The sequence below is a fragment of the Pseudomonas sp. FW305-3-2-15-C-LB1 genome (genome assembly GCF_058787615.1).
In genome coordinates this window covers 173,015-230,685 of the sequence record NZ_JBYSZX010000003.1, presented here as the reverse complement: position 1 = coordinate 230,685, position 57,671 = coordinate 173,015, and the positions used below count along the sequence as shown (strand labels likewise).

Annotated in this window: 55 protein-coding genes and 1 pseudogene (2 of these 56 running past the window's edge); 37 read left to right on the top strand and 19 right to left on the bottom strand. The window is 57.7% G+C overall.

The features are described from left to right. The 21 genes from AC3WP7_RS07845 to AC3WP7_RS07745 form a co-directional block, all read left to right on the top strand. Positions 1-360 carry the final stretch of a DUF2586 domain-containing protein gene (locus tag AC3WP7_RS07845; RefSeq protein WP_102591468.1) on the top strand. Its footprint begins 756 nt before the window's first position, so the window shows 360 of its 1,116 coding nt (coding positions 757-1,116); the start codon falls outside the window, past its left edge; it ends in the stop codon at positions 358-360. 3 nt (positions 361-363) lie between these two features. Next, positions 364-813, top strand: coding sequence for a phage protein (locus AC3WP7_RS07840; RefSeq protein ID WP_102591467.1), 450 nt, complete (start codon positions 364-366; stop codon positions 811-813). Then, positions 813-1,205: a D-Ala-D-Ala carboxypeptidase family metallohydrolase gene (locus tag AC3WP7_RS07835; RefSeq protein ID WP_093513533.1), complete on the top strand. Its 393-nt coding sequence runs from the start codon at positions 813-815 to the stop codon at positions 1,203-1,205. Before AC3WP7_RS07840 ends, AC3WP7_RS07835 begins: the two co-directional genes overlap by 1 nt. A 2-nt stretch (positions 1,206-1,207) precedes the next feature. Continuing rightward, positions 1,208-1,573, top strand: coding sequence for a DUF1353 domain-containing protein (locus AC3WP7_RS07830; protein WP_102591466.1), 366 nt, complete (start codon positions 1,208-1,210; stop codon positions 1,571-1,573). Beyond that, a complete protein-coding gene (locus AC3WP7_RS07825; protein WP_102591465.1) occupies positions 1,570-1,842 on the top strand; it encodes a hypothetical protein in 273 nt (90 codons plus the stop codon). Before AC3WP7_RS07830 ends, AC3WP7_RS07825 begins: the two co-directional genes overlap by 4 nt. Further along, complete coding sequence (locus AC3WP7_RS07820; RefSeq protein ID WP_102591464.1) at positions 1,839-2,126, top strand: putative phage tail assembly chaperone; 288 nt, start codon at positions 1,839-1,841, stop codon at positions 2,124-2,126. Before AC3WP7_RS07825 ends, AC3WP7_RS07820 begins: the two co-directional genes overlap by 4 nt. Positions 2,127-2,146: 20 nt before the next feature. Next, positions 2,147-2,290 carry a DUF6890 family protein gene (locus AC3WP7_RS07815; protein ID WP_371914793.1) on the top strand — a complete coding sequence of 48 codons (144 nt, stop codon included), beginning with the start codon at positions 2,147-2,149 and terminating at the stop codon, positions 2,288-2,290. A gap of 18 nt (positions 2,291-2,308) precedes the next feature. Then, a complete protein-coding gene (locus AC3WP7_RS07810; protein WP_093513537.1) occupies positions 2,309-3,034 on the top strand; it encodes a DNA-methyltransferase in 726 nt (241 codons plus the stop codon). Continuing rightward, the gene (locus AC3WP7_RS07805) at positions 3,035-4,993 is read left to right on the top strand and encodes a phage tail tape measure protein (protein ID WP_093513538.1); all 1,959 of its coding nucleotides are present in this window, start codon (positions 3,035-3,037) and stop codon (positions 4,991-4,993) included. Further along, positions 4,990-5,307, top strand: a complete 318-nt coding sequence (locus tag AC3WP7_RS07800; protein WP_093513539.1) for a DUF2590 family protein — start codon at positions 4,990-4,992, stop codon at positions 5,305-5,307. The genes AC3WP7_RS07805 and AC3WP7_RS07800 overlap by 4 nt, the downstream gene beginning before the upstream one ends. Beyond that, positions 5,304-6,476, top strand: a complete 1,173-nt coding sequence (locus AC3WP7_RS07795; protein WP_093513540.1) for a baseplate J/gp47 family protein — start codon at positions 5,304-5,306, stop codon at positions 6,474-6,476. Before AC3WP7_RS07800 ends, AC3WP7_RS07795 begins: the two co-directional genes overlap by 4 nt. Continuing rightward, the gene (locus AC3WP7_RS07790) at positions 6,469-6,993 is read left to right on the top strand and encodes a phage tail protein (protein ID WP_093513541.1); all 525 of its coding nucleotides are present in this window, start codon (positions 6,469-6,471) and stop codon (positions 6,991-6,993) included. The genes AC3WP7_RS07795 and AC3WP7_RS07790 overlap by 8 nt, the downstream gene beginning before the upstream one ends. Before the next feature lie 9 nt (positions 6,994-7,002). Further along, entirely contained in the window at positions 7,003-8,661 is a 1,659-nt protein-coding gene (locus tag AC3WP7_RS07785; protein ID WP_093513542.1) for a phage tail-collar fiber domain-containing protein, read from the top strand. A gap of 8 nt (positions 8,662-8,669) precedes the next feature. After that, on the top strand, positions 8,670-9,377 hold the full coding sequence (locus AC3WP7_RS07780) for a DUF4376 domain-containing protein (RefSeq protein WP_102591463.1): 708 nt from the start codon (positions 8,670-8,672) through the stop codon (positions 9,375-9,377). Beyond that, positions 9,374-10,276, top strand: a complete 903-nt coding sequence (locus tag AC3WP7_RS07775; protein ID WP_102591462.1) for a hypothetical protein — start codon at positions 9,374-9,376, stop codon at positions 10,274-10,276. Before AC3WP7_RS07780 ends, AC3WP7_RS07775 begins: the two co-directional genes overlap by 4 nt. Beyond that, the gene (locus AC3WP7_RS07770) at positions 10,273-10,806 is read left to right on the top strand and encodes a baseplate complex protein (protein ID WP_102591461.1); all 534 of its coding nucleotides are present in this window, start codon (positions 10,273-10,275) and stop codon (positions 10,804-10,806) included. The genes AC3WP7_RS07775 and AC3WP7_RS07770 overlap by 4 nt, the downstream gene beginning before the upstream one ends. Positions 10,807-10,817: 11 nt before the next feature. Further along, entirely contained in the window at positions 10,818-11,495 is a 678-nt protein-coding gene (locus tag AC3WP7_RS07765; protein WP_371914791.1) for a hypothetical protein, read from the top strand. Next, positions 11,480-12,457, top strand: a complete 978-nt coding sequence (locus AC3WP7_RS07760) for a hypothetical protein (protein WP_102591460.1) — start codon at positions 11,480-11,482, stop codon at positions 12,455-12,457. The genes AC3WP7_RS07765 and AC3WP7_RS07760 overlap by 16 nt, the downstream gene beginning before the upstream one ends. A 366-nt stretch (positions 12,458-12,823) precedes the next feature. Then, the gene (locus AC3WP7_RS07755; RefSeq protein WP_102591458.1) at positions 12,824-13,024 is read left to right on the top strand and encodes a zinc finger domain-containing protein; all 201 of its coding nucleotides are present in this window, start codon (positions 12,824-12,826) and stop codon (positions 13,022-13,024) included. Continuing rightward, entirely contained in the window at positions 12,985-13,821 is an 837-nt protein-coding gene (locus AC3WP7_RS07750) for a DNA cytosine methyltransferase (protein WP_102591457.1), read from the top strand. The genes AC3WP7_RS07755 and AC3WP7_RS07750 overlap by 40 nt, the downstream gene beginning before the upstream one ends. A gap of 436 nt (positions 13,822-14,257) precedes the next feature. Next, the gene (locus tag AC3WP7_RS07745) at positions 14,258-14,638 is read left to right on the top strand and encodes a type II toxin-antitoxin system RelE/ParE family toxin (RefSeq protein ID WP_102591456.1); all 381 of its coding nucleotides are present in this window, start codon (positions 14,258-14,260) and stop codon (positions 14,636-14,638) included. A 19-nt stretch (positions 14,639-14,657) separates the two neighbouring features. Here the strand turns inward: AC3WP7_RS07745 and AC3WP7_RS07740 are convergent, their stop codons facing one another. Next, positions 14,658-14,969, bottom strand: a complete 312-nt coding sequence (locus AC3WP7_RS07740; protein WP_102591455.1) for a helix-turn-helix domain-containing protein — start codon at positions 14,967-14,969, stop codon at positions 14,658-14,660. A gap of 1,400 nt (positions 14,970-16,369) precedes the next feature. Between AC3WP7_RS07740 and AC3WP7_RS07735 the strand changes: the two genes are divergently transcribed. Next, a complete protein-coding gene (locus tag AC3WP7_RS07735; RefSeq protein ID WP_102591454.1) occupies positions 16,370-17,059 on the top strand; it encodes an NYN domain-containing protein in 690 nt (229 codons plus the stop codon). Between the two features lie 23 nt (positions 17,060-17,082). Here AC3WP7_RS07735 and AC3WP7_RS07730 read toward each other — a convergent pair whose 3' ends face one another. Both AC3WP7_RS07730 and AC3WP7_RS07725 read right to left on the bottom strand, forming a co-directional pair. Beyond that, entirely contained in the window at positions 17,083-17,379 is a 297-nt protein-coding gene (locus AC3WP7_RS07730; RefSeq protein WP_102591453.1) for a hypothetical protein, read from the bottom strand. A gap of 12 nt (positions 17,380-17,391) precedes the next feature. Continuing rightward, the gene (locus AC3WP7_RS07725) at positions 17,392-17,625 is read right to left on the bottom strand and encodes a hypothetical protein (RefSeq protein WP_102591452.1); all 234 of its coding nucleotides are present in this window, start codon (positions 17,623-17,625) and stop codon (positions 17,392-17,394) included. A gap of 630 nt (positions 17,626-18,255) precedes the next feature. Here AC3WP7_RS07725 and AC3WP7_RS07720 point away from each other — a divergent pair. The 7 genes and pseudogenes from AC3WP7_RS07720 (at position 18,256) to AC3WP7_RS07690 (ending at position 27,548) form a co-directional block, all read left to right on the top strand. Then, positions 18,256-19,071 (top strand): hypothetical protein, encoded by an 816-nt coding sequence (locus AC3WP7_RS07720; protein ID WP_102591451.1) that lies wholly within the window; start codon positions 18,256-18,258, stop codon positions 19,069-19,071. A gap of 516 nt (positions 19,072-19,587) precedes the next feature. Continuing rightward, positions 19,588-19,971 (top strand): hypothetical protein, encoded by a 384-nt coding sequence (locus AC3WP7_RS07715; RefSeq protein ID WP_102591450.1) that lies wholly within the window; start codon positions 19,588-19,590, stop codon positions 19,969-19,971. 2 nt (positions 19,972-19,973) lie between these two features. Beyond that, on the top strand, positions 19,974-20,927 hold the full coding sequence (locus tag AC3WP7_RS07710; protein WP_102591449.1) for a site-specific integrase: 954 nt from the start codon (positions 19,974-19,976) through the stop codon (positions 20,925-20,927). 114 nt (positions 20,928-21,041) lie between these two features. Then, positions 21,042-21,929 carry a hypothetical protein gene (locus AC3WP7_RS07705; protein ID WP_146012673.1) on the top strand — a complete coding sequence of 296 codons (888 nt, stop codon included), beginning with the start codon at positions 21,042-21,044 and terminating at the stop codon, positions 21,927-21,929. Between the two features lie 539 nt (positions 21,930-22,468). After that, positions 22,469-22,947, top strand: a pseudogene (locus AC3WP7_RS07700) (ATP-binding protein); the annotation flags it as partial. 689 nt (positions 22,948-23,636) lie between these two features. Then, a complete protein-coding gene (locus AC3WP7_RS07695) occupies positions 23,637-25,778 on the top strand; it encodes an ATP-dependent nuclease (protein ID WP_102591448.1) in 2,142 nt (713 codons plus the stop codon). A 3-nt stretch (positions 25,779-25,781) separates the two neighbouring features. Beyond that, on the top strand, positions 25,782-27,548 hold the full coding sequence (locus AC3WP7_RS07690; protein WP_102591447.1) for a UvrD-helicase domain-containing protein: 1,767 nt from the start codon (positions 25,782-25,784) through the stop codon (positions 27,546-27,548). 226 nt (positions 27,549-27,774) lie between these two features. Here AC3WP7_RS07690 and AC3WP7_RS07685 read toward each other — a convergent pair whose 3' ends face one another. Further along, positions 27,775-28,122 carry a hypothetical protein gene (locus AC3WP7_RS07685; RefSeq protein WP_146012672.1) on the bottom strand — a complete coding sequence of 116 codons (348 nt, stop codon included), beginning with the start codon at positions 28,120-28,122 and terminating at the stop codon, positions 27,775-27,777. Positions 28,123-28,629: 507 nt separating this feature from the next. Here AC3WP7_RS07685 and AC3WP7_RS07680 point away from each other — a divergent pair. Further along, entirely contained in the window at positions 28,630-28,914 is a 285-nt protein-coding gene (locus tag AC3WP7_RS07680; protein ID WP_092248453.1) for a DUF3077 domain-containing protein, read from the top strand. Positions 28,915-29,063: 149 nt separating this feature from the next. Here AC3WP7_RS07680 and pelG read toward each other — a convergent pair whose 3' ends face one another. The 9 genes from pelG to AC3WP7_RS07635 form a co-directional block, all read right to left on the bottom strand. Then, complete coding sequence (gene pelG, locus AC3WP7_RS07675) at positions 29,064-30,434, bottom strand: exopolysaccharide Pel transporter PelG (RefSeq protein WP_092248456.1); 1,371 nt, start codon at positions 30,432-30,434, stop codon at positions 29,064-29,066. Next, positions 30,435-31,949 (bottom strand): GT4 family glycosyltransferase PelF, encoded by a 1,515-nt coding sequence (gene pelF / locus AC3WP7_RS07670; protein WP_102591446.1) that lies wholly within the window; start codon positions 31,947-31,949, stop codon positions 30,435-30,437. Next, positions 31,939-32,934 (bottom strand): HEAT repeat domain-containing protein, encoded by a 996-nt coding sequence (locus AC3WP7_RS07665; protein ID WP_071492456.1) that lies wholly within the window; start codon positions 32,932-32,934, stop codon positions 31,939-31,941. Before AC3WP7_RS07665 ends, pelF begins: the two co-directional genes overlap by 11 nt. Beyond that, positions 32,912-34,279: a PelD GGDEF domain-containing protein gene (locus AC3WP7_RS07660; RefSeq protein WP_256572951.1), complete on the bottom strand. Its 1,368-nt coding sequence runs from the start codon at positions 34,277-34,279 to the stop codon at positions 32,912-32,914. The genes AC3WP7_RS07665 and AC3WP7_RS07660 overlap by 23 nt, the downstream gene beginning before the upstream one ends. 5 nt (positions 34,280-34,284) lie before the next feature. Beyond that, positions 34,285-34,803, bottom strand: a complete 519-nt coding sequence (locus AC3WP7_RS07655) for a penicillin-binding protein activator LpoB (RefSeq protein ID WP_102591445.1) — start codon at positions 34,801-34,803, stop codon at positions 34,285-34,287. Positions 34,804-34,829: 26 nt separating this feature from the next. Continuing rightward, the gene (locus tag AC3WP7_RS07650) at positions 34,830-38,429 is read right to left on the bottom strand and encodes a tetratricopeptide repeat protein (protein WP_102591444.1); all 3,600 of its coding nucleotides are present in this window, start codon (positions 38,427-38,429) and stop codon (positions 34,830-34,832) included. After that, entirely contained in the window at positions 38,407-41,220 is a 2,814-nt protein-coding gene (locus AC3WP7_RS07645; RefSeq protein ID WP_093513560.1) for a bifunctional glycoside hydrolase/polysaccharide deacetylase family protein, read from the bottom strand. The genes AC3WP7_RS07650 and AC3WP7_RS07645 overlap by 23 nt, the downstream gene beginning before the upstream one ends. A gap of 62 nt (positions 41,221-41,282) precedes the next feature. Next, entirely contained in the window at positions 41,283-42,215 is a 933-nt protein-coding gene (locus AC3WP7_RS07640; RefSeq protein WP_102591443.1) for an SDR family NAD(P)-dependent oxidoreductase, read from the bottom strand. Positions 42,216-42,685: 470 nt separating this feature from the next. Further along, positions 42,686-43,180: a hypothetical protein gene (locus AC3WP7_RS07635; protein WP_071492462.1), complete on the bottom strand. Its 495-nt coding sequence runs from the start codon at positions 43,178-43,180 to the stop codon at positions 42,686-42,688. Between the two features lie 122 nt (positions 43,181-43,302). Between AC3WP7_RS07635 and AC3WP7_RS07630 the strand changes: the two genes are divergently transcribed. Further along, the gene (locus AC3WP7_RS07630; protein ID WP_102591442.1) at positions 43,303-44,190 is read left to right on the top strand and encodes an AraC family transcriptional regulator; all 888 of its coding nucleotides are present in this window, start codon (positions 43,303-43,305) and stop codon (positions 44,188-44,190) included. A gap of 15 nt (positions 44,191-44,205) precedes the next feature. On the opposite strand, the gene AC3WP7_RS07625 is transcribed toward AC3WP7_RS07630, so the two are convergent. The 3 genes from AC3WP7_RS07625 to AC3WP7_RS07615 form a co-directional block, all read right to left on the bottom strand. Next, positions 44,206-44,907 (bottom strand): SDR family NAD(P)-dependent oxidoreductase, encoded by a 702-nt coding sequence (locus AC3WP7_RS07625; protein WP_102591441.1) that lies wholly within the window; start codon positions 44,905-44,907, stop codon positions 44,206-44,208. A 20-nt stretch (positions 44,908-44,927) separates the two neighbouring features. Continuing rightward, the gene (locus AC3WP7_RS07620) at positions 44,928-45,131 is read right to left on the bottom strand and encodes a tautomerase family protein (protein WP_016979078.1); all 204 of its coding nucleotides are present in this window, start codon (positions 45,129-45,131) and stop codon (positions 44,928-44,930) included. Positions 45,132-45,334: 203 nt separating this feature from the next. Continuing rightward, complete coding sequence (locus tag AC3WP7_RS07615) at positions 45,335-46,636, bottom strand: OprD family porin (protein ID WP_071492465.1); 1,302 nt, start codon at positions 46,634-46,636, stop codon at positions 45,335-45,337. A 412-nt stretch (positions 46,637-47,048) separates the two neighbouring features. Between AC3WP7_RS07615 and AC3WP7_RS07610 the strand changes: the two genes are divergently transcribed. Beyond that, positions 47,049-49,136, top strand: coding sequence for a TonB-dependent receptor (locus AC3WP7_RS07610; protein ID WP_102591440.1), 2,088 nt, complete (start codon positions 47,049-47,051; stop codon positions 49,134-49,136). A gap of 64 nt (positions 49,137-49,200) precedes the next feature. On the opposite strand, the gene AC3WP7_RS07605 is transcribed toward AC3WP7_RS07610, so the two are convergent. The 3 genes from AC3WP7_RS07605 to AC3WP7_RS07595 all read right to left on the bottom strand — a co-directional run bounded on the left by AC3WP7_RS07605 (position 49,201) and on the right by AC3WP7_RS07595 (position 53,779). Further along, positions 49,201-49,416 (bottom strand): hypothetical protein, encoded by a 216-nt coding sequence (locus AC3WP7_RS07605; RefSeq protein WP_071492466.1) that lies wholly within the window; start codon positions 49,414-49,416, stop codon positions 49,201-49,203. 234 nt (positions 49,417-49,650) lie between these two features. Then, positions 49,651-50,757, bottom strand: a complete 1,107-nt coding sequence (gene aguA / locus AC3WP7_RS07600; RefSeq protein WP_071492467.1) for an agmatine deiminase — start codon at positions 50,755-50,757, stop codon at positions 49,651-49,653. 121 nt (positions 50,758-50,878) lie between these two features. Continuing rightward, on the bottom strand, positions 50,879-53,779 hold the full coding sequence (locus AC3WP7_RS07595; RefSeq protein WP_102591439.1) for an aminotransferase: 2,901 nt from the start codon (positions 53,777-53,779) through the stop codon (positions 50,879-50,881). Between the two features lie 151 nt (positions 53,780-53,930). Between AC3WP7_RS07595 and rfbB the strand changes: the two genes are divergently transcribed. The 5 genes in view from rfbB to AC3WP7_RS07570 are tightly spaced (at most 36 nt apart) and all read left to right on the top strand, a layout consistent with a single transcriptional unit that may run on beyond the window. After that, positions 53,931-55,013 carry a dTDP-glucose 4,6-dehydratase gene (gene rfbB, locus AC3WP7_RS07590; protein WP_092248485.1) on the top strand — a complete coding sequence of 361 codons (1,083 nt, stop codon included), beginning with the start codon at positions 53,931-53,933 and terminating at the stop codon, positions 55,011-55,013. Then, on the top strand, positions 55,010-55,885 hold the full coding sequence (gene rfbA / locus AC3WP7_RS07585; protein ID WP_092248488.1) for a glucose-1-phosphate thymidylyltransferase RfbA: 876 nt from the start codon (positions 55,010-55,012) through the stop codon (positions 55,883-55,885). The genes rfbB and rfbA overlap by 4 nt, the downstream gene beginning before the upstream one ends. Then, entirely contained in the window at positions 55,882-56,427 is a 546-nt protein-coding gene (gene rfbC / locus AC3WP7_RS07580; RefSeq protein ID WP_093513567.1) for a dTDP-4-dehydrorhamnose 3,5-epimerase, read from the top strand. The genes rfbA and rfbC overlap by 4 nt, the downstream gene beginning before the upstream one ends. Further along, a complete protein-coding gene (rfbD, locus tag AC3WP7_RS07575; protein ID WP_093121629.1) occupies positions 56,424-57,293 on the top strand; it encodes a dTDP-4-dehydrorhamnose reductase in 870 nt (289 codons plus the stop codon). Before rfbC ends, rfbD begins: the two co-directional genes overlap by 4 nt. Before the next feature lie 36 nt (positions 57,294-57,329). Next, on the top strand, positions 57,330-57,671 hold the beginning of the coding sequence (locus tag AC3WP7_RS07570; protein ID WP_093121632.1) for a sensor histidine kinase. The gene runs 1,467 nt beyond the window's last position; 342 of the gene's 1,809 nt are visible here — the first part of the coding sequence; its start codon is at positions 57,330-57,332; the stop codon falls past the right edge of the window.

The window sequence follows — 57,671 nt, the reverse complement described above, 5'->3', positions numbered from 1 at the left end:
GACGCCCCCGGCAGCGACTTCGCCGAGGTGGAAAACCTGCGCATCGTCGACAAGGCTGCGCGTCGCGTGCGGATTCTGCTGATCCAGATGGTGGCAGACCGCAAGGTCAACAGCACGCCCAACAGCATGGCCTACACCCGCTTGCGGTTGATGCGCCCACTGCGTGAGATGTCCCGCGCCGTGACCTTCGCCGGCCAACAGTTCCCCGGCGATATCCAGCCGCCAAGAGACGGCGACATCGCCCTGGTGTGGAAGAACCGCACCACCATCGAAGCCTATCTGCGCATCCGCCCCTACAACTGCCCCAAGGACCTGACGGCGAACATCGCCCTGGACCTGTCCCTGGACGACGAGGAATAACCCATGGCCCGAATCAGCGGCATGAATTTCGACGTGAGCCTGGGCGATCTGCAGGTGCATATCGAGAAGGCCACGTTGGACATCACCGACAACAGCGCCGTGGCGCAAACCAAGGGCGTGCCGGATGGCTATGTAGACGGCGACGTCGCAGCCAGCGGCGAGTTTGAGCTGGACAGCGTCAACCTGGGGCTGCTGATCCAGGCGGCCAACCGAGCCGGCTCATTTCGCAAGCTGGAGCCATTCGACGCGCTGTTTTTTGCCAAGACCGCCACCGACGAACTGCGCGTAGAAGCCTTTGGCTGTCGGCTGAAAATTTCCAGCCTGTTGGACATCGACCCCAAGGGCGGCCAGAAGTCCGTGCACAAAGTGCCGTTCGACGTGACCAGCCCGGACTTTATCCGCATCAACGGTGTGCCGTACCTGGACGCCAGCGAGATCGAGGGCCTGCGCTGATGAGCGACAGTCCTTGGGCAAACTTTGCCTACGCCGAATTGCGCTGTCGCTGCGGCCAGTGCGACAGCACCGGGCGCGAGATGGACCCGGCCTATATGGCGCGCCTGCAACGCTTGCGTGACGCCTACGGCCAGCCCCTGTTACTGGCGAGCGCCTATCGCTGTGCGCGGCACCCCAACGAAGCGAACAAATCAGCTCCCGGTGAACACTTCGATGGCCGCGCCGTGGACGTGCATTGTCGAGGTGCCGAAGCCCTGCACCTGCTGCGCCTGGCGCTGCCGTTGGGGTTCAACCGTATCGGTATCCACCAGAAAGGCGATGCGCGGTTTCTGCACCTGGGTTGGGCGCCAGCCGGCGGGCGGCTGCCGAGCCCTGCGATCTGGAGTTACTGAACATGCCGTTTGAAAGCCACCTTGAATTGCGCCACCGGCCAGGGCACGAACGCTGGGAAGTGATCCAGCCGCTGCTGTATGGCACCCGCGACGGTCGCTCGATTCGCGTCCACGCGGGTTACCTGTCGGACCTGGCCAGCGTGCCGCGCATCGCTCGCCACTGGGTCGACACCCAAGCGCCAACTATTCGCCGGCCCGCCGTGCTGCATGACTATCTCTACACCGATCAGGCCCACCGTTTCACCAAGCACGAAGCCGACCGGATCTTCTACGAAGCCCTGCTGGAGGAAGGCACCGACGCCACATTGGCCTGGCTGCTGTGGCAAGCAGTGCGCCTCGGCGGGCGCGGCGCCTGGGGCGAGCCATGATGGAAATGTCCCCGCTGCACATCAGCGCCATGTTGCTGCTGACCGAGTTGGTACTCACCTGGGTCGCCGGCTTCCAGATCTACCTGTTCCGCCAGGTCAACGCCGCCCGCCGCGAAAACCTGGAACTGCGCATCGAGATGGCCACCCACAACGGGCGCCTGGAAGCCTTCGACAAGGCCCTGGACAAGCTGGAACACCGTTTCGAAAAACGCCTGGAACAGTGCCTAGACACCTATTTCTCCAACCTCAACCAAAGAGCCCAACCATGAGCGAGCGCCGCGACATCACCCTGGCCATCGGCGAACAGGACTTCACCTTTACCCTCGCCCCCCAGGACGTGACCAAGTACTTCAACGCCGTCACCCCCAACAACAAGGTGGCGCCGTCCAACAACCTGCTGACCACCACCGTGTTACCCGCCCACCTCGACGCGCTGCGCCCGCTGCTGCGCAACCCGGTGTTCACGATGCAACTGGCCGGCACGCTGCTGGATGAGTACGCGCCCGACGTTGAAGTCGTCGTAAAAAAGCCCTCGGCCGTGCTGACCGCTTAAACGACGACAGCCTGGGCCAACTGCTGGCCCTGAACGAGCGCTGGCTACCCGGCGCCGAGCCTACGGCGGACAACCTGGGCACGGCCATGTGGCTGGAAAGTGAGTATTGGAAACGCATGGAGATCGCCGTGGCGAACGGGATTGCCAGGGCGTTGAAAGGGTGATTTTCGTTGGAAAACCTAATGTTTCACGGCGACTGTTTGCGTTACCTCGAACAGATTCCCGACTGCTCTGTAGATGCCTTGATTACAGATCCGCCGTACTCAAGCGGCGGCTTGCACGTAGGGGCGCGCCAACAAGCGCCCTCGGAGAAGTATTTACAGAGTGGCGGCAGCGTCCTGTACCCAGAATTTATGGGTGATCAGCGCGACCAGCGCTCCCATTTGCGGTGGTACGTGCTGTGGCTGACCGAAGCATTCAGGGCTTTGAAAACCGGGGCACCGGTTTGCCTATTCAGCGATTGGCGGCAATTGCCTCTGACCACCGATGCACTACAGGCGGCAGACTTCACCTGGCGCGGCATCGCTGTATGGGACAAGACCGAGGGAGTACGTCCGCAGAAGGGCCGCTTCAGCGCTCAGGCCGAGTACATCGTCTGGGGCAGCAAAGGCGCAATGCCGCTCGGCCGATCCGTGCCCCCTCTGCCCGGTGTTGTTCGCGAACCGGTACGCCGAAAAGACAAATTTCATATCACGGGAAAACCCACTGCGCTCATGCGGGCCCTCGTTAAAATTTGCGAGCCTGGTGGCGTCATTCTCGACCCGTTTGCAGGCTCGGGAAGCACGCTGGTAGCTGCTGCGCTTGAGGGCTACCGATGGCTGGCCAGTGAAGCCCTGCAGCACAACGTGCAAATCGCTCAAGAGCGCCTGAAAACCGTGGGTGCCGCAGGTACTGTGGTGTTGGCTTAAATGAGCGCAGCCGCCACCAGCAAACTCGACTTCATCCTGCGCCTGGTAGACCGCGTGAGCCAGCCCCTGGGCAAGGTCAAAACCGGCTTTAGCGATTTGGCGATGCAAGGTCAAAAAGGCCTGGTGCAGATGGGCGTAGGCATGGCCGGTATGATCGGCGCGGCACACGCACTCAAGGCCGCCATGGCCCCGGCGCTGGGTCAGAACGCCGCGCTGGGCGAAGTGGAAAGCCTGGGCGTGGCGGCGGATGCGCTGGATCTGCTCAACCAGAAGTCCTTGCAATTCAGCATTGCCTACGGCGAAAGCGCTACCGGGTTTGTGCGTTCGGCCTATGACATTCAGAGCGCTATTGCGGGGCTCACAGGCAACCAGCTGGCCGTGTTTACCAACGCGTCCAACGTGCTAGCCAAGGCAACCAAAGCCGACGCGGCGACCGTGACCGGTTACGTCGGCACGATGTACGGGATCTTTCAGAAACAGGCCGACGCCATGGGTAAGGTCGCCTGGGTTGAGCAACTGACCGGGCAAACCGCCACCGCCGTGCAGATGTTCAAGACCACTGGCCAGGGCATGAGCAACGCGTTTACCGCGCTCGGCGCCAGCGCGACGTCGGCAGGTATCCAGGCGGCCGAACAGATCGCCATCCTGGGCACGCTGCAGGCGACCATGAGCGGCGGCGAAGCCGGGACCAAGTACCGCGCCTTTCTCGCCGGGGCCTACGGCGCGCAGGCCAAGCTGGGCTTGTCGTTCACCGACAGCAAGGGCCGCTTGCTGCCGATGCTCGACATCCTGGCGAAGATCAACGCCAAGTATGGTGAGTTGGATGCCGCTGAAACCGATCTGATCAGCAAGGCCTTCGGCGGCAAGCAGGCGATGGGGCTGATTACTCAGCTGCTGCCCAAGACCGGCGACCTGGCCAACAGCATCGATCAATTGGGCAAAGTCAAAGGCATGGAACAGGCCGAGAAGATGGCCAGGACCATTGCGGACCCGTGGGAGCGCTTTGAACACGCCGTCCTGGCAGTGCGCATCGCCTTCGGCCAGAAGCTGCTGCCCACGCTTAACCCGATCATTGAGCGGCTGGCCGAGGGCGGCTCGTCGGTGGTGCGTTGGACCACGTTGTTTCCCAACCTGACGCGGGTGATCGGCTTGACCGCGCTCACCGTCCTCGGGCTGACCGCCCTCGTCGCGCTGATGACCTTCACCTTTGGCGTGTGGCGCACCGTGGCCGTCCCGGTTATCGCGCTGTGGAAGCTGCTGAACCTAGTGGCGTGGCGCAGCGTCGGCGCGTACCTGATGCAGATCCTGCTGGTGACACTGTACGTGGCGGGCCTGGCGTCGCTGGTGCTGTGGTTCGGTCTGGTCAAAGGCGCGATGACGCTGTGGCAGGCCGCGATCTGGCTGACCAACGCCGCGCTGTGGGCCAACCCGGTGACCTGGATTGTGTTGGGCATTGTTGCCCTGGTGGCGGTGATCGTGGCGGTCGTTTATTTCTGGGGTGAGTGGACTACAGCCCTGATGAACACCGCCGCGTTCCAGTGGGTCAGCGAGCAGTTGGCGGCGCTGTCGGCCTGGTTCGATGCCATGGGCGGTTGGTCGGGCATGGCCAAAGCCGCGTGGGATGGGATCGTTGCGATCTTTCACAGCGCCATCAACGGCCTGATCGCGATGCTCAACACCATTCCCGGCGTGGACATCCAGGCGCGGTTTGGCGCACTGCCAACCGGGCCGGACCTCGACAGCCTTGAGGCCGCGCAGCGCGCCCAACAAACGATTAACGCGGCAATCCCTTCGCTTTCCCCCAACCGCGCCAACGCCGTGCCACCGGGCGGTTTGCTCACCAGCATCCAAAACACCGCCACGCAGAATCGGGGCACCCATGTGGAAAAAATCGAGATCCACACTAACAAGCCCATGACCGCCCATGAGCTGGAAGGGCTGCTGGGGATGGCGGGATGAGCGATTACATCGACCTGCTGATTGCCGGCAATGACCTGGTGCTGGACCCGTCCAACCAACCGCTGCTGATCGATGACCGCGCCAGCATCGCTCAGGACATCGCGCACATGATCCGCGAAAGCGGCTTGTTGGTAACCCTGATCGCCGAGCGCGACCCACTGCGCCAGCGCGATTGCCTGCAACAGCTGGAGCTGCGCGTGGAAGACGACGTGCGTCTGGTGCCCGGCACGGTAAGGATCCTGCGGCAAGCGCCAGGCGAGTACCTGGTAACCGCAGCCACCGTGAAATTCGGCGATGTGAAGGTGATGGTGTGAGCGCGGATTTTAAGCAGGCGCTGCGGGACGCCAACATCCCCACCACCGAGGCCGAACTGAAAAAGGCCTGGGAAAAACAGGCCGCCGAACAAGGCAGCAAGATCAGCAACACCAGCGCCTATTCGCCGTTCTGGCGCATCGTGTCGGCGCTGGTGACTCAGCCGGTGTTATGGCTGATCCAGTTCATCATCGACACGGTGCTGCCCAACTTTTTTGTGCAGACCGCCGTGGATGCCTGGCTGGATACGCTCGCCTGGGCGGTCAACGTTGAGCGCAAGCCCTCGACCAAAGCCCTAGGCGCGTTGTTGTTTACCCGCGCCACAGCGGCAGGGACGCTTGAGGTGCCAGCGGGTACGCGGGTGCAATCGGCCGCCATCAACGGGCATGTTTACGAGCTGATCACTACCCTGCCCGGCACCTTTGCTGACGGCGAAGCTCAACTGGCTATCCCCGTCGAGGCCATTGAGGCTGGCAGCGGCTACAACCTGGCGCCGGGTTACTACGCCATTCTGCCGGTGCCGGTACCGGGCATTGTGCAGGTGGTCAACACCGACGATTGGCTGACCCAACCGGGCGCCGACGCCGAACCCAACGACCAGCTGCGCCTGCGGGTGCGCAATCAGTTTTCAGCGGTGAACCAGTACCACACCGACGCAGTGTACCGCGCCATGATCACCGCCTTTCCCGGTGTGCACCCCGACGGTGTGTACTTCAAACACGGAGCGCCACGTGGGCCCGGCAGCGCCAATGCTTACGTGCTGTTCGACGCCGGGGTGCCGGCAGACGAGTACCTGGAGAAGATCAACGCGCACATCCGCGACGACGGCAACCATGGCCACGGTGACGATCTGATGGTCTACGTGATGCCCGAGACTGTGCACACGCTTGAGGTGAAGGTATGGCCGCGTGCCAACCTGACCCAGGACCAGCGCCGTCAGCTCGCCACGCAGATCGAACAATTCATCCGTGCCGCCTTCCGGGAAAGCACTGCGGCCGATTATCAGCCGACGCTGACTTATCCACAGTCGCGGTTTTCATTCAGCCGATTGGGCGAAGAGCTGCACGCACAATTCCCACGCATTGAATCCCTGCGGTTCAGCAATGCCGACATCCTCTCAGAGCTGAACATTCCCCGGATCGAAGCCCTCGAGGTGCTGCTCGATGCTTAAGCTAAACCTGCCCTTTTGGCTGAATGCCGGCGAGCTGACCAAGCTCAAATCCATCGCCCAAGCCTGGTGGGAAACCGTCGAGGACTGGGTGCAGTGGCCTTTGCTGCAAATGGACGCGGAGCACTGTCACCTGACCATTCTCGACCTAATTGCCTGGCAGCGCGACATTACCCGCTATCGCGGCGAGTCGGAAAGCCTCTATCGCATGCGCGTGAAATTCGCCTTCATCAACTCTGTCGACGCCGGTTCTACAGCGGGGCTGATGCGGATCCTCAATCGTCTGGGCGTCGGCTATGTGGAGATCGAAGAACGCCTGCCCGAACGGGATTGGGACGTGGTGGTACTCAAACTCAGTGACTCGCAGCTCTCGGACAACCCCGAGTTGCTGCGCGTGATCGTGCAGCAATACGGACGCACGTGCCGCCGCTACGACTTCGAGACGATCACCCCCGTCACGCTGCTGATGGCGCTGGCCGACTTTAACGACGACCAGCAAACGCTGGTCGCCACGCTCTAGGAGCCCGCCATGACCGCGAGCATTACCCGCGCCGGCGAACGGCTGATTGCCGAGAAACAGGCCGCCCATGAAGTGCTGCTAGTCCGCCGCTTTGTGCTGGCTCTGGTGCCGAACCTGGACCCGACAAAACCAGTGGACCGAGACGCGCCAAGGCCACCGCCGGGGCAGATCGTGCACACCCAGATCTACACCCAGAAAGGCTTCGTGAACCCTAATCAGGTGGTGTACAGCCTGATGATGGGCAGCGATATCGGCGACTTCGACTGGAACTGGATCGGCTTGGTCAGTGATGAAGATGTGCTGCTGGCCGTGGGGTACGTGCCGGTGCAGCAAAAGCGTAAGAACATCCCGCCGCATCAGATCGGCAACAACGTCACGCGCAACATGCTGCTGGTGTTTGATGGGGCCCAAGAACTGACCGCGGTGACCATCGACGCCAGTACTTGGCAGCATGACTTTACGGTGCGCCTGCGCGACATCGATGAGCGCGAGCGGTTGGCGAATCGGGACGTGTTTGGGCGGGCGTGTTTCTTTGGTGATGGGTTGCAGTTGGTGCAGGTTGAGGGGGCTTACCAGCTCAAGCCTGGGTTGGCGTATGTCGAAGGCCTGCGTATTCATCAGGCAGACGCCCTTCCTGTCGAACCGCCCGAGCTTCCCACCAAGGCGTATCTGGACGTGGCCCTTGTGCGCCAGGAAAACAGCGTGGGCGTGCAGTGGTCAATGGCGTGGGGCGAAGATCTGCCCGATTACAAAGACGTTGCGGGCGTTCAACATTACTGCGTCCCCCTGGCACAGTTGGCCGATTCGCGATCTGTGACGGACTTACGCAATGTAGAGCCGATCAACGGTCCACTGGTACAGCAATTTGCATTTCGAAACGGGGATTACAAAGAGCTGCGCGCACGGGCGACGACCAAGGCTGACGTGGGGCTGGATCAATTGCCCAACGAGAAAAGCGATGACCCGGCAACCAATAGCAGCGAGATCCTGGCCACCACCAAGGCGCTGAACAATCTGGACCAGAAAATCAGCGATTCGTTGGTGGGTATGGTTGCTGCCTTCGACATGCCCACCGCCCCGCCGGGCTGGCTCAAGCGCAACGGCGCCAACGTGTCCCGGACGGTCTTCGCCAAACTATTCGCCGTGATCGGCACGCGTTACGGTGCCGGCGATGGCAGCACCACGTTCAATATCGGCGACAGTCGCGGGCTGTTTGTGCGTGGCCTGGATGAAGGACGTGGGCTGGATGCAGGCCGGGCACTGGGCAGTGATCAGCTCGGTCAAAACGCGGCGCATGATCATGTGGCCAGCGTTGACGCCCAAGGCGCGCACAACCATAGCATCACGATCAGCGCCAATGGCGAGCACGCCCACGCCGCATCCAGCGACGTGCAAGGTGTACACAGCCACCTGACTTGGCCAATCGCTCTAAACATCGCCTCGGGCCAGGGCGGCGGTCACTACTCCGTGGGCGCGTCTCACGGTGCAAATACCTCAGCCGCAGGCGCTCACACACACAACATCAGCGTGGCCAGCGGCGGAAACCACACTCACGACGCAACCACCGGCCAGCAACCCGCGCACACGCACAGTGTGACTATCGCCACATCCGGCGGCGGTGAGGCACGCCCGGTCAACCAGGCGCTGCTCATCTGCATCAAATACTGAGGCCCGACATGCTGACCAAAACCGTGTACCAAACCAACCACCTGGGCCTGTATGTGGGCCCCGTCACCGCCGATGAGTCCCCGCTGGAGCCGGGTGTGTTCCTGATGCCAGGTGGCTGTGTAGAAGTGGCCCCACCCGAGGCGCCTGAAGACAAAATCCAGCACTGGAACGGCAAGCGCTGGCAATTGCTGGACTACTTCAATGGGTTGATCGTCTACCACACCAGTACCCGCGAGCCGCTGACGTTAACCGGCGTAGGGCCTATCCCCAACGGCTATACCGTGCTGCGCCCGCAACCAGGGCAGGTATGGAAAAACGGCCGTTGGGTCGACGACCTGGACACAGTGCTGGCTCGGCTGTATCCGCAGAAGCTGGAGATGATCAACAGCCGCTGCGCCGCACTGATCGCCTCCGGTTTTACCTCTGACGCCCTGGGGCAAACTTACCGTTACGACAGCGCGATAGAGGACCAACTGAACCTGACGGGGCTGGTTTTGAGCGGGCTGGACGCGCCTTACCCTTGCTACGGTGATGACGAACAGAAGACCTACCGCGACCATACCGACGATCAACTCTATGCCGTGGGCCTGCACCTGCTCAAGCATAAGCAAACCGCGCTGCAGCACGCCGACGTGTTGAAACGGGCATTGGCAAAAACCCTCACTGATAAAGACTTGGCGGCGATGCAGGCCATTGAGTGGGGCGTGCCAGAGTGACCTGGGCGCCAGTGGCCATGCGTTGGCCTGCTCAAGCAACAAAGTGGATGGACGATCTGGGGCCGGCGAAAACGATGGCCGGCACTGAGCTGGAAAGCACTGCCAAGCGCCTTGCTGAACTGGATGGTTTGGCGATCACCAACCCAGGCCCGGTTGGGCCCGCTGCAAAAGCTGCCGTCACCGCCGGGCGTGCTGCCATGGCCGGGCAGATGGGGCAGGCGCCCGCCTGCATGGTGATTACGCCGTTTCAAAGCGGTGTTGGACAGGGCCGTGGGTATCAGCGTTTTTTGTCTGCACCGAACCTGTTGCAGTTGCTGGCCGACAAGCTGCTGGACAGGGCTGGCGGTCACGCGTTGGCGTTGATGTTTTTAACCACCCACTATAAGCAGCTGGCTAACGCGCTGGCCCGGTTCAATACCTTAATGCCGATACCGGAGTTGCAGCGCGCCGAGAAACGAGCACGGTACCTATCTCAGCTTGAGACGGAAAAATGGGAGTTGCCTACCGCCGCCGCGCTACCGAGCTGGGGCACCTTGCCGTTGGAACGCTGCACCATTACCCAGGCGGCGAAGCGTTCGCTGTCGGGGCAGTTGGCCGCGCTGGAAAGCTACACGGCGGACAGTTCACCGCTGGCGGATTTGTCTGCGCTTGCTGCCCGTAAGGCAGGGCAAGCGGCGGCGCGGGATCAGCAGTTGAAGGATCTGCAGATGCAGTTGGCCAATCCAAGGCCGGATACGGCCATGGTCGCCCGCTTGATTGGCCCGGGAAGTGGCGGCGAATTGCGCCGGCAGTTGTTGTCCGACGCAGCGCCCGGCCATGAATGGGTGCTGTGCGCGGGGCTGCTGTTGGTCGGGCCGAAGGATGGGTTGAGCTTCGTGCAGGAGCTGGTGGGCCTATGACGCTGCTGCTCGATGGTCAGAAGATCAACGGCAAATCGTTGAAGGTCACGGCCAACCTGCGGATCGAGAGCGGCGATCTGTCGGGGCAGACCAGCAACACCGACAGCGCGCATAAGGGCTTCAAGCCCAAGGCACTGACGGTTTCACTGTTGATTCCTTATCGCGATCGGCAGCATCTGGTGGAGGTCATGCGCTTGGCGGAAGCCACGGCGAGTGGCGGGCAGCTCAAAACCTATCGGGTGGTCAATGACACGGCCGAGGCGTTCGGCGTACGGCAGGTGACGTTCAGCGACACGATTACCGCGCGGGAGGATGACAGCCTGGCCGCGTGGCGGGTGCAGTTTACGTTGACTGAGCGGTTGTCGAATCCTGAGCGGGTGGAAACGCGTCGGCCTGATAAAAACGTGCAACAGCAAGGCGGCACCGGGGACAGCGTGGCTGCGCCATCGAGAGAACCGGATGCGCCCGAGTTAAGCGGGTTTGAGCGGATCTTGAAGCGCGTGGACGACTATGTGGGGCCCATCTCTTGAAGCCCCATATAATGGTAAGGATAAACGGCCAACCCTTTGACCTGGTACAGCACGATGTCAGGCTGGAGCTGCGCACCCCAGGCCGTGCCAGCTTCACGATCAAATCCCCCACTGCCCAGCGCGGACTGGTGACGCTCGACCTGGGCTACAACGACAAGCCACTTCACCGGCACTTCGTCGGCTATGTAGAGCGCTGCACCACAGCCAATAGCCAGGAACAGGTGCTGTTCTGCCGGGAGGTCGCGGCAGTACTCGACTACCCATTGCCCATGGCCTTGCGGCATGTGGACCTTCGCGCCGTACTGGTCGAGGTCAGCCGCGTGACCGGTCTGCGCTTTCGGGTGCCAGATGCGCCGTACGCACGGGTGCGCGTGCCCTACTTCTATTCCCTGGGCGGCGGCGTTCAAGCCATGGACAGCCTGGCCCAGGTGTTCAACATCCCCGATTTTATCTGGCATCAACAGGGCGACGGCGAGGTGTTCATTGGCAGTTGGGCCGACAGTTACTGGGGCCTGCGCCCGGCGCTGCAACTGCCCGTTGAGCTGTTCGACAGCTGCCAAGGCAACCAAAGCGCCGAGATCGCCGCCCTACCCGGCCTGCGCCCTGGCGCAATGATCAACCACGGTCAGCGCATCACCGCTGTGACGCTGACCGGCACGCAAATGGTGCTCAAGTGGAAGAAGCCGTAACCCGCATTGTCGAAAGGCGCTTCCCGGAATTAGCCGGCGCCTATCACCTTCCCCGTTTTGCCCGGGTGCTGGCCGTTGCCGATCCACCTTTAGAGGCTGGACTGTGTGACGACTTCCGCCCGCGCTATGCCGTCGACCTTGAAGTGCTGGGGCCGGACGGTGAAGTGAATGCTGATCTACCCCATCTGCTGGGCGTTGCGCTGCCCGTTCCCGGCGGCGGTGCCGAGATGGGCTTCTATGGATTCCCCCAGGAAGGCACCGTCGTGGTGGTCAGCTTTGCCTATGGGCTGCCGAACAAGCCGTTCATTTTGCAGATCTTGCCGCATGGGTTGAGCCTGCCCCGGGTGCCGAAGGGGGATCAGGTTTGGCAGCACAGTGAGGCGGTGCAACAGCGGGCCGACGCCGAGGGGAATTGGTTGCGAGTGACAGACGCGACGATTACGGACCGGGCCAGCGAGCGCCAGGTGCAGGCGCTTGAGAATGCAGAACGGTATCAGGTCAGCATCGTGGAGGTGGACGACCACAGTACGGAATCGGTTGGGGGGATAAAGACCGTCGAGGCGTTGGGCGCGTTGAAGTTGCTGTCAGGCGGGTCGGCCAGCCTGGCGGCGGTTGATGACCTGCACATGGCTACCGGGCGGGATTTGAACCTGGTGGTCGGCCAAAAACACAACGCGACCATCGCTGGCGACATGCAGGAGAAGATCCTTGGTATGCGGGAAAGCGTGGCGGCGATCAAACAACACCTCGTTTCACCCAAAACCTGGTTAGGATCTAAAGATATAAACGTGCTACAGGTGTTGCTTGATCTTTTTGAACTAGTAGATCAAATGAATAGTTCCATCGCGTCGCACAAGCATGGTCTAACCCCACCACCCGACAACGCCAATGATTTCATTGAAATCCAAACAATGCTCAAACACAAAATGACAAAACTCAATGAAATCACCATCAATACATAGAGCAATTCCCGGATATTTACCGCGCCTTGATAACAAGATCCAAATAGTCAATAACGTCAGCAATAGAGTTGACTAGGTTATCCCCCCCCGAGAGTCTATAGGAGTAGTCATATGAGTCGTCATATACATCCTTCGCCGACAGTCCAAACATTACTCCTTTATGCCTTGATTGGAGTAACTCCCCCACATGCGCCGGAGTCTCTGTACCTGGAACGTTTATCACCTTAATCACTTTTTCCATTTCTGGTTTCCTCACAATACATGAAAGCCTATTTTTGCCCACCCGATAACACCCCGTAACCTGTGAGAAATGACAGTTTCAAAGAACGTTTCGAAATAATTCATATATCAATATCGGTGCATTTAATGCAGGCATTACGCTGCGGCCACTGCGCACGCAAGCTCGCTCTTGTTCGCGGTTTCGATGAATTACAGATCAAGTGCCCGCGCTGTCGGACATTCAACCACTTGAAGGCCCAGAGCCTCCCATCAGCATGCCGCGAGCATCCAGAACAACGAGTTCACGAATGCAGCAACCCACCATTGGGAGCCTGTTCGCAGGCATAGGAGGCTTTGATGTCGGATTTGAAAACGCCGGATACCGCACCGCCTGGCAAGTCGAGCTCAACCCCATCAACCGGGCTGTGCTTGCCGATCGATTTCCCCATGCACGCCAATTTGAAGACGTGCGCGAGTGCGGGGCCCACAACCTGTCTGCCGTCGATGTCATCACCGCCGGCTTCCCCTGCCAGGACATCAGCATCGCCGGCAGCCATGCACCCCGTGGACTGCAAGGCGAGAGAAGCGGGTTGTTTTGGGAAGTCATACGAATCCTCAAGGAAACACAACCTCGCTGGGTGGTCCTTGAGAACGTCGTTAACCTGCTCGCTGTCAACGATAGCCGCGACTTTGAGACAGTCATCCGGGCCCTTGCGGACTGCGGGTATGTGGGATTTTGGCGAGTGCTTAATGCTCAATATTTCGGAGTCCCCCAGCAACGTCGCCGCGTATTCCTGGTCGCGGGTTATAGACGAATGCCCCCCATCCAGCTCCTGGCTGACGCCGCGCCAGTGGACGCAATATCTCCAGCGTCTCAATCGCAGCACTGGCCACGGCCCGCGGATGCCTGGGCTGCCAATACTTTATTGGCAAACAAAGCCGGATCACAGATCGCTATGGGCTGTACCACTTTCGTCGCTGAACCGGACGGATGGGGTCAGATGGTTGAGCGGCAGCGAACGGCTGAAAATGATGGGGTTTGCCTCGGATTGGATGCGGCCAACCTTGCGGAGGCTTTTGGTGCCGGAAATGCCGTTGTTACGCAGGTGGCGGAGTGGGTTGGGCGGAGGTTGATATGGCAATAAACCATACCTCACTACATGGTCGACTCAGCTAATCCATAAAGTGTCAGGCAAACGTCGACTACTCCGAGAGGCAGTAGGCAGTGACCCTTTGCTCTCTACTCATGCCTTGAGGGCCGGCGAAATCAAAGAAAACGTTTCCCTGCACATTTCACTGATCGCGTCCAATGAAGATCCCCACTCGATGCTCAAAAAAACATAGTGAAGTTCAACTGAACTAGTGCACCTACTCGAACCACGCCGTTACATTTTCTGATAACATCTTGTCTGTCAGCCAACTCCTTGGCGACACGGGATTTGCCCACTGGACAAACCAGTAAGCAAGTCGGAGCGGGCAAATCAGTTTATTGGTTTGGCTCTCTTACCCACCTAAATCAAGAGGAAGTATCAATGAAACCTTTCCTGAAGCCTTTAACCATCCATTGGAGGGACCCACACCGTGGCCCAGAAAAAACGCGACATCAACGAAAGCAGCCGTAAACCGTTACATATCAGTTTCTACCCTGAAAAGTCGGTTTTGAAGGAAATGAGCAAATTGCCCGCAAGGGAACGAGACCGCTTCCTCCTCAATCTGCAGCTCAAGGCAGCGAACGAGGACTTGACCTGTGATTCAAGCCCGCTGAGTTCTTTGGGACATGGAGTCTATGAGCTCTGCATCAACGGGAGCCCCGCATGGCGGTGCATCTACTACACCGGCCTGCCAGGGCAGCTTGTAGTGATGCATGCTTGTGAGAAAACCACGAATGGACAAGATCGGCAGATCAAAAACGTGGTTGGAAAGCGCATGAAGGCTTTGAGAAACGAACCCAAAGCTGCCTAAGCGTGAGGACAGCGGTGTTTTAGAGCACCGCTTTTTTCAGATTCACCACCAACGGTCGAGCTGTATTTTCTGGATCGAAATCTGCATCTACCTTGTAGCCGATTCGCACCAGCATCTCTAGCAGCGCATCGATAGAAAACTTCTCTAAATATCCTTTGAATAGGTTACTCATGCGCGGCCTCGTAATGCTCAGCTCTTGAGCAGCCGCAGACTGCGTCCAGCCTTTTTGGCGGATTAGCGCGATCAGCACCATGAAAAGCTGGGTTTTCAGGTGCTTCATGTTGTATTCCACAGGATCATCTGTGAAAAGCTCGAATAGATTTTGGCTCATGGGTAATCCTCCGTAGGTCAATGGAGGTAGCTTCTCGTCTGTGCACGGTTTGGGTTTAGGCGAATTCACGGTTGACACGTGTGTCAACCTCTCCAGTGATTTATTCGACCTTACACGCATACTATTATCTTTTCTTGTAACTTTGCAAATGCAATGTTCACCTGACTCAGCACCGTAGCGGGGGATAGGAATCTGTTTAGCTATTCGTAAACGTTTTCGAAGCACTATTCATCAACGTCTCCGGCGCTTGGTGCGGAATACCTAAGCGGCCAACCATTCGTCTGGCAATTGAAATCACCGCGTAACCTCACCGGGCCGACGATGAAGAATTCGATCTCATTGGAGATGAACGTAGCTACTTCTCCGGCTGAACAGCTCTCGCCTGTCGGTGCGAGCACGTGAGGAAATGCAGGAAGCTCGGTCTACGTCGAAAAAACAGGGTGAATGTCGCAAGAGCGATCGAAAGAATTGAGTCGAAAATTCCGCATAGGGGTGTCTTGGTAGCGCTTCTTGCGTCCAAATGCCCAGGGAATAGCCATAATCGGCAGACACTGCTTGTGGGTATACCAGACAGTTCCTAAAGCTGTGTGGGTTGGAAATTTAAGCGGGACGAGGCTGCCGCCGCTCATCAATTCCGCTCCCTCTAAGCTCGGCGGCTTCCATTCGCCCATCCATGGCACCACCACCATGAACGCTTGATACGACCGATTGCGTAGAACCTTTGGCCTGTGGCCAGTTGCACGTAGCAGCACCACCGACTTGAGCCTCCCTTCAGTATTCGAATGCGTCTGACAGCGTCATCGGGAATTCGCAGCTCATAAACATCTCTCGGATCAATGCGTAAACGCATCCCGAACTCGTCCTGAAAGCTCGAACGACGTCCATCGGGCTTCACAACACCGAAGTCCACAACGGTCACAGCATGGGGACTGTTGTTTGTTAGGTCCAGATACAGACCCGCTCCATCGTTGCCTAAGTAAAGGCTCATCGAGTTTTGTGTCTGTGCCCATGCCCAATAGGAAAGGCCGAATGCAGCTGCCGAGATTACGCACGCGGTGATCGAGGCCCAATCTGTAATGCCCATGAATCAACCTTGTCGAAACAGACCAATCGCAGTTCGTAACACGATCTCACGATTTCCAGCCGTTCGCCTTGAAGGCATACATTGAGTAAAAATGCCCGTAGCGACATGCTACCGCGTATCCGGTTCTTTTTTGTTTGCGGCTATTCGATGGTTGGCAGTGATGAAGCTTAGCAATAGCTAAGCAGTTGACATCGACGGCAACTATGCCCATCATTAATCCCACTACTCAGCCCCGTACGCAGCGATTCAGTTCTCTGGCCGTTGGGGTGAAAAAACCGGCCCTTGTGCCGGTTTTTTCGTTTCTAAGGATTGAGTCTTGCGTACAGCCTGCTTTGTAGATGGATACAACCTCTTTTATGGCCTCCTAGCGGGCACGCCATACAAATGGCTCGACCTCCCCTCTCTGCTGTCACATATCGTTCGCGTTGAGCATCCTGACAACACAATCAACGCCATCAGCTTCTTCACCTCAGGCGTGAAGCCATCACTCGCCAGCCGCGGCATAGCATCCAAAGAAGCTCAAGACTCGTATCTACGTGCCTTGATTGCGCGCGATGTACAGGTGTTTTATGGACGCCATCAGCTTGAGTCAGGCAAGGCACCGCGCTTCATCAATAAAGAAACCCCTGCTTCCAGAGCAGACCAAGTCGAGGTCTGGAAGCTAGAGGAAAAGGAGACAGACGTTCACATTGCCATCAGTATGTATCGCCTTGCATGTCGCGAAGAACGCTTACCGCCTGAGGAGCGCACTCAGCAAATCGTCCTGGTTTCTGGCGATACGGACATGACACCCGCTTTGAGAGCGCTTCGAGAGGATTTTCCTGAGCTTCGCATAGGGGTCATTCTGCCGCACCGCGAAGGCGTCCAACGCACGGTGCCTGGCTCCCTCAAGCAGTATGCCGATTGGATGCGCCATGTGGTGACCGAGGTTGAACTTGCAAATCACCAACTTCCCTCTCGGGTACCCACACGCAAGAAACCAGCTGTTAAACCTGATTACTGGTAATTCCCATCCTGTCCTTCCCGCAGCTAGCCTAGCCGGCACCACCAAGATTGCGCATACGCGCAGCCTTCAACGTACTCAATACCGCTCAATACAAAGCCTGTCGGGGCCATCCCGGATAACGTCGCATCCAACAGCCGGGGCAATGGTTCTGGCTCCAAAGGCATACCGACCCGCACACACGCAACATTCGAGCTGCGGCCGAGTTCGTTACACGCGCTGGCAGAAACCAGAACGTCACCCCTGATTGCATTGTAGCGTCGCCGTTCCTGCGCGGTTAAAGCTACGCCTTTGCAGCGCATAGGCGTAATCAGCATATGCATGGAAAATCCTGCCTACTCGCCATAGCCTTCATCCAGCAGAGCCTCCACGGCATAAGCCAGGGCACCGTCTGCCTGCTCAAGTAAATCACCGAGGTCAGCCTGATTAATTATCTGAGCCCGGTGCAACGCGTTGGCTCCATCAACCAATTTTTTATGGTGCTGTCCTGGGTGCAAAAGCAACGCACCTTCATCATTCAGTAGAGCCAACCATGTTGTGAGAGATCTTGACACTGGGAGGTCATTCATCGACGAGACTCCTCAAGGGAAGGCTACCAATTACTGTTTATACATACAGTATATTGGTGCAATGACCCTGATATTGATCCAGCCGACGAAATGCAAGGGTGATAACTCTCTCGACGTAGAAAAAAATACCCAAGAAAGCACTTTTCCCCCTCCCGCCGACGGGGCGTGTCTGAGGCATTTCGCGAAAGCGAGCATACCCAGAAATGACAGCTCCGAAGCAATGGAAACCAAGCCTAAACTGGGGGAAGGACGGATTTCACACCGTGAAATATCACGAAGCCACGCGAAGCCCAAAGCAGGAAAAGTGTCCACAAAGTGTCCACATCAAACGGGAAAATAGGCCTCACATTTCCCATATATGACAGAAAATCATGGACGCCAAGCTCTTCCCCAATGGGTACTGGCCTTCTGTTTGGACTTGTAATCAGTAGGTCCCGGGTTCGACTCCTGGTGCCGGCACCATTTAAAATCAAAGGCTTGCAGCGATGCAGGCCTTTTTTTTTCCTGAAAACGTAACAAACCACGTAACAAGGTCGAAGCCGATCTTTCGACAGCGATGCCCATAAACAAGGAAACACGGGGCTACGCAGGTTGAAAAAAACTGGCGCGTTATGAACGGAGAGTGGGCGCATGAAAATGCTAGGAATGGACTGGAAGTACTTCACAACGCTTGCTATAGGCGTTGTAGGCCTAGCAATACCATTTTATTTCTCGCAAGCAGAACTGAACAGCCACTCACTTACGCTACGCCTCGTTACATCTTCCGGGCTGCAAGAGCCTGTGTACTCAGAGCTTCACGATCTACAAATTACGGTGAATGGCACGCAAATTAAGTCGCCGTACATTTCCTCTCTCGTGCTGATCAATACTGGCTCTAAGCCTATAGCCAGCTCAGATTTTGAAACTCCTATAATGCTGAGCTCACGATACTCGAAGCTGATATCTGCCCAAATCACCGGCACGGAGCCTGATGACATACCGGCAAAAATTCTACTCGAAGATGGAAAGCTAAAAATTCCGGCCTTCCTGTCGAATCCCAAAGATCAAATCAAGATCACGCTCGTAAGCTCCGGTATGCCTGACTTTTTGGTAGGAGCACGGATCGCAGGCGTCAAGGAAGTGGTCTATGAAGACCAGACAAAGCAAAGCTCTCAGGTCGGACGCGTAGTCACATCCGCTACGTTGGTTTTCTTATCTTTGTCGATGTACGGCTTTTTCTTCTTTATGGCAGGATCCAGAAATGGACTCAAAGTAGATACAGCTGTTCGGATGATCACTATCGTTTGCTTGGCTGGAGGTACATTGGCTTACGCAGAACGGGTGATAGATTTTTTCGAAGGCGGAACCAAATCCTTAGTAATTCTGCTATTTCTGGCTAGTTTTGCTTTTCTCCTGGGGTATGGGTTTAGCCGCAACCATCGACGTAAGTACGGCCCTCCTTCATAAACTGCCTCAATTTCGAGGCCCGTAGTTTCACAAACGCAGTGTTTTTTGATCAGCACGTTTGAGGTTGAGCGCTCCACTCGGAATATCCGTCATAGAGCCCGCTGAGCCCTCCATTCATGGTCGAACGTGTCAGCTAATGGCCCGGTAAATCCAGAGTTGCTGCTGTGTACGCTTGGGCCGAGCCTCCCCAATACGCATGTGGGAAAATTATCCGGTGCGCCCATCAAAAGTGCGTAAGAAGTGTAAGTGAGAGAACTTATCTCTCTTAAATCCTTATATTTCAATGTCTTAGGACCATCCCTTAACCGTAAGTAAACTGTCGGATCAGCGTCGGCACCATACAGTCTGTGACTGTAAGTGAGAAAGACATCAACCTACTGTTTTTAAAGGTTTTTTTTGAAAACATTTCCAGGCTTACACTTTTTGCCGACACGACTGTAAGTGAGAATCCCTAATGAATACGGCGCCTTTCGGGCATTTTTAGACCCGCTTACACCGCTTACATGTCAGGAGGGGGTGTACCTGGAAAAGTTTTCAGCAGCCGTTAAGTGGCAGCACATCAGGCTCACTACGCCTGGTGACTTTGATCTGGAGAACAACATGCCGAAGTCACGCACCGTCGCGCCCATTCCGAAAATTGAAGTCATCAAGAACGGCCCCCGCTGGGAAGTACATTGGGATTACCAAGAAGGAGAGGCCAGCCAAATCCTGTCTAAGCAAGCGGGCTATCTGCGCGGCTACATTAATGGAGCCCTGGACATCCTCCGCATCGATCCCGAACAGGTCTGCTGCGCCAGTGGGATGAGCGGCGCCGTTACACCCTTCATCGCGACGAGACGGGTACACAGCGCCGGCGCAATATTGCGCCGGCTAGCGTTTCGCTTGCAGAACTGCACGTGATCATGGATGAGGCTTCCAACGTCGACCGGGGAACGCTCCGCTACGTTTGCGCGCAGTTCCACGACAGCGATCGGTACAAGAAGCTCAGTTCGAAAACACATGACGATTATTGCTACTCCCGCGATGTGCTTCTGAACATTCCCACCAAGCTAGGAAAACCGCTGGGGGATCTGGCTGTTCGGAAATTCACCTCTGCCCTGGTGCAACGGATCGTTGACCGACTCGCGGACGAAGGCACGCCATCGAAAGCCGCTCACGCTCTACGCTACCTACGCGGTGTACTGCAGTGGGGCCGCAATCGGGGTTTCCTAGACGTGAACCCTGCCCTGGGCATTGAAGCGCCCGTGGAGCGCAAACAGCGCCGCCTGCCGAATCACCTGGTCATGGATGCTCTCATCGACCGGGCAATTGCCAGAGGTTTGCTGCAGCGCAACGAGAAAGGCGGTTGCCCCGAATACCTTGGCTACGTCATGGAACTGGCCTACCTCTGCAGGTTGCGCGGCATCGAGGTTGTGACACTCACCGACGAAAACGAGTTGGTGAGCGGAATACTGACCAATCGCCGCAAAGGAAGTCGGGACAATATCGTGCGTTGGACCCCACGCCTGCGCGAAGCTTGGGACAACGCTAAAGCTTATCGGAACAAGATTTGGGCCAAGCGCAAAACTGCGGTTCCGATCACGCCGTCACGTAGAACCATCATAGTGGCCAGTCACGGTGGGCCACTTCGCAAAACCAGCTTGGACACGGCGTGGCAACGCTTCATCACCCTGGCATTAACGGACGAGTTCATTACGCCTGAGCAACGGTTTGCCCTTCACGACCTAAAACGACGCGGCATCACCGATACGGTGGGTAATCGGGCGGATAAGCAAGAGGCCAGCGGTCACCGCGATCCTAAAATGATGGACGTTTACGACTACAGCGTCCCCACCGTCGACCCGTCCGCGAACTGAAGTTTCTCGTGATAAAGCTATCGTTCCCACACAGGAATAGATTATACAATCCGTTTAAGGTACCTAGCCTAAAATCGCTCAGCCTGTCTTTAGTTTCAACAGAATGGACTCATCATGACTCAAAAAGAAAAAAACCCTGTAGCAACGAACCAAAAATCTAGCGAGCATAACGACGCAACCCAAGACACCAAAACGTGTTTCGTTATCATGCCAATAGCGGATATGGATGGCTATGACGCCGGCCATTTCACGAGAGTTTATGAACACTTAATTAAACCTGCATGTATCAAAGCTGGATATACGCCTCACCGTGCGGACCTGGTTGCCGCGAGCAACTACATAATAATTGATATTTTAAGAAAAATTGTGGAAAGCGACTTAGTAATATGCGATCTAAGCGGGCGAAATCCTAACGTCTTGTATGAACTAGGCGTCCGACAAGCATTTAACCTGCCCACGGTCTTGATTAAAGATCATATAACGCCTCGAATTTTCGATATTCAGGGCTTAAGGTGCGTCGATTATGGACACTCTTTGAGAATAGACGAGGTCCAAAAAGAACAAGATAGCATTCGCAACGCAGTAGCTGAAACAGCTGAAAAACCTAATGACTTCAACTCTATGATCCAGCTACTAGGCGTTAGCCCCGCCGTGTTGCCCCAACGAGTTGAACTGTCAAATGATACAAGCGTAATACTCCAGTCTTTAAAAAATATATCGTCAAGGCTAGCAGAAATCGAGGCTTCCCCCACTCGTAACATACCTAAGCGAACATTTACTTATACGTCCAAGGTGCCGAGATTTGATAATGAAAGCGAAGCTTTCATTATCAATGGAGAGACCTTTAATGCTGGAGACACTGTGTGGCTGAACGGCGTGGACTTAGGGTCGCTCGTTGATTATGACTCATCAGGAATAACAGTAAGAGTGTCTGATGGAAAGCTGCAAAAAATACCCCACACGCTCCCAGATTTTTCAAAAATATCCGCCCTACCGTTTTGATTACAAAAACCATCAGCGCCGCCTCGCCTGCTTTCTAAACCGGGATGGCGTTGGTTAGGCTACGTAACAAGCAGCAAGAAGCCTCCGGTATGCGCGGCTTTCACGTAGCCTCGCACGTAACAAGAAAAGTGCTAACCGATTGATTTATATGGAATGTTTAATTGACTTGTAATCAGTAGGTCCCGGGTTCGACTCCTGGTGCCGGCACCATATAAGACGAAGCCCTCACAGAAATGTGAGGGCTTCGTTGTTTCTGGGGTATTCATAGCTGAATCACACCCCGCCCCTCGCCTCAACCATCCTTTTCCGCCTTAAAAAACACCACTTCAGCCTCAAAGCCTCATCTTTCAGCCTTTATGCCAAATTATGAACTGGCAATAATTATGGCGTATCCATAAAAAGGGATAATTGCATGATGCCGCCCTGGAAGCAGCTGGCGCTCTAGTCATTTACGTTGACCTATGGAGCGACACGCTGGCCAACCCGGCAATGCCCGCGCACAACGCCATCCACAAAACCCTGCAAGAACTGCAGAGGCCGTTGAGTTCCTGCTCGACCGACTTGCGATGACGGTGAAGAAGGAAAAGCTGCCCTCCCTCGACGCAGCTATCGAGGCGTTCAATACGCTGGGTAACCGACCAGAAGAAATGCTCAAGGTACTTCGCCAACTCATGCAGCAGGACGGTGATCCCGATCTTTTCCTACCCGTGATTGCCAGTACGCTGCGGCGAGCATTGAGCTTGAGAAAGTTGAACAACTGGGCAGTTTGGCTCAAGCGATTTTCAACAAGATCGCAGCGACGGAAGGTGATGCCCGTGGGATTTTCTCCATCGACGCAGCGGCTGAGTATTCGAAGACGGTCGGTCGCGAGGTTCGGGTTGAGGAGATTCAACCGGTGGTGATTGCACTGGTTGCGGAGAACATCATCATGCGGCGCGGACATGGGATCTATGCGATTACGGATCAGTTTGTTCAGGAAATTTGGTTGGAGGAGCGGGCGTTGATTGGCGAAGGTTAGAGGTCTTCACAAGGCTTTTTCGCCTCTGTGCCGGCTTTTTGTTTGAGCAACTGATTTCAAGACAGTAGGTCCAGGTCGCCCTTCACAACATCCGCAAAAAGGCACTTGCCGTTAACCGCATAAGTGCCTTTTTTCGTCTCGCCAACCCCCAATCACCGCGCCGACATAAACGTCTCAGGAAAATAGGGGGCAGAGCATGGTTTTAATAATGGTGGTCTGCCGCCTGTTCCGTATAACTTTGTCTCTTAAGCATCGTCTCGCTGGCCGTAGTGAACGTACGCAGTACTTTTACCTACTCACAATAAAAATCATCGTTCGTCGACTGGGGAGGTAATGAGTATTAAATTGCTAACCGAGGAGATTTGTCCGTCGCTAAGATCGGTAGTAATCGGTGCATCCGTTTCACTACCCCTCATCTCGCACAGTTGCATGAGACCACTGGTCAAAGCAGTTGAGATAGGCACCATCAAGGTCAACTAGCGCTATGCCTCAAAAACCAAAATCGTGGCAGAGCGGGAAGAAGCTGGGTAGAGGCTCAGCCGCAACAAGAGCTTGACCAAATGCAGAATAGGAAATAGTGTCACCACGACATCAGTCGCTTATCAAACGCACAACTGTCACTGAATCACATGAGAAGCTAGTGCCTACATAGTTAACGCATAGCATTCAAAGCATATAAAGGACTAAAGATGCACATAACAGAAATAGGAATTAAAAATTTCAGAAACTTCGAATCAGCTAAATTTAAATTTATAAAAGACGAAGTCAATACTTTAATAGGAGAAAATGCAGCAGGCAAAACTAATTTATTCTATGCAATGCGCTTAGTACTTGATGAAAATTTGCCGATGAATGCGCGTCAGTTGACTAGCTCAGATTTTTATAGAGGGCTAGGATCACCCGCTGGCCACTGGATAATAATTGCTTTGCAATTTGCTGACCTGGGTGATTCTGATGAAGACCTCGTACTCGCCAATCATAGTCTGTTACCTGGAGGCGAGAACACAAAGGGGACATATACTTTTGTATACAGACCAAAAAAGCATATCCGCCAAAAGCTCTTCGAAATTACATCAGCCATCATTGATCTTAATAGCCGGAAACAAACTATTACAGAGTACTTGAGCACAATCAGTATTGACCGGGAATATTACGAGATCACAGCATTCACTAGAACCGCAGCTGATTTAATTTCTGACGGAGTCTATAACTCCACCGCTGGAGACTTTACAAATTATATCTTCCCAGATCCTGAGAGTGAAGACGCCTCAATAATAGGAAACATCAGACCACCACATTTTTCACTGATACGGGAAATCTCATGTACATATGTCAAGGCTTTACGGAACGTTGTTGCGGATATGAAGTACACAAACAGCAACCCACTTGTAAAGCTTCTATCAAAACAAAGCAAAACAATTGCCAACTCTCACTTAATAACTGCAAAAGTCAAAGATGTTAACACCACTATTTCAGGCTTAGTCGAAATACAGTCTTTAAGTGCGAAAATTCGAAAAACCTTGCTTGCCGCAGTGGGCCATACTTACTCTCCCACACTAGAAATATCTTCTAATCTACCTGAAGACTTTGAAGAGCTAATAAAATCTCTTGGACTATTGGTCGAAGATAGCAACGGGTACTTAGGCTCTGGAAAGTTAGAAGATCTAAGCTTGGGAGGTGCAAATTTAATCTATCTTGCACTAAAGCTATACGAATACGAAGCACAAGTTGATTCAAATAACAAAATAGCTCACTTTTTACTCATTGAAGAACCAGAAGCACATATTCATACCCATATCAAAAAAACACTATTCTCAAACGTCAGCCATATAAATACTCAAGTATTCATCTCTACTCACTCTTCACAGATAAGTTCCGTTTCGAAAATTTCTGCTGTCAACGTATTATCGAGAAAGCAATCAAAATCCGAAGTGTATCAGCCGTCGAATGGACTAGAGCCGCGCGAGATTTCGCGAATTGAACGTTACCTAGACGCAATCAGGAGCACTCTGCTTTTTGCCAAGGGAGTTATCCTAGTAGAAGGCGAAGCAGAGCAAATACTAATACCAATTTTAATCAAGAAAATCACTGGCATATCACTTGACGAACTTGGAATTAGCTTAGTAAGTATGGGCGGCACGGTTTTCAAACACGTCTCACATCTCTTTCATCAAGATCGACTACGCACTTACTGTGCGATATTGACTGACAGAGATGAGGCATACTTAACAGCGCCGAACTCATATGCAAACAAGAAAGATATAGACCACTTGATTGCTGCTGACAGAGACGGCCTGCAAAGGCAGAACGAACTCAACTCGTCCTTAGCAGGGAATTTATACACGCGCGCATTCTATGCAAAAAATACTTTCGAGACAGAATTAATAAATGCGACAGCAATTTACCCTAACAACATGGCCCTTTTCACCTCAGTACTACCATTAATTTACGAACGAAAGGCATTCATAACTGCTTACGAGAAGCACCTAAAATCCTCTGATGAGTCTATACGAAATCACTACATATTAAAGCTTGCCAATAAAGTCGGCAAAGGATGGTTCGCCCTGCTTTTATCTGAAAAGTCTGATCCTTGCCTCTATTTGCCGACATATATCCTTAACGCTCTACACCATGTTTTGCGGGGCCACGCCGCCGAAGAAATATGGCAAAAAATGATCTCTTACAGGCTTGAATTTTATAAGTCTGGCGACACATTGAAGAACTATGAGAAGTACCGTACCTCTGTGGGAGACTTAAGCCAAAATGGAACCTCATCAACATTTGCAAACCACTTTACATATGACCCAGTCGCAGTTTTGATTCGAGGGTAAACTATGCCTCTTAGAAACCTCACAAAAGAGCAGTATACTGCCGCCACATACGACGACAACCTTTTGCTTACTGCATGCCCAGGAAGCGGAAAAACCAAGACTTTAGTAGCAAAAATTGCCCACAAATTACAGAGTTATGATCTTCGCAAGAAAATCCTCGTCGCCATTACATATACGAACATAGCTGCAGACACAATCATTGATCGGCTGGACGCATTTTCGATCCCATCGGATAATCTCTGGGTAGGAACTATCCACTCGTTTTGTCTAGAGTGGATAATAAAGCCATACCGGGGCCACTCTGCCCGAACTTGCAAGGGGTATAGGTTACTCGATCAGTATGAATACCAAGAAATACTTGATTCTATTAGAGCAGAGCTAAAACTAAAAAGTTACGATAAAATAAATACAAAATTAAACTCTGATGGAACCATTCAAACTATCGGACTAAGTCCCGAATCCATTCGTGCAGCTGCGCTGTACCACAGCCACCTTTCAACACACAAGCTGATTGATTTCGATCTGATACTTAGCACAGCTGCAGAGATTTTGAACAGTCACCCTTCAATAGGTCACAGATTATCCCATCTGTTTGACTCAATATTTATAGACGAGTATCAGGACACCAACCAAACTCAATATGACATAATGCGGGAGATTCTAAAACACGGCAATACTAAAGTATGTTTAATCGGAGACGTAGACCAAGCAATTTATACAGGGCTAGGTGCAGTAGTAAAAAATGGCATTGAGATATGCAAAGAGTTTTCCCTCAAAACCATAAAGGAAATGACGCTATCGGGATGCTTTAGATCAAAACAGCAAATTATAGACTTTTACTCCGAATTCCAAGATAACAGCATTACCATTAGATCCCTCCAAAATAATAACTTCCCGTCAGAAACATTGTCATATGACAGAATCACCACTAGAGACGACTTGCCGAACTCAATTAGCAAAATTGTACAAAAGCACCTATCACTAGGAGTCTCACCAAACGAAATTGCAATCCTACACCCTCAATGGTACGAGGTAACTTCTATAGGCAGAGCAATTTCTAAGATCCTTCCAAACATTCCATTTGACGCACCAGGATTATCTCCAATACCGCACTGCCATGAAAACATATGGTATAAATTAATCAGATTGCACAACATAAAAACAAGCAACAAAAACTATAACAGGAGAGCCCGACTTGCCAGCGAGATACTTCTGGACTTGCAAGAAATATCGGTAAGCATGAACGAAAACCTTAATGCCCGGTCACTGCTCAAAGCCTCTAACAAAATTATTATTGACGAGCCCGACATCATTGGGTACATCCAATCGCTAACCCAAACTTTTTGCTCAGCCCTGAACATATCGATAGAAAACCATAGGGAACTTCTTGAGCAATATGAGTCACTAGTGAAATCGACTGAGAAACGTATAAATAAAGATGGCATAGACAGAGACCCAAGTAATATTTCTAAATATTTCAACGAGTCTACAGGCATTAAAATAACCACATGCCATTCAACTAAGGGTGACGAATACGAAGTTGTTATATGCGCTGGGCTATTAGAAGGCAAAATACCTCACTGGGATGAAATAATACGCAAGAGCCCGAGTTACTCCGCTTACATGGCAAGACGACTGCTGTACGTGATCTCTTCGAGAGCCAAGTCTGCTCTGTATTTATTCTCCGAAAAAGGCATTTACACCACTACAAGAAATGAGTACACCCCTACGAAACAGTTAAGTATCGCAGCATCGAAACTCAAGTTATAGGCAAACAAAATAAGCCAAGGCAATCAACTACAGCCTCTGAATTTTTCGTGGCACTTGAAAGCAATAAGCCATTTCAGGCACAACACAAAAACCAATCAAGATATCGCTAACAAAATTCAGAAACCAGCAGTCTGTCTAGACAAGATATAGCTTAATTTGACATCAAAGGGTAGTTTAAGATGTAGAGGAAAAACTCTTAGGAATAAATTCCATAAGAATCAGAAAATTATGATTGACTTCGACTCCTGGTGACCACTTCTCGATGCTCCCGATGCGGGGATTTGTGGTTTCTGAAGTTTGGAAAATACTGAAAATCTATACTGCGGTTTTCGGGAAAACGCCCAAACTCAAAAAAACACAGCCCGCATTTCCCCAAACCTCCCTTCTTTTTGCTTGCCTCGTCAGTCAGCTCAAGGCCGACTTTCATCGCAGCCCCCAACAAATCTCCTGCCTCACAGAAACCATCTGGATCTGCAGTCCCTTCGAAAAGCAATCCTACGGTGATGACATCCAAGCTCCCGCTGTCAGCCAGCTGATGGAAACGGACAATCTGTTTAGCTTCATTCGCCGACAACCCACCAACACCACACGGACGCTCTCACCCCACAGGTCCCCATGCTCAGTAGAAAAAAACAGACCGCCCCTGACCGCTAAACGCCTTCCTCTGTACCCCCCCCGATCTCCACGTTTATTCCAAATTATGAACTGCCAATAATTATGACCCAGCCATAAAAACAATAATTTCAGTAGCACCCTACACCCCCTAATGAGGGCCTCAAAATCATCCCATCAATATTCCTGATTGCTCCCCACGTCCCACCACGCTACCCTCCGTTCCATCGCTGCCAATTCAGCGATCGGGCCTGATAACCCGGCAAGATGCAGGCGCACCAAGCGCCCCCAAAACCCGATTTGCAGGCGTTTTTTTTCGCCCACCATTTCGTGCAATGGCGGCTGTGCGTGGGAGACCTTCGGGTCTGCCGGGTTCCTGTATCTCCGGTTTATCAGCCTGCGCACAGCTGCCACCCAATTCGCCTGATAACGAATGTGGTAGTTCTCACCAGATATGGGAGTTTTACCAATGACCGCTACAAGTCCGTCTGCGTTAACCACCCTCGGCGTCACCCCCTTCTCCTTTCACTCCGACCAACCTCTGTTCCGCGTCAATAGCGGTGTTTCCCTGCATGAAGCCTTGCACCATGTTTCCGACCTGCTCCATGTCGCCAAGCTGCTCGCAGAAGAGGCGGCGATGACGCGGGAGACGGACCGTTATGCCTGGGCTTCGCATTACTTGCAGGAGATGAGCAAGGCGGTGATTGATGATGTGGTGAAGGTGTTGGAGTCACCCGGCAATAGCGCGCAGTAGACCTCACTGAAAAGGCCTGTCCTCGCCATGGTGCAGTCCAACTTGTGGTGAGGTTTGTTATCGCTCCCTATAAAGCCCCATCCGGCGTCCAACAAAAAAGGCACTTGCCGCGAACGCCAAGTGCCTTTTTCGCACCACCTGCAACCCAATCACCGCGCCAACATAAACGTCTCATACTCCAGGTCTTCCAGCGCCGACGACAACCGCGCCAGCCCCAGCAATACGCACACCAGCAACGACAACGTAAACCCGTAGCCGAAGAAACTGGGCCCCAGGTGCATGCTGAGCAGGGTCAGGGCTGCGTTGAGTACGGCAAACAGTACGCACAGTTCCAGGACCACGCGGCGTTTGTCGAGGTAGAAGAACACGTTGAGCAACGCCATGAAGACCACCTGGATGCTCACGCCGATCAAGTCGATGTAGAACAGTGGCAGGTAGTAGCTGGAGATGCCGATCCATTCCAGCAGGCGCGGGGCGAAGAGGAACAGCAGCACCACAGTCAGGCCTTGGACTTTGCAGATTTCCAGCAGGCCCTGGCGGATGGAGAGGGTCATCTCGGTTTTCAGCGAGCCGATGTGCTGCAAGGTCTCGCCATCGCGGATGGCACGGAACAAGCGGTCGTACCACTCGGCAAAGTCGGTCTCGATACGCACCAGGAAAACGGCCATGCCGGGGATGATCGCCAAGTAAGCGATGAAGATCGGCATGTCGTACAGGATCGAGGCGCGCAGCGGGCCTATGACTTCGTTGGAAGTGCCTGGGTTGAACCAGAACAGGATTTTGTCGACCCAGATGCCGAAGTTGTAGAAGAACCCGGTCACCAGCAGGCTGAGGAACACGTTGCGACGATTGAGAAAATCAAACGCAATCATTTTCTCGGCACGATACTCGCGCAGGATGTCGTACAGGTACAGGAACAACAGGCTGCCGTGCCCGATCAAGAGCGCCAGCAACAGGCCGGGCATCTTCAGGAAGCTCAGCAGGTAGGCGCACGCGACCATCAGCGAGTAACCCACCACCATCACCAGCAGGATGCGGTTGTATTTCTTCATCCCCGAGAGAAAGATGATCACCAGCCACAGGTTGCACAGCACCACGAAGTTCGACAGCACCAGTACGCGGTAGACCAGCGGTTGATCGAACAGCAGCGCCAGCACGATAACCCCCAGCACCCCGGCACCGACCGTCACCATCAACAATATGCCCAGCAGGTTGGGCAGGATCTGCTCGTAGTTGTGCTCGAACAACTGGTCGGACACGAAGCGGGTGAAGAACAACTGCAGGCCACCGGTCAGGATCAATGAGCTGGCCATCAGGTACGTCACCGTGACCAGAAACTGCCCCACCAATGAGTTGGGCAACAGCAGGCCCAGGCTGATGATGCCCACCAGCATTACGCTGATGATCGACAGCACCCACGGGCCGGAGCTGATCAGGCCTGCATACACATAGGCGTGCAAGGTGGCGGTGTATGAGTCGCGCGAGAGGATCTTGCGCAGTTCGAAGCCAATACCGGCCATTTAACTATTCTCCATGGCGGCCTGATACAGGTCGCGGTAGCGCTGCAGCATCAGGGCTTCGGTGTAGTAACGGTTGACCCGCAGCAAGCCGGCGGCCTGTGCAGCCTGCCAGCGCTCGGGGCTGCGCAGCAGTTCCAGGATCGCGGCGGACGTCGCCTGTGGGTCGGCAATCGCCACCACCTTGCCCGCCACGCCCAGGTCGCGGTCTTCGGGGCTGCCGCCTTCGATCAGTTCGCGGCATGAGCCGACGTCGCTGCTGACGACCGGCGTACCGGCAGCCCAGGCTTCGAGGATCACCAAGGGTTGTGCTTCGCTGATCGAGGTCAGCACCATCAGGCCAAGCTTGGGCAAGATGTCCTGGATGCGCTGGAAACCCAGGAAGTGCACTTTGCCTTCAAGCCCCAGGCTCGCCATCAGGCTGCGACATTCGCTCACGTATTCCGGGTCTTCTTCCTCGGGGCCGACAATCCAGCCTTCGGCATGCGGCATGGCGCTGATCACGCCGCGCATGGCACGCAGGAATGTTTTCACGTCCTTGATCGGCACCACGCGCCCGATCAACCCAACCACCGGTGCAATGCCCGGCTCACGGGTTTCCATGGCGCGGGACCACTGCGACAGGTCGATGCCATTGGCGATCAACGCCGTGCGGCTCGGATCGGCACCGTCCTTGATCTGACGCTGACGGTTGCCGTCATACAAGGCAATGATCTTGTCGGCGCTGTTGTAGGCCAGTTGGCCGATCCGTTCGAAGTAGCGCACCCACAGGGTCCGGATATACCCCGAGCCCCCGTCGAGGCTGCGGTTGAGCGCCTGCCCGGAGGTTTCGGCAATCCAGGTGGCCTGGGCCAGATCGATCTTGCGCTCCTTGGTATAGATACCGTGTTCGCTCAGCAGATAAGTGCATTTCCAGCGGTGCTTGAGGATGCAGCCCAGCAGCCCGGCGTAACCGGTGGAAATCGAGTGCAGCACCCGCGCGGGCGGCATCTTGCGCGAGGCCTCGGCGAGCATCAGCAACGGCGACTGCAACGAACGCAGCGTCCAGAAATAGTTGACAAAAGACGGGTCGGCGCAGTGCTGGCGGTAGCCTTCGCTGAGGGTTTCCCAACTGGCACGGCTGCGCAGTACATCATCCAGGGTCATATGGCCCTCGGCGATGCAATTGAGCAGGCGCTCACCCAGTTCCCGCTCGGGCGGGTCCGGGTGGTGCAAAAAGCGATACAGGTCGGCCAACTGCTGCGGGTCGGCATCGCGCGGCGTGCCACGGGTATCGGCGGGGTGCGTCGCGTCTTCGAGGAACACCTCTTCGATGTGCACCACGTTCACCGGCACTTCATAACGCCGCGAGGTGTACGCCGAGCGCTGACCACCGATGAACATCACCGAAAAAGTCAGCTCCGGCAGGCCGAGGATCATCTGGTGAATCCAGCTCGATACGCCGCCGCGCACGTAAGGCCAGGTGCCTTCCAGCAGCAGGCAGATGTCGGCCGTCGGGGTGGCTTCCTTATGATTCATTCCAGCTCCTCACCAACTCAGCAAAGGGTGGCCGCTGACGGGTTTCTTCCGGCAGCCTGGCGAGCAGCCCGGGGATTTCGTGATAGCGACCCGCTTCAAACGCCAGCTCGGCATGGAAAGGCAGTAATTGAGCCTCACCCAGACCGTTTCGCTCAGCCTCGTGCAAGAGGGCCTCGGCTCGCTCGTTTTCACCGCGCTCCAGGGCAATACGGCCGGCCAGCAGCAACAGCTCACCGCCCTCACCGGCCGCCAGACCTTGCTCGGCATGCTCGCTGGCCTGGTTCAGCACGTGTTCGAGCACACTGCCTTGGGCCAGGCCGAGGTAGGCCAATTCCCAATACCATCGCGCCAGCATGCTGTGCACCGGGCCGGCAGTTCGGGGGCTGACGCCGGCCAACTGTTCCAACGCCATCTGAATGTGCAGGTTGATGTCACTTTCCTGCTTGTCGAGCATCGAGTACGCCAGGAGACGCACGTCATCACTGGGGTCACCCAAGGCCAGCTTGAGGATGGGTACCGCGTCCTTGCCAGGCATGCGGCGAGTCGCCAGCAAAGCGGCCAGACGCTGATCGGGATCGGGCGCGTGGCGCAGCACGTCCTGCAAACCGCCATCGGCGAAAATCGGCGTGCGTGTCTGGGCCTGCGCACGGAACGGCAGGCTTGGGATCCCCACCGATCGCCACGCCTGCTGGTCGCGTTTACGCGGCAGGTACAGCGCCGGGAAGATCGACGCAACCACGCCCAGGGTGCCGATCACCGGCACAAAGAACGCCAGGCTGAAAATGAACAGTGGGCTCCACGGCAAAGGCGCCCGGTAGCGCGCCGGCAACAGCAACCATACGGCGCCGCACAGCATCAGGCAGGCCAAGCCATGGCTGAAGGTGAACACCAGCAGTTGGTGCATCTGCGGCGCATCGAGCCACAGACTGGCCCAACTGCCCGCCTCCAGCAGCACGGCGCCGCTAAACAGCCACTTGCTGATCATTCAGGCCACACTCGTTGTAAAGGAAGTTACGCAGCCCGTTGCGATCACAGCCAGGCTCCAGGTTGAAAGGCATGGCCCGCACACCCAGGCTGTCCAGGTCCGTGTCGATACCAAAGTGCTCGTGCAACAGCATGCCAATCCGCGCCAGGTAGCCTTCGGTACCTTCCGGGCTGGTCAACGGCAACAGCACCAGCAGCAGGCGATGTTCGCGGTTGTTGCGCACCGCCAGGTGCAAGTCCAGGCCACGTTGGCTGCGCTCCATCAGACGCGACAGTTCCTCGTTGGCGCGCGTCATCTCGAACGCGAACAACCCGGCGGGCAATGTGTGCTGTTCCACATCCACCAACGACCGCTTGAGCTGCAACGAAAATTGCTGGGCGTGCGCATCGGGCAGGCTCAGCACTTGCGGATCGCGGCGCAACAGGTCGGCAATGTGGCCGGCCAGCAGCGACAAGAGGCTCAAGGTGCGGTCCTGGAACGCAAAGAACGGCATTTGCCGAACCGCCAGGATAGCCAGCAAGCGGCCTTCGGCATCGATCAACGGGATGCAGGCCTGCAGCGCGGAAAACTGCGCGGCGTTACCGGCGTCGATCAGTTCCTGGCGTACGCTCACCAGTTCGCCGCGCTCCAGGCATAGCCGGATCAAACCGTCATCGGTTTGCAGCGGCCCCATCACGCCGATCATCGCCAAGGCCTGGGGCAGTAGGTTTTTCTCGCTGTCGTCGACGCGGTACAAACCTGCCACGCGTAATGCACCGTATTGGCCGAGCATCGCCACGATCGGCTCGGCCAGCTCGCTCAATGCGTCGCCTTCGACCGGCATGCCGCGCAGTTTTTCACGCAGGCCCAGCAACGAGCTGCGCAGGCTCTGGTCACTGCCGGCCACGCGCTGCTCCAGCAGGTCATGGGACACCCGCAGGATCTGGTGGGCACGGGTGAATTCGTCGAGGCGGTACTGACGGTATTCGTTAGCCATCTGCAGACGCTCCAGGCGGCGCACCCACAGGTCGCGAACCTCACCCACCAGCATCCCGCACACCAGCACACCGACGATGAACGAGGGCTCAAGCTGGGTATAACCTGCATGCCCGGTGTAGCGCAGTGCAAACAGCGCCGCCACCAGCAGCACGGCGCTGAACAGGCCGCGCACAAAACCGTAACGCACACCCAACAGCAGTGGCGCCAGGATTGGCCAGGGGAAACCACCGTGCATTTGCAACGGGTCTTCGGGAGTCAGCCAGAAGCCGAGGCCAATGGCCAAGCCCGTTACCAGGAGTGTTTCCAGCCAAGACACCGGCCCGCTGGCGCGAGGCGCCAGGCTGTAATCCATGTGTGGAGAATTCATTGCGTTCACTCGAATCGAAGGGCGCCAACCAGTTTGTCGATTACCGTCTGAGCATTGCCCGCCAGGCTTTCACGGGACCAACCGGCGCGCGCGCCGCTTTTGCTCCAGAGCACACGACCACTGTTGGCGTCCAGCACACGCAGGCTGATGCCCACCGCCGGCTCGCCATCCAGGCCGTTCTTGTACTGCCACTCTTCGACGCTGCCGGCGATGACGTAATCGAGCTTTTGCTCACGTGCCCATTCCAGGGCACCGGTCAGGCGCTCGTTGTCGTCCATCAGCGCCTGCTCACCCTGGGTGCTGGTCGGGTAAACACGCGGTTGCAGGCCATGGCTGCTGAGTACGCTGAGCAGGATCTGCTCGCTGCGCTCACCGGCTTGCGGGGTCTGCGAATAGTTGATCATCGGCACGATGCCCCACTGCGCGTTACGCGGCAGGTCAAGGCTGTTTTCACTGGTGAAGCTGGAGCAGCCGGCGACGAACAGCACTGTCAGGGCCAGGCTCAGGTTACGAATTGCTTGCATAGGTTTTTCTCCCGTAGATTCTGTAATCAGCGCCCGAAACGCACGCCGTAGCTCATGCCCAGTGTGCCGCCGGACTTGCCATCCCCGCCTTGTGGCGCAGATTGGTAGCCGAAGGTGAGGGCCAGTTCGTCGTCACCCAGCACTTCGAAACCAATGCCCGTGTTGACGCCGTAGTTGAAGGTTTGGTCGGTCCACTGCCAGCCCGCCGTCATGTCCACCAGCCAGGTGTATTGCGGCTTGCTGCGCACCAGCGCACCGGGGATGCCGCGACGCCAGGACGTACCGACATAGAGTTGGCCGTAGCGGCTTTGCAGGAGGTCGCCCGACGGGATGGTCTGCAACTCGATCGGGTCACCCGGCTCAGGCGGCGCGACATCAGGCACTCGAATCGGGCCTTTGAAGTCGCTGGAGAGGTAATCCAGGTTGCGATCCTTCACATTGTTCTTCTGGTAATCCACACCACTGCGCACCGTCCAGTTAGGCCCGGCGAATTCCAGCGTGTGGTTAAGCTCCAGCTTCAGCGCATGACCGCTGCCCAACGAGTCGCCGGCACGGGTCGAGAACGAGCGCTGCGCCACTTCCCAGCTCAACTGGTCCCGCGCGGTCAGGCCGTGACGGCCGCCGACCCAGGCGCGGTCCTGCTGGCCGAAAGCACGCATCAGGCCGCTGTCGTCGCTCTTGCGATGCCAGTCCAGGCCGGTCTCGATCTGGTGGCTGTTGCCCAACTGCCACAGGCGCGACAGGCCCAGGCCGTTACGGTCGTCGTCCTTGCGTTGGCTGGTGTCGGCGAACAGCTTCCAGCTGCCGTTTTCCACCGCGCGCACCAAGGTCAGGGCCGCGTTGCTCTCGTCGCCGATGCGCGAAGAGATGACGTCGTCGCCTTTATAGTTGCCGTGTTCCATCTCGACATCGGCGTACCAGTTGTCACCCAGGTTGTGGGCGATTTCCAGGCGCGGCGAGTCAAACGACAAGCCACCGAAATCCTGTTTCTGATACGACAGCAATGCGCCTTGCGGGGTGGCTTCGTGGATCTCCACCGCCTGGCGACGCAGTTGCTCGTTCACCGAATCCGGCTGGTCGTCGCCCAGTGCGGACAGGCTGGTGTCCAGTGCCTCGTTGGTACGCCCCAAACGGCTGAGCGCCTGTGCGCGCTGCGCCGGGTTCAGGTCGCTGCTGGCCAACAGGGTTTCGACCTGGGCTTTATTGCGGCTGCGCAAGGCTTCCTGGATCTGCTCGTAACGGTCGACCTTGAGCCCTTGGGTGCGTGCCCAGGCCAGCCAGTCGTCTTTCTGCGCTGGCTGGTTGGTCGCATCCAGGCGGGCCAGCAGGCGTTCGAACCACAGCTGTTTCATCGACGGCGAACCGTCTTTCCACTTCAGCAATTCTTGCTGGGCCTTCTGCGGCGAGTAGCTGCTCGACATCAAGCGCAGCCAGATCGCATAGCGTTGGGACGAGGGTTGCAGGTTGTCGGCCTCGGGGCTGCGCAGCAACTTCAAGCGCAGGCGCTGGGCGGCGTCCTGGTAGCCGGATGTGTCCAGTGCATCGGCATACGCGGCCTGCACCAGCCAGTCGTTCGGGCTGAGCTTGAGGTACATGCGATACCAGGCCAACGCCTCGGCATCGCGCCCCAACAGCTGGCTGGCGCTGGCGAACGGCAGCCAGAGCAGGCGGTCTGCCCGTGCATAGGCACGCCATTTGACCAGCAGGAGTTTGAGTTTTGCCGTGTCGGCCTGGTCGACATACAGCCAGGTCAAACGCTCGCGGAACAGGTTGTCATCGGGGTAGCGCGACAAGCCCAGCAGATAGAGACGCTCGGCCTCGGAGGGATCGCCCTGCTCCACCGCCAAGGCACCGCGTACCGCCAGGACCTGGGCTTGCTCGTAGGCCTGCGGGTATTGCCTGGCGTCTTCCAACAGGGTAACGACCTGATCCCACTCGTGCAGCTCCTGGGCCAGTTGCAGCGCCTCGACCAACCGTTGCGGATCCTGGGCGCGGTGCCAGCTGTCGACCATCAACTTCAAGGCACGCTGCGGGTCACGGGTGCGATACAGGGTGATCAACTGGCTCTCGTCGCCACTGTTCAGCTTGCCGTTGAGGGACAGCAGTTTTTCCAGGGAGACGCGCAAGTCTTCGTCGCGCTCCAGGTCCCAGGCGAGCGCCGCACGGGTACGCCAGTATTCCGGGTCATCGATGGAAGAGTCGTCCGACTTGACCACTTCCCAGGCCGCCGGCTCATCAAACAGCTTCATTTGCGTGCTGGCCCAATCGACCAATTCGGCGGTGGTCAGCGTGTAGCGTTTTGCATAGTCCTTGTAGAGCTTGCCTTTGGGCGCGAACTGCCCGGTGTTTTCCAGGTTGTGCAGCAAGCGTGTCCAGGCCAGGCGATGGGCCGGGTACTTGCGCAGGTAGGTGCGCAGCCATGCCTCGGCTTCAGCCGGTGTACCACGGGACTCATGAGCGTAGATCAACGCATCCAGCTCGATGTCCGTGAGCGCACGCTGCTGCATGATGTCGGCGAGCAACGGGATCGAGCGGGCGAAGTCGAATTGCAGGCTGGCAAGGCGCCAGGCGTGCTCGCGGGTTTTCGGGTCCTCCTTGAGTTTGAGCAAGCGAATCCAGTAATCCAGCGCGGCTTCGTTATCACCGCGCCACTCACCGAGCTTGGCCATTTGCCCCAGCAACTCGGTGTCATCCGGGTAATCGATGACCAGCTCCTGACCGGTTTCCCACGCACCCGCCAGATCATTGATAGACAGGCGCACCTGGAATTCTTTGACCAGGATTTTGCGGTTGCCAGGCTCCAGGTCATGCCACTGCCGGAGCACGCGCTGGGCCAGGTCGAACTGCCTGGTCGCAACGGCGATATCCACGCCTTGCTCCAGCCACGCCACGTCGGTCTGCGGGTTCGTCAGCCGGGGCAGCTCGTCAGCCAGCACTTGCGCGGCCTGCTCGTCACGGCCGGCCGAGAGCAGGCTGTTGAACGCAAGTTGCGCGTACTCCCGTCGTTCGGCCGGTTGTTGGGCGTCACGCTTGAGTTGCAGATAGATGTCTGCCGCGTGCGCAGGCTGCTCACCCGCCAAGTACCACTGCGCGGCTGATTTGAGCGCCTCGGTGCGCTGCGCCGGGTCACGCCCTGCGATCTCTTCGAACACACTGGCGGCAAACGCCGGCGCCTGCAGGGTCAACGCCAGCTTCGCCAGGCTTTGCAGCTGGGCCACCGGCAGCTTGCGATGATCGAAGCTTTGCAGACGCTCGACCAACGCATGCTGCGCAATCAGGTCGTTGCCACTGGCTGCGATCAGCGCGTCCAGCTCCAGGCGATAGTAGGCCTGGATCTCCGGCTGCGGCTTGGGCCAGGCGTCCACGTGTTGGCGCGCCTTGGTGTAGTCACCCAGGCGAATCAGCAAGTCGACCAATTGCAAACGCAAATGGTCGTCATCCGGGTGCGCCGTCAGCAACAGCTCGGCATAGTTGGCCGACACGGCGTCGGGTTCGCGCCCGTCGGGCTGGAACACTTCTTCACGCTGGAAGGTTGCCCACAGCAGGCCACCCACGGCGACAGCGACCACCGCCAGTGCCCATGGGTTGAGCAGGCGGCTGCTTTTAGTTGCAGAGGAGTTGACCATTACTCACCTGCTTCATAGGAAGTTGAAAAGTCCAAAGGCCAGCCGAAGCCTTGCCAGCGAATCGTTGCCCATCGACTTCCACGCGGCAGGCGGTTGCCGAGCGTACGGTGAAGGTCAGGTCGAACTGACCGGCGAAGGAAAAGCTCACGCGCCGATCGTCCAGGTAACGCCAATCGAGCAACGGCACGTTGGCCTCCTCCAGCGCAGGGCGGGGATCTCTGTCCGCACGCAATGCGAGCAATGCCTTGTCGCTGCTCAGGGCCACATAGCGCCCTTGCGGCAAGTCACGTACACCTGCGACACCTTGGGATTTGAGCAAGTCCGGCCAGCCCATTTGTGCATCCAGGCGTACGGTACGCAGAGCGTCCATCCCGCGAATCTGCCAGGCGCCGTCCGCCGTTCGGGCCAGGCTCGACTGGTAAAGACCATGCAGACGGTCGACGTAGTCGCTCATCCACAACGACATCGGCTGTTGCTCGCGCAAGTAGCCGTAGATCTCGTGCATGGCCTTGATCGAGGCTTGCTTGGTGCTGGAATAGAAGTGGTAGTAGAGGTGCAGCCCGCGCAGGCGACGCGGACTGTCGGTCAGTTCGAACGTCTCGATCAACTCACGGAAGCCGTAGTACGGGCCTTTCCACAGGTTGGTGTAGAGGTTTTCGTTGATGATCGGCGCGTAGTACTGCAACCCCCCAGGCGTCGGCCGCAGCAACGGGTTCAACCCGGTCAGGGACGGGTTGGCCTTGGTCATGATGGTTTCGGCGCCGTTGACGTTTTTCAAGCCCGCGTCATAGGCCAGCTTGATGGTGCTGGCGGATGGCAGCGCATCGCCTGGCCAGAACACCATCTTCACCGGCTTCTGTGGCGTAGTCAGGTTCTGATTGATGTAATCGCGCGAGCCAAAAATCTCCCGACGAAAATCGATTTTTTCGTAGCCGGCGATTTTCATGTTCAAACCGTATTCCGGGTTGAAATTTTCGCGCTTCTCGGCCTTATCCGGCTGCATGAAAAACGGGTGGCTGTAGGTGTGCGTGGCCACTTCGACTTTAGGGTTGGCGAAGATCTCGCGGGCAATCGGCTCCAGCTCGCGGGCCAGGAAGGGGAACGCGCCACGCGGCGAGATCTCGCCCTCGATGATCGACACCGACGTCAGGAACGGGTTGGGCTTGATGTAGTCGTCCAGGGTATGACGACCTGCATAGGGAGTGCCGCGCACTTCGGCGCGGGAGGGAAATCCGTCGCCATCGATATGCACGGTCGCGATGCGCCGGCCATTTTCGGTGGTGGTGTCCGGCCGAGGTTGCGCCGGCAGACGCAGGCTGGCCTGAAGGAACGCGAAAGGGTCGAGAATCCAGCGGCTACGCTCGTTGTTGATTTCGAGCAGGTAAGGCGCCAGCGCAAGTCCCCCCCATTTACCGACCACCACCGGGTTGAAAACGGCGCCATTGGCACCGCTCAAGGACAACGCCGGGGTTGGGCCGTTGGGCAATACGCAGACCGCTGCCAGGTCACGGGAGCGAGGCACCACCGGTGCCTCGAATGCGCCCAGCAGGGCCTTGTCCTGGTGGGTGATGGTCAACACCTGAGTGGCGGGCGGCGCATCCAGCTTGAGGCCCAGGCGCTTGAGCAACAATTTGTCTTCAACCGGCAGACCACTGAAAAACGCCACTGGTACCTGCTCGTCCAGACGGGCATTGATAAAGCGATTGAACGCCGATGCATCCTGCGGCGGGCCGCTGGTCATCCAGGTGACCACACCCGCGTACAAGCCACTGAAACCGTAGAGCGGCAGGTCACTGTCGGCGGGCAGGTAATCGACTCGGTAACCGAGGTACTCCAACAAACCACCCAGGTTGCTATGGCCAGCGGCATCTTCCAGTGCACCTTCACGCGGGTCGTAGATCATCGCGATACGGCGCGGCTGGACCTCGATGCTGCTGATGCCCAGGGTGTTGAGGTCCGGGGTACTGATGTAGGGAATGAACCCCTCTTCGCGCAGACGCTTGGCGAGCGTGCGCGCCTCCTCACGACGCTCGGGTGGCAAGTAGTCGATGGCCACCAGCGGCACGCCCTTGGCGCGCAGCGGTTGCAGGTGGGTTTCGAGCCACTGGCGATCGGACTCGGACACCGGGCGATAGCGTTTGGCGGAAGCATCCCAACCGGCATGGATCGACTCGACCGCCACGGCGGCGGCAACGCCGTCCAGCTCAGGCAACACTTCGAAACCACGGTTGAAGAACAGCTTCAGGTTCGGCTGACGCTTGTGCAGCTCACGCAGCAAGCTGGCCAGGCCGACGCGCTGGTTCTCGCGCGAAGCCTCGGGCATCAGTTGGAAACTGTCGAGGGTGTCGAGGAACAGACCCGCATAGCCTTGCGCTTCCAGAGCCTTGGCACGTCCGAACAGATGCTCGCGCCAGACCGGCGACGTGAGATCCATCACCTGGCTGTTCCAGGCGTGATTACGCACAGGGGAAACCGCTTTGCTCAACCCGGCTTTCTCGACCTCAGCCTTATTGCCGTCAAACTCACCGATGGACAGGTAGGCAAACGGCTGGCTGCCCAACGCCCGCAAGGTTTTCACATCGCCAGGGGTCATGTGGCCCGGTTCGACCACGGCCCAGTCGAACTGCGCCAGTTCCGGCAGCGGTGGTTGCTCGGCGTACCAGAAAGCCACGCTGTTCGGTTGGGCCAAGGCAGCAGCGTGCACAGTCGGCCCGCCGACGAATAAGGCAAAAGCAGCCAACAGCCGCTCAGCGATCGCGCGGATACGCGTCCTGCGCAAAACGATTTCCATAATTCACTCTTGAAGATGACTGAGCCAATACTGCGTAGACGTCGGGCGAAGTGACCGGCGAACTACAAGCTGCGCAACAGCTGCGCCAAACCCTGGCCAATGGAGGTCGGTTGCGGGAGTGCAAAGCGCTCCAACAGACGGGCGTTATTCGCGCGCGAATGACGGATGTCGCCTTGACGTGAAGCCTGGTACGTCACGTTCAATGCAGTACCGGTGGCACGGCCCAGCTCAGCGATCAGGTCGTTGAGACTGGTCGAACGGCTGAGCCCTACGTTGATGGCTTCAGGTGCCTGTTCTCGGGTCTCCACCGCCTGGACGAGGATGCTCACCAGGTCCTGCACGTAGACGAAGTCGCGGGTTTGCTCACCGTCACCAAAGACGGTAATCGGCTTACCTGCCAGCGCACGCTCGGTGAAGATGCTGATCACGCCGGAGTACGGCGAAGACGGATCCTGGCGTGGGCCGAAGATATTGAAAAAGCGGAAGATCACTGGCTCCAGGCCGTGCTCGCGACGGTAGAAGTCCAGGTAGTACTCACCGGCCAACTTGTCGCTGGCATAAGGCGTCAGTGGCGACTTGGGCGTGTCTTCGGCGATGGCCGTGCCTTCGCCGTTGTTGCCGTAGGTAGCCGCGCTGGAGGCAAACACCACACGCGCCACACCGGCCTTGAGCATGCTTTGGCACACGTTGAGAGTGCCGACGAAATTGGCCTGGTGAGTGGCGACAGGATCGTCTACCGAGGCCTGCACCGACGCAACCGCAGCCAGATGCACGACTGCGCTGCAATCAACCATGGCTTGCTCGACCACGGCGCTGTCGGCGACATCGCCAACCAGCAGTTCCAGATCAGGATTACCGGCGGGCAGGTTAGCCACCTTACCGGTCGACAAGTTGTCCAATACGCGAATCTTGTAGCCTTTGCCCAGCAACGCATCAACCAGATGTGAACCAATAAAACCTGCACCACCGGTGACCAGAATTCGTCCTACAGCCATGAAGTTTACTTCCTAGAGACTCGAGCGCAGGCACCGACAAACGAGCCTGCTAATTAAAGGTGACAGTGTTTTAGGGCTACCCTGACCAACGTCGCCTGGCCATCCGAGTCCAAGCCGCCTTATCCCTGAATCTTGAAGAACCACAGCATGGGACGAATGCGCGTTACTAATGTCACTTTAATGGCTTAGAGCCATCAACATCGCGGGAATCATGGTGGATCCAAAAGAGACTGTCAACAAATTGTCTAAGATGCCGCCAAACGGCAAATCCGAGTCAAACTTGCCACTTATTTGACGCTACTAATAGGGCGCAGTCTTTTTTTCACCCTTTCAGGTATCACGTCTACTGCACCCATATTCGTGGCCCAGGCTGGGTGGTCGAGACGACTTACGTGACGATTGCTGGCTCCTACTTCATGGGCGGCTACACGGTGTTAGGCGATGAAAGCTGGCAGTTCCTGCCCGGTTTTTCAGCGTTGGGCAGTGCTGAGGCGCGACTGCCTGCGCAGGTACACCATTTGCGCCGTCACGCCGATCACCAGCGCCAGCGCAATGCCCGCCTGCGCACCCAGCAGCACCGGCGATTTCAGGTCAGTGACGAAGGGGTGACCATCGGGAACGCGGCGCAACGTCTCGGACACGGTGGGCACCATCAGGAAAAAAGCCGTCAGGCTCAGCAAGATCGTCTCCACATACACCCGGGCTCGCCCCAGCCAGGCCACGCGCCCTACCCCATAGCCCGCCAACAGCAGCGCAATCGTAATGATGCCGATGGCGTTGCTGACGGGCTGATGCGCGACCAGGAACACGGTGAGGCCACCGATCATCATCGACACGAAATACAACAACCCCGGCACTGACCGAGGCACGATTCGGCCATGCCGGATAAACATGTAGGCGGCCAGTGGAATGGCCGGCAGGCTGCCGAGGGTGTGCAGCCAGCCGAGAGCGGAGATTCCGAACATAGTGGGGTTCCCATGTGGTTGGATGATGTGCAAAAACGGTCAGCGCGGGAAAGGCTCATCCCGATGGCGCCGGCGCGCTATGATCTCGGCGGTCAGCTTAGTGAGGGCGGGGTCGAACCGACATGATGAATCCCTTGGAAAACTTGATCATTCATCCGCAATTGCAGCTGGAAGGGCTGGCCAAGGGCGACCTGCTGTCCCAGGTACTGGCGCAGATCCGCCTGACGGGTGATCGGGTTTATTCCTGCACACTGACGGAGGCACAGCCCCTCACGCTGGATGAAAGAAGCGCGCACATCTGCGTGCTCCAGCACGGCCGGTTGCATCTCTACGTTGCTGATCAGCCTCCCGTAGCGCTGGAGCAAGGCGATGTGATCCTGCTGCCCCACGTTCCAACGGGCATCACGCTAACCGCCCTGAATGGGCCGGCAACCGTAGTCATCTGCCGCTTCTGGTTCGACGCGAGCAGTTTCCAGGCCATGCTGTTCGCCCTGCCTCGGCTGATCCACATCCAGCAAGCCGACGCCGCCGCATGGGCGGAAGGCATTCTGCATTTCATGTTGCTCGAAGCCCACGACACGCAACCGGGCGGGGCATTAATGATTTCGCGCCTGATCGACCTGGTGGTAATTCGCATCCTGCGCACCTGGGTGCACCAGGGCACCGCTTCCGGATGGTTGGGTGGGTTGTCGGACGCGCGTATCGCCCGCGTGCTGAAAGCCATTCACGAAACACCGGGCAGGCAATGGCGCATCGACAACCTGGCTGAGGTGGCGGGCATGTCGCGGTCGAATTTCTGCGAACGGTTCAGCGCCCTGGTCGGCCGCTCGCCGCTTCGGTATCAGAATGAATGGCGGCTGACCCTGGCGAAAACCATGCTGGCCAAGCAGGACGGCCGCATTGGAGAAGTGGGTTTTGCGATTGGCTATGAGTCCGAAGCGGCGTTCAGTCGCGCCTATAAAGCTTTTTTTGGCCGCTCGCCACGGGATGACAACGCCCGGCCGGGTTAGGCCGGGACGTGTGTATCAGTGCCCGGCGCTTTGCCCGCCGTCGACATGCAGAATCTCGCCGGTCACAAAACCGGCGGTTTCCAGGTAGACAATTCCCTGGGCGATGTCACTCACTTCCCCCATGTGCCCGACCGGGTGCAATTGCCCGAGCGCCGCGTGGGTTTCTTCGCCGTGCATCGGCGTCTTGATGATGCCCGGGCTCACTGCGTTCACACGGATTCCACGCTTGGCGTACTCAATCGCCAACGATTTGGTTGCCGAATTCAAGCCGCCTTTGGTGAGGTTGGCGAGTACCGACGGCACGCCATCAATGGCGTGGTCAGCCAGGCTGGTGGTGACGTTGACGATGTGGCCGGCGCGGTTCTTTTCCATCTCGGCAATCGCGAGTTGAGTGATGTAGAAGAAGCCATGGAGGTTCACCGCAAGCACGTTGGCGTAGTCCGCCTGGGTGTAGGCGGTGAAGGGTTTGGCGATGAAGATGCCAGCGTTGTTGATCAGGCTGTCGATGCGCCCGAAGGTGGCCAGGGTGTCGCGGATGATGCGCTGGGCCGTGGCCGGATCGGCGATGTCGCCGGCGACGGTGAGGATGTCGGGGTCGGTGGACGGCTGGATCGAGCGCGAGGTGGCGACTACGCGGTAGTCGAGGGCACGGTAGGCCTGGACGACCGCGGCGCCGATACCTTGGGAGGCGCCGGTGATGATGACGACTTTTTTCATGAGGATGCTCCGGTAGGGATTCAGGCTTGGGATTTGCGGTATTCGGTGGTGGTGATGCCGGCGTAGCCCCAGTTATCGGTGTCGACTTCTTCGATGACGATATGGGTCAGGTCCGGGCGTTTGTGCAGGACGCGTTCGAGGGTTTCGGTAAATTCGGCGATGACCTGGGCTTTTTGCTCGGGGGTAACGCCGTCACGGGTGATGCGCAGGCTGACAAAGGGCATGGCGAGGACTCCAGTGGCCGACCATCGGGGTGATGGGCGAGCAGTGGGGCCAATTTAGGCTTGCGCTGGAAGGGGATAAAGGTGGGCCCGGTTACTTCATTAGTGATCCGATGTAACAAGTCCGCCTTGCATAGACGGGCATAAAAAAACCCCGAACCAGTCGGGGTTTTTTCGCCTGACACTCAGGCGCGACACAGGATCAATTAAAAAACGTTGATCGGGTAGTCGGCGAACAGACGGATTTCGTTACCGCCTACGTTGTAGTTGCTGGCGTTGTTGGAAACGCGCAACCAGGACGCACGCGCACGCAGGCTCAGGTCTTTGGCCGGGCCGCTCTGGACCACGTACTTGAACTGGTTCCAGATTTCACGCTCGGTGCCGTCGCCGCGGTTGGTACCGTCGTCGATGTTGGTACCCCGTACGTAGGCAACGTTGTAGGTCAGGCCCGGCACGCCGAAGGTGGCGAAATCGATGCCGTAGCCCACTTGCCACGAACGTTCGTCCTTGCCGTTGAAGTCGGACCAGTAGGAGTTGGCCAGCAGGATGGTGTTGCCACCGTCGCCGATGCCGCCAGCATTGCGGTAGCCGCCGTACAGGTAGCCGGTGTCGCCGGTGCTGCGCTGGTGAGCCACGGTGAAGCTGTGCGGGCCAACGGCCCAGGTCGCGCCCAGGCTCCAGATTTTGTTGTCGCGAGCATCTTCACTGCCTTGGTTTTCCAGGGCGAAGCTCTTGTCCAGCTTGGTTTTGTAGCCGTTGAAGTCAAAAGTCAGGGACTGCTTCTCTGGCAGGGCCAGCACGTAGTTGACGTTGACGTATTGCTTCTTCAGCACGTCCTGCATGTCGGAGGCATACAGCGCAGCGGACAGGCTTTCGGTGAATTTGTAGCTACCGCCGATGTAGTCGATGCTCTTCAGGCGACCGCTGTCGGTGCCTTCCATGCTCTTGCGCGCTTCTTTGGTGAAGTGACCCGCGTCCAGTTGCAGACCGGCAATCTCTTTGGAAACGATCGAGGTACCGGTGTAGGTTTCCGACAACAGACGGGAGTTGTCGTACTGCAGCACAGGCACGGCCGGGAACTGATCACCGTACTTGAGCACAGTGTTGGAAACGCGGAACTTGACGGCAGCGCCGCCCTTGGCCAGGTCGTGTGGTGCCGAGCCAGGGTTGTCGGCAGTGCCATTACCCGGTTTGAAGAAGTCGATACCGCCCGCGCCGGCGCGACCTTTACCACCGTCCAGGCGGATAGCGTATTGGCCGATCACGTCCACACCCACACCGACGGTGCCCTGGGTGAAACCGGACTCCAGCTTGCCGATGAAGCCTTGGCCCCACTCGGCTTTGTCTTGCTTGCCGTTTTTGTAGTCGCGGCTGATGTAGGCGTTACGTGCGGCGATGTTCAGGTGGCTGTCTTCGATAAAACCCTTGGACTGGTCCTGGTCGTTTGCCATTGCTGTCGATGCGCTCAAAATCCCCAGAGCGATCAGACTCATCCGTTGCTTCAACATTTTCTTGTATTCCTTATTCCTGGTTGAGTACGCGCTGTGACACCAGGCTCCGTAATGCTTTTTCTGGTGTCGACTGAATCCGGAAAAAAGAAGGCCCGCGGACGACTGAACATGCCGCGGGCCTTTTTTATTGGATGAGTCATGGCGGTTAGCCACAGGCGTTGGGCGCAATCCTAGTCGCGCCCGGAACTATGTGTCAATTTCGCGAATCGTCTGTATTTAGGCGAAATAATTCTAAGCCAGGGCCTACAGCCACATCGAAAGCGACAAAAAACCGCATCCGAAACGACAAAAAACACATTTAGTAACACTTTTCAAAGTCGATACGTTTGGCAATGGATAACGCGCGCAAATGCAAAGCATTACCATTAACGTGCTGTTTTTCTCCTAAACCATTCGGATACATTTCTTAATGCCTGCCCCTCGCCTGACGCCCATCACCCTTGGGCTTTCCGTTCTGCTGTCTGCCGGTTTTGCCTGCGCGGCCACCACGTTGCCCGAAACCTCGATCAGCGCCGAAGCTGACGAAGACGACCCACGCGTCAAGGAAACCAGCACCGCCACCCGCACCGCCACGCCGGTGCGTTATGTGCCCCAGGCTATCGACTTGGTAAAGACCGAAAGCCTGCGCGCCTACGGCACCAATGACCTGGGCCAGGCGTTGAGCGGCATTCCCAACGTCAGCAGCGGCGCCGATACGCGCTTCGACAGCCTGCGCATCCGGGGTTTCGACGCGAGCAACGACTTCTACCTGGATGGCATCCGCGATGACAGCCAGTACGTGCGCGACCTGCATAACATCGAGCGCATCGAAGTGCTCAAGGGGCCGGCAGCCGTACTCTACGGGCGAGGCGGTCAGGGAGGGATCGTCAACCGTGTGAGCAAACTACCTGGCGCCGGCCACAAGTCGAGTATCGAGGCCCAAGGCGGCAGCAACGATTTGCGCAGTCTGTATGCCGACCTCAGCACCGACCCCACCGATGACATCAGCCTGCGCCTGAACATGGGCAACCAGGACAATAACAGCTGGCGCGATGGCGTCAGCGGCAATCGCCAGCTGTTTGCACCGTCCATGAGCTGGCAGCTCACGCCGGGCCTGAATTGGCTGGTGCAATACGAATACAGCCGCTACAACCGCACGCCGGACCGTGGCGTTCCCGGGGTCAACGGCCGGCCGGCGGATGTGAGCCGCAGCACCACTTACTTCGACAGCCGCGACTACATCGACGACAAATCCCAGTCCCTGCGCTCCAGGCTGGCCTATGAGCTCAACGACAACTGGCAACTGCGCCAGACCCTGGGCGTATTCAAGCTCGACAGCGATTTCGACAACACCTACCAGACCGCCTACGTGCCTGCGACCAACAGCGTGACACGCCAGCGCTGGCAGCAAGACCTGACCACGCGGAACCTCTTCAACAACGTCGAACTGGAAGGCGGCTTCAGCACCTTCGGCCTGGAGCATCGTTTGCTCACCGGCCTCGAGCTGGGCAGCCAGCGCCGCGATCCCAAGCTCTACACCGCCACCGCCGTCAGCCGTGGTGGCCAGGCCGTGCCGAGCCTGGACCTCAACCAGCCCAACCGCCACCTGAGCCATAACGGGCGGATGAGCGTGTCGAGCAACAACCACACCGAAGTGGAAAGTCGTGCGGTTTATGTACAAGACCAGCTGCGCCTGAATGATCAATGGCAGCTCCTGGCCGGCCTGCGCTACGACCGTTTCGAAGTGGACACCAGGAACAAAATCCTCAACACCCAACAGGCCGTCGACAGCCACAGCACCAGCCCGCGCTTTGGCGTGGTCTGGACGCCGCTGGAACATCACTCGTTCTATGCCTCGTGGAGCAAGACGTTCTCCCCGGCCGGTGGCGGCCTGATCGGCATCACCCCTAACGCCGCCGGCAGCGTCAACGACCTGAGCCCCGAGCTGACCAAACAGAAGGAAATCGGGGTCAAGAGCGATTGGCTCGACGACCGCCTGAGCACCACCCTGGCGGTGTACGAACTGGAGCTCTACAACCGCCGCACCAGCGACCCGCTGGACCGCACCATCACCCTGCTCAGCGGCTTGCAACGCTCACGCGGCGTGGAGCTGACCGCCACCGGCAAGATCGTCGGCAATTGGTACGTTCGCGGGGGAATCGGCCTGCAGGACGCCACGGTCGTGAAGGACAACAACGGCTTTGAAGGCAAGCGCGTCAGTGATGTGGCCAAGCGCAACGGCAGCCTGTTCATCACCTGGAAACCCGAGATGGGCTGGTACGCCGAAACCGGTTTGACGCTGGTGGGGGATCGTTACGCCGACAGTCTCAACACCGTGGTGCTGCCGGGTTATGGCCGTTGGGATGCCTTGGCGGGGTTCCGCCAGAAAGAATGGGACGTGAGGGCGGCGCTGAACAATATCGCGGACAAAACCTACTATGCGTCGGCGACCAGCGTGGCGCAGATCCAGCCGGGAGAACCGCGCAGCGTGGTGGTGACTGGGACCTACAGTTTCTGAATCGAATACATCCAAAGGGTGTAGGAAGGGGCTTGCCCCCTCCCACATTTGTGCTCGGTGTTACTCAGTTTTTCAGCAGGTCGCACAACACGTGCACTTCATCCTCGCTGAACAGGCCTGCCGGGTAGCGTTCATTCATCACGCTGCGCAAGTCAGGCTGGCGCCTGATCCGTCGCGAGCCGTTTTCCTTCAACCAGAGCGCCAGTGCGGGAATCGCGTCGCCGCTGACCCGCAAGGGGTGGGCCGCACGCGTGTACATCAGGTTGATATCGGCATTCATTTCAGCGCTCTCTCCTACTGCGTGAGCGGCTAACTTACTCAAGGTTTATGACAGAACTGCGCAGTCATCACCTTGGGCCACTGTGACAGCACCGATACAAGAGCTATGCCAATGTCTCGTGTTTATAGGTATTCGGACACAAAAAAGCCCGCGACCTTGCTGGGCCGCGGGCTTGCTGTGGGCACCGGAACCGGTTGCGCCCGGCTTATCGCCTCGATGCTGTTACAACTGCACTCACTCTTTGTGCGGTGCCGGCTGCTGCTGTGTCAGACAGTGGATATTACCGCCACCCAGTAACAGTTCGCGGCCCGGCACCATCACCACTTCGTGCTGCGGGAACAGGTCCTGCAGGATCGCCTTGGCCTGGCTGTCCAGCGGGTCGTCGAAGCTTGGGGCGATGATGCCACCGTTGACGATCAGGAAGTTCACGTAGGAACCGGCCAAACGCACCGACGGATTCCGCTCCTGGGAGCCGTCAACCGGGTCGACACCGGCGCATTCTTCCTCCGTGGCGTACAGCGGCCCGGGAATCGGCATTTTATGCACTATGAACGAGCGACCCTGGGCGTCGGTGCTGCTTTGCAGCACGTCCATTGCGGCGTGGCAGCGCGCGTAGTTCGGGTCTTGTTCGTCATCGGTCCAGGCCAGCAACACTTCGCCCGGGCGCACGTAGCAGCAGAAGTTATCCACATGGCCGTCGGTTTCGTCGTTGAACAGGCCATCCGGCAACCAGATGATCTTATCCACAGCCAGGTTGGCGCTCAGCACCGCTTCGATCTCGGCCCGGCCCAGGTGCGGGTTGCGATTGCGGTTGAGCAGGCATTCTTCGGTGGTGATCAGGGTGCCTTCGCCGTCGACATGGATCGAACCGCCTTCCAGCACAAAACCTTCGGTGCGGTAGCGCGGTGCGCGTTCGATCTCGAGGATCTTGCCGCCAACCTGGGAATCGCGGTTCCACGGCGCATACAGGCCACCGTCAAAACCGCCCCAGGCGTTGAAGTCCCAGTTCACGCCGCGCACTTCGCCGCTGTTGTTGATCACGAAGGTCGGGCCGGTGTCGCGCACCCAGGCGTCATCGCTGGACATCTCCACCACGCGGATATTCGGCACATCCAGGCGTGCGCGGGCGTTTTCGTACTGGCCGGCAGATACGGCAACGGTCACCGGTTCAAAGCGTGCGATCGCCTTGGCCACGGCCACATGGGCAGCCTGCGCCGGCTTGCCGCCCAGGCGCCAGTTGTCCGGGCGCTCGGGCCAGATCATCCAGGTTTGCGTCTGTGGCGCCCATTCGGCAGGCATGTAGAAGCCATCGGCGCGAGGGGTGCTGTGCAGGGTGGTCATGGCGATCAGGACTCCGAATGGGGTAAAGGCCGACTTTATAACGGATAAAAATCGGCTTTAAAAGCGACAAAAGATCATAGCTGATGAGTATGACAGTAGTTAACCGATAACAATCGATTAATCACACCTGCTCATCCAGCACCTTCGACAGCATGTCGACAAAGAAGTCCACGCTGCGCCTCGACGTGACCATCGGCGGCTTGATCTTGAGAATGTTCAGATAGTCGCCGGTAGGCTGCATGAAAATCCCCAACTCCCGCAGGCGATCACACAGCAAAGTGGTTTCTTCGGTGGCGGGCTCCAGGGTTTGCCGGTTACGTACCAATTCCAGGCCGAGGTAAAATCCGGAACCGTGGACGGCGCCAACCAACGGATGGCGCTCGATCAGAGCTTCCAGGCGTGCCTTGAAATGCGCGCCAACCACCTGGGCGTTTTCCCACAGTTTTTCTTCTTCCATCACATCCAACACGGCCATGCCGATGCGGCAACTGACCGGGCTGCCCCCCGACGACGAGAAGAAGTAGCCCTCAGCCTCCAGCGCCTCGGCGATTTCACGCCGGGTGATGACCGCACCCAGGGGCTGGCCGTTGCCCATGCCCTTGGCCATGGTGATGATATCGGGCACCACACCCTGCTCTTCAAAGCCCCAGAAGAAATGCCCCATGCGGCCGTAACCCACCTGCACCTCATCAGCGATGCACACGCCGCCCTGGGCGCGGACAAGCTCATACACCCGCTGCAAATAGCCCGGCGGCAACGAGATGCCGCCGGCATTGCCGTACACCGGTTCACAGATGAAACCGGCCAGCTGGCGTTGGCTCGCGGCGATTTTCGCCAGGTTGTGCTCCACACTTCGTACGTAATCGGGCGCACTGTCCTGCCCGCGAAACTCGCCGCGATAGGTATTCGGTGCGGTCACCGGGTGCACCCAGTCCGGGCGGCTGCTCAAGGCCTGGGGGTTGTCAGCAATCGAGGTGGACACCGCATCCGCCGCCACCGACCAGCCGTGGTACGCCTCCAGCACGCTGAGCATGTCGCGCCCGCCGCTGTAGGCCCAGGCCAGGCGTATCGCCAAGTCATTGGCCTCGGTGCCGCTGTTGACCAGGAACACCCGGTCCATGCCTTCTGGTGCCAGCGCGAGCAAGCGCTCGGAAAACTCGGCAATCGCCGCGTAATGAAACCGCGAGTTGGTGTTGAGCAACGACCACTGCCGCGCCGCCACCGCCGCCATGCGCGGGTGGCCATGGCCAAGCACCGCCACGTTGTTGAGCATGTCCAGGTAGGAACGACCCTGCATGTCGATCAGGTGGTTGCGCCAGCCACGCTCGATGCGCGGCGGATCGACGTAATAGTGCTTTTGCGAACGGGCGAAACTGGCGTCGCGGCGGGCCAGCAGGGCCTTGGGGTCCAGCTCGGGCTCGGCGTCGCAAGCCAGCCCCAGCAGCGCGGCCGGCGATGGGCAAAGCGCTTGCCACGCCGCTGCCCGGGACGGTGCGCAGAATAGCGGTGCGGGCAAGTCAACACGGCAAAGCTGCACTGTCAGCGGGCCCTCGGCCTCACCGATCACCTGGCCCTTGAGCACCGCAGCCCCCGGCTGCAACAGCGGCTTTACACCCCATAGCCGCACGGTCGCTTCGCTGTTATGCACATGAAGTTCATCATTGGCTCCTCGTCGTACCACACCGGCAAACGGCGCTTCGACGGAAGTCCCCGATGGCACGTGCAGCTCAACGTGCAACGCAAACGTCTCCGGCTCGGTCGCACTGTCGGGCCGGGTACGCGACAAACGGTATTGCCCATAGCGGCTCGCCGCCAGCCCATGTACCGCCGCCGCATCCTGCAACAGGCGTTGATCGATGCCGGCTTGCTCCCAGTTGCCCGCCTCGAAATGCGGGCTGAGCACACCCAGGTCGATCAGCGCGAACTCGCGGCCTACCAACCCCGGCAACAAGGGCGCAAAACCTTGGCTGAGGATGGGTGCGGGTGCCTGGCCAACACGGCTGAGAATCGCCGCTTCCATCAGCTCAAACGGCACCGAGGTCGCTACATGGAAGATTTCCCACTCATGCTCGGCGTTTTTCAGCAGGTAACTGTTATGCGGATCCAGCCGTTGTTGCTGCTCGCTGCTCAAGACCAGCACCGCCGCCCGGGCGACGATCAGCGGCCATAACGCCTGTAATTCTGCGGGTTGCAAGGGCGTCACCGCATGACAAGCCTGGATTGCCGGCAAAATCGCAAAGGGATCGCCCTCGGCATGGTGCAGCAGGGCGGCGCAGGTCACCGACAGGTCGGCAATGCGCCAGGTGTGCACCAGATCGCCAAAATCGATCACGCCCTGAAGTTGCCAGTGGCGTTGCGCATCACGCTGCCACACCACATTGTCGTCGGTGATATCCATGTGCACGGCTTGCCTCGGCAGGTGGTCGGCCAGGGAGCGCATGCGGTTCCGGACCTGCTCAGCCACTTGTTCCAGTGCTTCGCGGTGGGGCAAATCTTCCAGGGTGGCCAGTAGATGCTTGATCAATTCCAGGGCATGGCGCGGGTCCCATTGCAACGTACGCTCCAGGCCCGGATGTTCGAACGACGCCAGCGCCTGGCTCATCCGACCGCACAGATCGCCGAAGCCTGCGATCACCCTGTGCCCCAAATGCGCTTGATGGGTCAACGGCTGGCCGTCGATGTAATCCAGCACCCGCACATGCAAGGTTTGGCCGTCGAGGGTCAGGGTCAGCAGTTCCTCACCGGTCAGAGCCTTGATGACCCTGGGTGCGCGCACAGCCTGCAAGGTGTTGAGCGCCGCGTGCTGGGCCTGAAGCTCAACGGCAGCGTAGTCGCCCCGGCAGATTTTCAGAACGAACCGGCCACGGGCACTGTCAACTTTGTAGTTGAGATCCTGCTGGCTGCCCAATGACTGCAAGGTGCCCGTGAGGCCATAATGCTGCTCGAGCAGTTGAGCCGCCTGATTGGGGCTTACTTGCGGGCAGGGTAGACTGGCGCGATGGATCAGGGTGGCGAGCAGCATGGGGGTGGCCTCGGTTTTTTAGGGGTGTATATCGCCATTGTTCAGGGGGCTTGCGCAACCCCCTGCGCAAACCACGCTTGCACCGCCCGGCGGCACAACTCAAGCTATGCTCCATTCACTTAATGTCCGTCTAAGGAAAAGGCCCTCCGACATGCGCATTCTCATCACCGGTGGCGCCGGTTTTATTGGCTCCGCCTTGATCCGCCACCTGATTCAGCACACCGAGCACGAAGTGCTCAACCTGGACAAACTCACGTATGCCGGCAACCTGGAATCGCTGACCAGCATCGCGTCCAACAGCCGCTACGAGTTCGTCCAGGCCGATATTGTCGACCAGGCCACTGTCAGTGCCGTACTGAAGCGCTTCGAGCCCCAGGCGATCATGCACCTGGCGGCCGAGTCCCATGTAGACCGCTCGATCGATGGCCCGTCGGACTTCATTCAGACCAATATCGTAGGCACCTACAGCTTGCTGGAAGCCACCCGCGCCTATTGGCAGACGCTCGACGAGCCCGCCAAGCGTGCGTTCCGCTTCCATCACATCTCCACCGATGAGGTGTACGGCGACCTGCATGGCGTGGACGACCTGTTCACTGAAACCACACCCTATGCACCCAGCTCACCGTATTCGGCCAGCAAGGCGGCGTCCGATCACCTGGTCCGCGCCTGGCAGCGCACCTACGGCTTGCCGGTGCTGCTGACCAACTGCTCGAACAACTACGGGCCATTCCACTTCCCCGAGAAGCTGATCCCGCTGGTGATACTCAATGCCCTCGCGGGCAAGCCACTGCCCGTCTACGGTGACGGTTTGCAGGTGCGCGACTGGCTGTTCGTCGAAGACCACGCCCGCGCATTGCTCAAAGTGGTCACCGAAGGTGTGGTCGGCGAGACCTACAACATCGGCGGACACAACGAGCAGAAGAATATCGACGTGGTACGCGGCATCTGCGCCCTGCTCGAAGAACTGGCGCCACAGCGCCCGGCCGGTGTCGAGCAGTACACCGACCTGATTACCTTCGTGAAGGATCGCCCGGGCCATGACCAGCGCTATGCCATCGATGCTGGCAAGATCGAGCGAGAGCTGGGTTGGACCCCCGAAGAAACCTTTGAAACAGGGCTGCGCAAAACCGTGCAGTGGTACCTGGATAACCTGGAATGGTGCCGCAGGGTCCAGGACGGCAGTTACCAGGGTGAACGTTTGGGCAACACCGACCTTAAGGATCTGATTGCATGATGAAGGGAATCGTATTGGCCGGCGGCTCCGGCACGCGTTTGCACCCCATTACCCTGGGCGTGTCCAAGCAGCTGCTGCCGGTGTATGACAAACCGATGATCTACTACCCGATCTCGGTACTGATGCTGGCGGGAATCAAAGATATTCTGGTGATATCCACACCGGTGGACTTGCCGCAGTATCGCAACCTACTGGGTGATGGCAGCCAGTTTGGCGTACATTTCAGTTATGCCGAACAGCCAACCCCGGATGGCCTGGCCCAGGCCTTCATAATTGGCGAGGAATTCATCGGCGATGACCCTGTGTGCCTGATCCTGGGTGACAACATCTTTCATGGTCAGCACTTCGGCGAGCAATTGCTCCGCGCCGCCAAGCGGCCGACGGGCGCTACTGTCTTCGGCTACTGGGTCAAGGACCCGGAGCGCTTCGGCGTGATCGACTTCGACAGCGAAGGCCGTGCGCTGTCCATCGAAGAAAAGCCCGCGAAGCCCAAGTCCAGCTACGCAGTGACCGGCCTGTACTTCTACGACAACGACGTGATCAAGATCGCCAAGGCAGTCAAGCCTTCGCCTCGAGGGGAGCTTGAGATTACCGACGTCAACAACGCCTACCTCAAGCGCGGCGACCTGCAGGTTGAGCGCTTTGGCCGTGGCTTTGCCTGGCTGGATACGGGGACGCACGACAGCTTGCTGGAAGCCTCGCAGTACGTGCAGACCATCGAACACCGCCAGGGTTTGAAAGTGGCCTGCCTGGAAGAAATCGCCTACGAAAATGGCTGGATCGACCGCGACCACCTGCTGGAACGCGCCAAGTATTTCGGCAAGACCGGCTATGGCCAGTACCTGTTCTCGCTGGCCGGAGAGAACAAGTGAACGTTGTTGAAACCACTTTGCCCGGCGTACTGATCCTCGAACCCAAAGTGTTCGGCGATGAACGCGGCTTTTTCTACGAAAGTTTCAATGCCCGCGCCTTTGAAGCGGCCACTGGGCTCAAGCGTGAATTCGTGCAGGACAATCATTCGCGCTCACAAAAAGGCGTGCTGCGGGGCCTGCACTACCAGCTCGAACACACCCAGGGCAAACTGGTGCGCGTCATCGCCGGGGAAGTGTTGGACGTGACCGTGGACATCCGCCGCAGCTCGCCGAACTTCGGCCAATGGGTCGGCGTGCGGCTGTCAGCACAGAACAATCGCCAGCTGTGGGTGCCGGAAGGTTTCGCCCATGGTTTCGTGGTAGTGAGCGATCACGCCGAGTTCCTGTACAAAACCACCGATTACTATCAGCCCAGCGCCGAACGCAGCATCCTGTGGAATGACCCGACGCTGGCCATCGATTGGCAGCTGACCGAAGCGCCACAGTTGTCCGCCAAGGACCAGGCAGCTAAACCCTTGATGGAAGCCGACCTGTTCCCATGAAGATCCTGATCTGTGGCCAGCACGGCCAAGTCTCCCGCGAACTGCAACAACGCCTCCAGGGCTTGGGCGAACTCATCGTCCTGGGCCGCGACCAGCTTGACCTGGCCAATGCAGAGCAGATCCGCCAGCAAGTGCGCGCCCACCGCCCCAGCCTGATTATCAACGCAGCGGCTCACACCGCTGTCGATCAGGCCGAAAGCGAACCGGACGCCGCATTTGCCATCAACGCCATCGCCCCCGGCATTCTCGCCGAGGAAGCCAAGGCCCTGGGCATCCCGTTGATCCACTACTCAACCGACTACGTGTTCGACGGCAGCAAACCGGCGCCTTACACCGAAGCCGACACGCCGAACCCGCTGGGCGTCTATGGCCAGAGCAAGCTGGCCGGCGAGCAGGCGATTGCAGCCGTAGGGGGTCAGTACCTGGTTCTGCGCACCAGTTGGGTCTACTCCAACCACGGCAAGAACTTCCTGCTGACCATGCAACGCCTGCTGCAGGAAAAACCGCAGATGCGCATCGTCGCCGATCAGATCGGCGCACCGACCTGGGCCGGTAGCATCGCCAACAGTACGCTTGCGTTGATCGAGCGCTGGCAAGCCGGCACAGCGGGGGAATGGGGGGTGTATCACCTGACCGCCCAAGGTGAAACGTCGTGGTTCGGTTTTGCCGAGGCCATCGGCGAGCATCTGCGCAAGCAGGGCAAAGCCTGTGCCGAGCTGGAAGCCATCCCGTCCAGCGCCTACCCGACGCCCGCCCAGCGTCCCTTGAACTCACGCCTCGATTGCAGCCGCTTGCAACAACAATGGCACGTCAGCCAGCCGCAGTGGCAAGACGCATTGCGCGAGTGTCTTGCACAGCAGCACTAGGCATAATGCGCCTGTACCCACAGGCGCACGACTCCCATGACTCCACCCCTCCCGCGCAGGCCCCGCTGGCGCAGCCTCGCCCTCCTGGCGCTTTGCCTGGCGCCGCTATTGTGGCCGCTGGAGCATCTGGCCGAGCGTTATTACCGCAGCGAACTGGCCGGCCAGAACCGCCAGACCCTCGACCTGTACGTCGCCAACCTGCTCGGCACCCTGCACCGCTATGAAGTGCTGCCGCAAATCCTCGGCGACCTGCCGGCCCTGCGCACCGCATTGGACGCGCCCAACGTCAGCACCAACCTGGTCAACGCCAACCTGCTGCTCAAGGAGGTCGCCGCCCAGGCCGGGGTGGAAGTGATGTACCTGATGGACACCACCGGC

Excerpts from the sequence above, each read along its gene's own strand:
- AC3WP7_RS07840 (WP_102591467.1), top strand. The coding sequence starts at position 364 with ATGGCCCGAATCAGCGGCATGAATTTCGACGTGAGCCTGGGCGATCTG.
- AC3WP7_RS07835 (WP_093513533.1), top strand. The coding sequence starts at position 813 with ATGAGCGACAGTCCTTGGGCAAACTTTGCCTACGCCGAATTGCGCTGT.
- AC3WP7_RS07830 (WP_102591466.1), top strand. The coding sequence starts at position 1,208 with ATGCCGTTTGAAAGCCACCTTGAATTGCGCCACCGGCCAGGGCACGAA.
- AC3WP7_RS07825 (WP_102591465.1), top strand. The coding sequence starts at position 1,570 with ATGATGGAAATGTCCCCGCTGCACATCAGCGCCATGTTGCTGCTGACC.
- AC3WP7_RS07820 (WP_102591464.1), top strand. The coding sequence starts at position 1,839 with ATGAGCGAGCGCCGCGACATCACCCTGGCCATCGGCGAACAGGACTTC.
- AC3WP7_RS07810 (WP_093513537.1), top strand. The coding sequence starts at position 2,309 with ATGTTTCACGGCGACTGTTTGCGTTACCTCGAACAGATTCCCGACTGC.
- AC3WP7_RS07805 (WP_093513538.1), top strand. The coding sequence starts at position 3,035 with ATGAGCGCAGCCGCCACCAGCAAACTCGACTTCATCCTGCGCCTGGTA.
- AC3WP7_RS07800 (WP_093513539.1), top strand. The coding sequence starts at position 4,990 with ATGAGCGATTACATCGACCTGCTGATTGCCGGCAATGACCTGGTGCTG.
- AC3WP7_RS07790 (WP_093513541.1), top strand. The coding sequence starts at position 6,469 with ATGCTTAAGCTAAACCTGCCCTTTTGGCTGAATGCCGGCGAGCTGACC.
- AC3WP7_RS07785 (WP_093513542.1), top strand. The coding sequence starts at position 7,003 with ATGACCGCGAGCATTACCCGCGCCGGCGAACGGCTGATTGCCGAGAAA.
- AC3WP7_RS07780 (WP_102591463.1), top strand. The coding sequence starts at position 8,670 with ATGCTGACCAAAACCGTGTACCAAACCAACCACCTGGGCCTGTATGTG.
- AC3WP7_RS07770 (WP_102591461.1), top strand. The coding sequence starts at position 10,273 with ATGACGCTGCTGCTCGATGGTCAGAAGATCAACGGCAAATCGTTGAAG.
- AC3WP7_RS07765 (WP_371914791.1), top strand. The coding sequence starts at position 10,818 with ATGGTAAGGATAAACGGCCAACCCTTTGACCTGGTACAGCACGATGTC.
- AC3WP7_RS07755 (WP_102591458.1), top strand. The coding sequence starts at position 12,824 with ATGCAGGCATTACGCTGCGGCCACTGCGCACGCAAGCTCGCTCTTGTT.
- AC3WP7_RS07750 (WP_102591457.1), top strand. The coding sequence starts at position 12,985 with ATGCAGCAACCCACCATTGGGAGCCTGTTCGCAGGCATAGGAGGCTTT.
- AC3WP7_RS07740 (WP_102591455.1), bottom strand. The coding sequence starts at position 14,969 with ATGAGCCAAAATCTATTCGAGCTTTTCACAGATGATCCTGTGGAATAC.
- AC3WP7_RS07730 (WP_102591453.1), bottom strand. The coding sequence starts at position 17,379 with ATGCATATGCTGATTACGCCTATGCGCTGCAAAGGCGTAGCTTTAACC.
- AC3WP7_RS07725 (WP_102591452.1), bottom strand. The coding sequence starts at position 17,625 with ATGAATGACCTCCCAGTGTCAAGATCTCTCACAACATGGTTGGCTCTA.
- AC3WP7_RS07720 (WP_102591451.1), top strand. The coding sequence starts at position 18,256 with ATGAAAATGCTAGGAATGGACTGGAAGTACTTCACAACGCTTGCTATA.
- AC3WP7_RS07710 (WP_102591449.1), top strand. The coding sequence starts at position 19,974 with ATGGATGAGGCTTCCAACGTCGACCGGGGAACGCTCCGCTACGTTTGC.
- AC3WP7_RS07705 (WP_146012673.1), top strand. The coding sequence starts at position 21,042 with ATGACTCAAAAAGAAAAAAACCCTGTAGCAACGAACCAAAAATCTAGC.
- AC3WP7_RS07695 (WP_102591448.1), top strand. The coding sequence starts at position 23,637 with ATGCACATAACAGAAATAGGAATTAAAAATTTCAGAAACTTCGAATCA.
- AC3WP7_RS07690 (WP_102591447.1), top strand. The coding sequence starts at position 25,782 with ATGCCTCTTAGAAACCTCACAAAAGAGCAGTATACTGCCGCCACATAC.
- AC3WP7_RS07680 (WP_092248453.1), top strand. The coding sequence starts at position 28,630 with ATGACCGCTACAAGTCCGTCTGCGTTAACCACCCTCGGCGTCACCCCC.
- pelG (WP_092248456.1), bottom strand. The coding sequence starts at position 30,434 with ATGGCCGGTATTGGCTTCGAACTGCGCAAGATCCTCTCGCGCGACTCA.
- pelF (WP_102591446.1), bottom strand. The coding sequence starts at position 31,949 with ATGAATCATAAGGAAGCCACCCCGACGGCCGACATCTGCCTGCTGCTG.
- AC3WP7_RS07665 (WP_071492456.1), bottom strand. The coding sequence starts at position 32,934 with ATGATCAGCAAGTGGCTGTTTAGCGGCGCCGTGCTGCTGGAGGCGGGC.
- AC3WP7_RS07660 (WP_256572951.1), bottom strand. The coding sequence starts at position 34,279 with ATGAATTCTCCACACATGGATTACAGCCTGGCGCCTCGCGCCAGCGGG.
- AC3WP7_RS07655 (WP_102591445.1), bottom strand. The coding sequence starts at position 34,803 with ATGCAAGCAATTCGTAACCTGAGCCTGGCCCTGACAGTGCTGTTCGTC.
- AC3WP7_RS07650 (WP_102591444.1), bottom strand. The coding sequence starts at position 38,429 with ATGGTCAACTCCTCTGCAACTAAAAGCAGCCGCCTGCTCAACCCATGG.
- AC3WP7_RS07645 (WP_093513560.1), bottom strand. The coding sequence starts at position 41,220 with ATGGAAATCGTTTTGCGCAGGACGCGTATCCGCGCGATCGCTGAGCGG.
- AC3WP7_RS07640 (WP_102591443.1), bottom strand. The coding sequence starts at position 42,215 with ATGGCTGTAGGACGAATTCTGGTCACCGGTGGTGCAGGTTTTATTGGT.
- AC3WP7_RS07635 (WP_071492462.1), bottom strand. The coding sequence starts at position 43,180 with ATGTTCGGAATCTCCGCTCTCGGCTGGCTGCACACCCTCGGCAGCCTG.
- AC3WP7_RS07630 (WP_102591442.1), top strand. The coding sequence starts at position 43,303 with ATGATGAATCCCTTGGAAAACTTGATCATTCATCCGCAATTGCAGCTG.
- AC3WP7_RS07625 (WP_102591441.1), bottom strand. The coding sequence starts at position 44,907 with ATGAAAAAAGTCGTCATCATCACCGGCGCCTCCCAAGGTATCGGCGCC.
- AC3WP7_RS07620 (WP_016979078.1), bottom strand. The coding sequence starts at position 45,131 with ATGCCCTTTGTCAGCCTGCGCATCACCCGTGACGGCGTTACCCCCGAG.
- AC3WP7_RS07615 (WP_071492465.1), bottom strand. The coding sequence starts at position 46,636 with ATGTTGAAGCAACGGATGAGTCTGATCGCTCTGGGGATTTTGAGCGCA.
- AC3WP7_RS07610 (WP_102591440.1), top strand. The coding sequence starts at position 47,049 with ATGCCTGCCCCTCGCCTGACGCCCATCACCCTTGGGCTTTCCGTTCTG.
- AC3WP7_RS07605 (WP_071492466.1), bottom strand. The coding sequence starts at position 49,416 with ATGAATGCCGATATCAACCTGATGTACACGCGTGCGGCCCACCCCTTG.
- aguA (WP_071492467.1), bottom strand. The coding sequence starts at position 50,757 with ATGACCACCCTGCACAGCACCCCTCGCGCCGATGGCTTCTACATGCCT.
- AC3WP7_RS07595 (WP_102591439.1), bottom strand. The coding sequence starts at position 53,779 with ATGCTGCTCGCCACCCTGATCCATCGCGCCAGTCTACCCTGCCCGCAA.
- rfbB (WP_092248485.1), top strand. The coding sequence starts at position 53,931 with ATGCGCATTCTCATCACCGGTGGCGCCGGTTTTATTGGCTCCGCCTTG.
- rfbA (WP_092248488.1), top strand. The coding sequence starts at position 55,010 with ATGATGAAGGGAATCGTATTGGCCGGCGGCTCCGGCACGCGTTTGCAC.
- rfbD (WP_093121629.1), top strand. The coding sequence starts at position 56,424 with ATGAAGATCCTGATCTGTGGCCAGCACGGCCAAGTCTCCCGCGAACTG.